The organism is Streptomyces sp. NPDC043870 (assembly GCF_056435785.1).
Genome location: NZ_JBWKDT010000038.1, coordinates 1 through 57,671, shown reverse-complemented (window position 1 = coordinate 57,671; position 57,671 = coordinate 1). Strand labels below are relative to the sequence as shown.

At 74.3% G+C, this 57,671-nt stretch carries 3 protein-coding genes and 2 pseudogenes (1 of these 5 running past the window's edge); all 5 read right to left on the bottom strand.

Translation table 11 applies throughout. From position 1 onward, the window contains the following. Window positions 1-15,414 (bottom strand): annotated as a pseudogene (locus AC0699_RS31950) (type I polyketide synthase); its annotated part reaches 1,539 nt to the left of the window's first position; the annotation flags it as partial. 70 nt (window positions 15,415-15,484) lie between these two features. Next, window positions 15,485-37,894: an SDR family NAD(P)-dependent oxidoreductase gene (locus AC0699_RS31945; protein ID WP_478667432.1), complete on the bottom strand. Its 22,410-nt coding sequence runs from the start codon at window positions 37,892-37,894 to the stop codon at window positions 15,485-15,487. Window positions 37,895-37,954: 60 nt separating this feature from the next. Then, window positions 37,955-38,017: pseudogene (locus AC0699_RS31940) on the bottom strand (polyketide synthase docking domain-containing protein); the annotation flags it as partial. Window positions 38,018-38,077: 60 nt separating this feature from the next. Next, window positions 38,078-47,713 carry a type I polyketide synthase gene (locus AC0699_RS31935; RefSeq protein WP_478667410.1) on the bottom strand — a complete coding sequence of 3,212 codons (9,636 nt, stop codon included), beginning with the start codon at window positions 47,711-47,713 and terminating at the stop codon, window positions 38,078-38,080. Window positions 47,714-47,834: 121 nt separating this feature from the next. Then, a partial coding sequence (locus AC0699_RS31930) for a type I polyketide synthase (protein WP_478667408.1) occupies window positions 47,835-57,671 on the bottom strand: 9,837 nt, incomplete at its 5' end.

The window sequence follows — 57,671 nt, the reverse complement described above, 5'->3', positions numbered from 1 at the left end:
CGCGTAGTTGGCCTGCCCGGGGCTGCCGAGCGTGCCGGCCGCCGAGGAGAACAGCACGAACGCGGCGAGGTCCAGGTCGCGGGTGAGCTCGTGCAGGTGCAGGGCCGCGTCGACCTTGGGCCGCAGGACCGTGTCGATGCGCTCCGGGGTCAGGGACGGAACGAGCCCGTCGTCCAGGTGGCCCGCGGTGTGGATCACGGCGGTGAGCGGGCGCTCGGCCGGGATGCCGGTCAGCAGGGCGGTCAGCGCCTCGCGGTCGGCGGCGTCGCAGGCCGCGACGGTCGCCTCGGCGCCCAACTCCGCAAGCTCGGCGATGAGTTCCGCCGCGCCGGCGGCGCGGGGGCCGCGCCGACTGGTGAGCAGCAGGTGCCGGACGCCCCGATCGGTGACCAGGTGCCGGGCCAGCAGGCTGCCGAGCACGCCGGTACCGCCGGTGATCAGGACGGTGCCGTCCGGGTCGAGCGCGGCGGGGACCCGGGTGCGGTCCGGCGCGTCGTCCTGAGCGGGCTCCTCCGTCTCGGGCCGGTCCACGGGGATCCGGGCCAGCCTGGCGGTGTGTACGGCTCCGTCGCGGAGGGCGAGCTGGGGCTCGCCGCTCGCCACGGCGGCCACGAGCAGGGCGTGGTCGCCTCCCTGGTCGCATCCGTGGCCGGCGTCGAGGTCGAGCAGCTGGAAGCGGCCGGGGTTCTCCGACTGCGCGGACCGCAGCAGGCCCCAGACCGACGCCTGCGCCAGGTCCGGTACGCCCTCGCCCGGTCGTGCCTCGACGGCGCCGCGGGTGACCACCGCGAGGCGCAACTCGGCGAACGCCTCGTCGGCCAGCCAGTCCTGAATCAGCGTCAGGGCCTCCCGGGTGGCCTGCCGGGCGGCGTCCGCCGTGTCGCCGGTACCGGGGCCGGCGCACGAGACCAGTACGATGTCCGGCCGCGGCTTGCCGGCGGCCACCAGTCCGGCGAGGGCGTCCAGGTCGCCGTAGACATCGGCGGTGATGCCCGCGGCGCTCAGCCTGGCTTCGAGACCGAGGACGTCGGGCCCGACCACGGCCCAACGGCCGGTCGTGGGGGCGGGGTCGGGGTTGCCGGTCAGGGCGGGCCACTCCAGGCGGAAGAGCGACTCGTGGAAGGTGGGTCGGGTCGACCGGAGCCGGGTCGGGTCGAGTGTCCTGAGCAGCAGCGACTCCACCGAGACGACCGGTGCGCCCTGCTCGTCGAAGGCCGCGAGGGACACGGCTCCCGAGCCCGCCGGGGCCAGTCGCACGCGCAGCGCGTCCGGGCCGACGGCGTGCAGGGTGACGCCGGTGAAGGAGAAGGGCAGGCGCATCCGCGTCTCCTCGCCCGGTTCCTGGTCGTCGCCGAGGAGGAAGGAGCCGAGGGCGAGGCCGTGCAGGCCCGCGTCGAGCAGCGCCGGGTGCACACCGAAGTGCGCGGCCTCGGCCTGGGGGCCCTCGGACAACGAGAGTTCGGCGAACAGTTCGTCGCCGCGCCGCCAGGCGGCACGCAGGTTGCGGAAGGCCGGGCCGTACGCGTACCCGCCGGCGGCGAACAGCTCGTAAAGGTCGGCCACGTCGAGTTCGTCGGCACCCGCCGGCGGCCAGACCTCCGGCCCGGCGGCCTGGGGCGCGGCCACTGTGTCCGGGGCGGCCACCGTATCCGCCGCGCCGAGGACACCGGCGGCGTGCCGGATCCACGGCTCGTCCTGGCCGCGACCGTCCTCGCCGTCCCGGGACTCGGCGCGCGAGTGCACCTGGAGTGCCCGCCGCCCGGTCTCGTCGGGCTCGGCGACCGAGAGCCGGAGTTGGAGCGCCCCGTACTCCGGGAGCACCAGCGGTGCCTCCAGGGTCAGCTCCTCCAGGGCGGCGGTGCCGGCCCGCTGTGCGGCGTGCAGCGCGAGTTCCACGAAGGCGGTCCCCGGGAGCAGCACGGCGTCCGCGGCCCGGTGATCGGCCAGCCAGGGGTGGGTCTGGAGGGACAGCCGCCCGGTGAACAGGAACCCTTCGGAGTCGGGCAGTTCGACGGCCGCGCCCAGCAACGGGTGCTCGGCCGAGCCGAGTCCGGCCGAGACCACGTCCCCGACCGGGGAGACCGGTACGTCGATCCAGTAGCGGTCACGCTCGAAGGCGTAGGTGGGCAGGTCGACGCGCCGGGCACCGGTGCCGGCGAAGGCGGCGTCCCAGTCCACGGTCACGCCGCGGACGTGGGCCTGGCCGAGGGAGAGCCAGAACCGGTCCAGGCCGCCTTCGTTGCGACGCAGTGAGCCCAGGACGGCTGCCTCGCGGCCGGCCTCGTCCACGGTCTCCTGGATGCCGACGGTGAGGACCGGGTGGGGGCTGGACTCGATGAAGGCGGCGAAGCCCTGGTCGAGGAGGGTGCGGGTGGCCTGCTGGAGTTCGACCGTCTGCCGCAGGTTCCGGAACCAGTAATCGCCGTCCAGCTCGGGGCCCTTGACCCACTCCCCCGTCACGGTGGAGAGGAACGGCACCCGCGCCTCGCGCGGGCTGATCGGCGCGAGCAGCTCGACGAGCTCCTCCCGCAGGAGTTCCACCTGCGCGGAGTGGGAGGCGTAGTCGACCGCGATCCGCTTGGCGCGCACCCCGTCGGCCTCGCAGCCGGCCAACAGCTCGTCCAGAGCCTCGACCTCGCCCGAAACCACCACGGACGAGGGGCCGTTGACAGCCGCGACGGAGATCCGCTGCTCGCCCCAGGCCGCGATCCGCATCCGCACCTCGGCGGCCGGCAGCGGTACGGACACCATGCCGCCCAGGCCGGCCAGGACGCGGCCGATGGCCTGGCTCCGCAGGGCCACGACCCGGGCCGCGTCCTCCAGGGACAGGATCCCGGCCACGCAGGCGGCGGCGATCTCACCCTGGGAGTGGCCGATGACCGCGCCCGGGCGGACGCCGGCGGCCCGCCACACCTCGGCCAGCGACACCATCACCGCGAAGAGGGCCGGCTGGACCACGTCCACCCGGTCCAGGGAGGGCGCGCCCTCGACACCGCGCAGGACGTCGAGCAGCGACCAGTCGGTGAAGGGCGCCAGGGCGTCGGAGCACTCCTGCAGTCGCGCGGCGAACGCCGGCGACGACTCCAGCAGGGCGGCTGCCATGCCCACCCACTGGGACCCCTGGCCGGGGAAGACGAAGGCGGTCTTCCCGGCGGTCACGGCGCCGCGCGCCACACCGCCGGCGGCGGTGTCGGTCTCCAGTGCGGCCAGGCCGCGCAGCAGCTCCTCGCGGTCCCCGGCCACGACCACCGCGCGGTGGTCGAAGGCGGCCCGGGTGGTGGCCAGCGAGTGGGCCACATCGGCGCCCCGGAGCTCGGCCGTGCCCTCCAGGTGGGCCCGCAGACGGGCCGCCTGGTCGCGGAGCGCGTCCGCCGACTTCGCGGACAGGACGTACGGCAGTACGGGCGCCGGGGCCGCCGCCTCCGGTGTCGGGGCCGGCGCCTGGCTCTCGCTCTCGTTCTCGATCTCGTTCTCGTTCTCGTCCGGGGCCTGTTCGATGATGGTGTGCGCGTTGGTGCCGCTGATGCCGAACGAGGACACGGCGGCGCGGCGCGGACGGCCGGTCTCCGGCCAGGGGGTGGCGGATTCGAGGAGCGAGACCGCTCCGGCCGACCAGTCGACGTGCGGGGTGGGCTCGTCGACGTGCAGGGACTTCGGCAGGACGCCGTGCCGGATCGCCTGGACCATCTTGATGACACCGGCGACACCGGCGGCGGCCTGCGTGTGGCCCATGTTGGACTTGACGGAGCCCAGCCACAGCGGCTGTTCGTCCGTGTGCTCCTGACCGTAGGTGGCGAGCAGGGCCTGGGCCTCGATCGGGTCGCCGAGGGTGGTGCCGGTGCCGTGGGCTTCCACGGCGTCGACCTCGGCGGCGGTCAGCCGGGCGTTGGCCAGGGCCTGGCGGATGACGCGCTGCTGGGAGGGGCCGTTGGGGGCGGTCAGACCGTTGCTCGCACCGTCCTGGTTGATCGCGGAGCCCCGGACCACGGCGAGGACCGGGTGGCCGTTGCGGCGGGCGTCGGAGAGCCGCTCGACGAGGAGCATGCCGACGCCCTCGCCCCAGGCGGTCCCGTCGGCGGCGGCGGCGAACGGCTTGCAGCGGCCATCCGTCGCCAGCCCGCGCTGCCGGCTGAACGCGATGAACGTACCGGGGGTGGCCATCACGGTCACACCGCCGGCGAGGGCGAGGTCGCACTCGCCGTTGCGCAGCGCCTGGGCCGCGAGGTGCAGGGTGACCAGGGAGGAGGAGCAGGCGGTGTCGACGGTGACCGCCGGGCCCTCCAGGCCGAAGGTGTACGAGACGCGGCCGGAGGCGACACTGCCCGAACTGGAGGTGCCCATGTAGCCCTCAAGGCCCTCGGGAGCACGGTGGAGCAGCGTGCCGTAGTCGTTGTACATGACGCCCGCGAACACACCGGTACGGCTGCCACGCACAGAGGTCGGGTCGATACCGGCCCGCTCGAAGGCCTCCCAGGAGGTCTCCAGGAGCAGTCGCTGCTGCGGGTCGGTGGCCAACGCCTCGCGCGGGGAGATCCCGAAGAAGGTCGGGTCGAAGTGGTGGGCGTCATACAGGAAGCCACCGGCGGTGCTGTAGCTGGTGCCCTCCTGGTCGGGGTCGGGGTCGAAGAGGCCCTCGATGTCCCAGCCACGGTCATGGGGCATGTCCGAGATGGCGTCCCGGCCGTCCAGGACGAGCCCCCACAGGTCCTCCGGGGATCGGACGTCACCGGGGAAGCGGCAGGCCATGGCCACGATGGCGATCGGCTCGTCATCGTGGGCGGAGCCTGAGGCGACCGGGGTGGCGGCCCCTGCCGTCTCCTGGCTGCCGAGGAGTTCGGCGTACAGGTACTCGGCGAGGGCTGCCGGGGTCGGGTAATCGAAGACGAGCGTGGCCGGCAGGCGTACGCCGGTGGCCGCGCCCAGACGGTTGCGCAGCTCCACGGCGGTCAGCGAGTCGAAGCCGACCTCGCTGAACGACCGTGCCGGGTCCACCGCCTCCGGCCCGGCGAAGCCGAGCACCGCGGCGACCTGGCTCCGGACCAGCTCCAGGACCGCACCCGGCCGCTCGTCCTGCGGCAGCGCCGCCAGCTGCCGGGCAAACGCGCCACCGGCACTCCGAGCGGCCCGACGCGCAGGCATGCGTACCAGGCCGGAGAGCAGCGGCGGGAGCATCCCGCTGCCCGCCTGAGTGCGGAGTGCGGGCAGGTCGAGCTTGACCGGCACGAGCAGGGACTGCTCGGCGGCCGCAGCGGCGTCGAACAACGCCAGGCCCTCGCCCGGGGTCAGGGCGTTGACGCCACCCCGGCCCAGACGCGAGACGTCGTCCGAGTCGAGCGTGCCGCCCATACCGCCGACCTCGGCCCACAGCCCCCACGCGAGGGAGGTACCCGCCAAGCCCTGCGCCGTACGGTAAGCGGCCAGTGCGTCCAAGAAGGTGTTGGCCGCCGCGTAGTTGGCCTGACCGGCACCGCCGAACACACCGGCGGCGGAGGAGAACAGCACGAACGCGGAGAGATCGAGGTCTCGGGTGAGCTCGTGCAGGTTCCACGCCGCGTCCACCTTCGGGCGCAGCACCGCCGACAGCCGCTCGGCCGTGAGGGAGCCGATGATGCCGTCGTCCAGGACGCCGGCCGTGTGGACGACACCGGTCAGCGGGTGCTCGGCCGGGATGCCCGCCAGTACGGCGGCCAGCGCATCCCGGTCGGCCACATCACACGCCGCCCAGGCGACGTCCGCACCCAGACCGACTAGCTCGGCCGAGAGCTCGGCCGCGCCCTCTGCGGCCTCGCCGCGACGGCTGACCAGCAGCAGGTGACGTACCCCGCGCTCGACCACCAGGTGCCGAGCGAACAGCCCGCCCAGCGAACCACTCGCGCCCGTCACCAACACCGTGCCGACCGCATCCCACGCCGCGGCCGCCGTGTCGGCAGCAACCCCCGCCCGCGCCAGCCTCGGCACCAGCACCGAACCGCCGCGCACCGCCACCTCGGGCTCACCCGAGGCGAGGGCGGCCAAGAGCGCGCCCTCCAGATCGCCGTCCCCATCGACGTCGATCAGCGCGAAACGGCCCGGGTTCTCCGACTGCGCCGAGCGCACCAGACCCCACACCGGGGCGTGCACCAGGTCCGACGGACCCTCACCCGGTACGGCGGCCACCGCGCCCCGGGTCAGGAACACCAGCCGTGAATCGGCGAACTTCTCGTCCGACAGCCATTCCTGAAGAAGCGCCAGGATCCGTCCACTCTCGGTGCGCACCGCACCGGCCACGTCCCCGGCGACCGGCTCGACACACGGCACCACCACCGTCGCCGGAGTCGTGTCGAGTTCCGCGAACCCCTGGGCGGTCTCGCCCAGCATCAGCCAGTCGGCGTCGGAGCCTGCTGCCGGCGAAGCCGGCTGCTCCACCCACTCCACGCGGAACAGGGAGTCGCCCTGGCCACCGGCCTGGCTGCCGAGCTGCTCGGGCGAGAAGGCACGCAGGGCAAGGCTTCGCACGGAGGCGACCGGGGCGCCCTCGGTGTCGGCGATCTCCAGCCGCACTGCCTCCCGGCCGGCCCGGGAGAGCCGTACCCGCAGGGTGTCCGAGCCGGTGGAGTGCACGGACACGCCGGACCAGGAGAACGGCAGTCGCGCCTGACCGGTGTCCTCGACGAGCGCTCCGAGGCTGATGGCGTGCAGTACGGCATCGAGCAGCGCCGGGTGGATCGTGAACTCCTCGGCACCCGGCCCGGCTTCGGCTCCGAGACCGACCTCGGCGTACACCTCCTCGCCACGCCGCCAGGCGGCAACCAGGCCCTGGAACACCGGCCCGTAGCCGAAGCCGGAGTCCGCGAGGCCCTCGTACAGCCCGTCGACGTCGACGGCCTCCGCCCCGGCCGGCGGCCAGGCCGCCAGGTCGAACCCCGTGGCGCCGGCCTCGGCGGCGGCATCGGCGGCGGCTTCGGCGGCGGCTTCGGCTTCGGCTTCGGCCAGGGTCGCGGTCGCGTTCCGGGTCCACGGCTCGTCGTCGTCCGCACGTCCGTCGCGGGAGTGGAAGACGACCGGCCGGCGGCCCGACTCGTCGGGTACCCCGACGGCGATCTGAAGCTCGACGGCACCGTCCTCGGGGAGCACCAGCGGGGCGGCGAGGGTCAGCTCGTCCACCAGGTCACAACCGACCTGCTCGCCCGCGCGCAGCGCAAGCTCGACGAAGGCCGTCCCGGGCAGCAGCACGGAGCCCATGACCCGGTGGTCGGCGAGCCACGGGTGGGTGGCCAGGGACAGCCGGCCGGTGAGCAGCAGCCCATCGGCGTCGGCCAGGGTCACCGAGGCGCCGAGCAGCGGGTGACCGGCGGACCGGAGGCCCGCGGCGGCCGCGTCGGCGAAGGAGCCGACGGGAAGGTCGATCCAGTACCTCTCGTACTGGAAGGCATAGGTCGGCAGGTCGACCATGCGGGCGCCGCTACCGGCGAAGTAGGTCTCCCAGTCGACGGACGCGCCCTGCGCATGGGCCTGGGCGATGGCCAGGGTCAGGGTCGCCACCTCGGAGCGGCCCTTGCGGACGGCCGGGGCGAAGGCGGCCGAGTCGGCCGATTCGGTGTCCTCCGTCAGGCAGGCCCGTGCCATCGCGGACAGGACGCCGTCGGGACCGAGTTCGACGTACGTGGTCACGCCGGCGGCTTCGAGGGCGCGGACGCCGTCGAGGAAGCGGACGGCCTCGCGGACGTGCCGGACCCAGAACTCGGCCGAGCCCACCTCGCCTTCGGTGACCAGGGCACCGGTCAGGTTGGAGACGATCGGGATGCGCGGGGCGGCGAAGGACAGGCCCTCCACCACCTGGCGGAACTCGTCCAGCATCCCGTCCATGTGCGGGGAGTGGAAGGCGTGACTGACGGTGAGGCGCTTGCTCTTGCGGCCCTGGGTCTCGAAGGACTCGGCGATCGCGACGGCGGCGTCCTCGTCACCGGCGATGACCACGGACTTCGGGCCGTTGACGGCCGCGATGCTCACGCGGTCCGTCAGCAGCGGGAGGAGCTCGTCCTCCGAGGCCTCCACCGCGATCATTGCCCCGCCGGTCGGCAGTGCCTGCATCAGTCGGCCACGGGCGGCCACCAGGGTGCAGGCGTCCGCGAGGGAGAGGACCCCGCTGACGTGCGCGGCGGCGATCTCGCCGATGGAGTGACCGGAGAGGAAGTCCGGCCGCAGGCCCCAGCTCTCCACGAGGCGGAACAGCGCCACCTCTACGGCGAACAACCCCGGCTGGGTGAAAGCCGTCCGGTTCAGCAGCTCCTCGTCCGTGCCGAACAGCACCTCCTTCAGCGGGAGTTCGAGTTCGCGGTCGAGATGCTCGCACACCTCGTCCAGGGCCTTCGCGAACACCGGGTAGCTCTCATACAGTTCGCGGCCCATGCCGAGCCGCTGGCTGCCCTGCCCCGTGAACAGGAACGCGAGCTTCCCGGCGCCCGCGGCGCCGACGGTTCCGGTGGTGACCTCGGCCGGGGGCAGGTCGCCGTTCTCCAGCGCGGTCAGGCCGCGAAGCAGCTCCTCGCGGTCCCCGGCCACGACCACCGCGCGGTGGTCGAAGGCGGCGCGCCGAGTGGCCAGCGAGTAGGCCACGTCCGCGGCGCCGGCCTCGGCCGTTCCCGCCAGGTGGGCCCGCAGACGGGCCGCCTGGGCGTGGAGCGCGTCCGCCGACTTCGCGGACAGGACGTACGGCAGTACGGACGCGGGGGTCGCCGCCTCCCCTGTCGGGGCCGGCTGGGCCTCGTCCGGGGCCTGTTCGATGATGGTGTGCGCGTTGGTGCCGCTGATGCCGAACGAGGACACGGCGGCGCGGCGCGGACGGCCGGTCTCCGGCCAGGCCACTGACTCCGTGAGCAGCGCGACGGCGCCCTCGGACCACTCGACGTGCGGGGACGGCTCGTCCACGTGCAGCGTCTTGGGCACCGTGCCGTGCCGCATCGCCTGGACCATCTTGATGACACCGGCGACACCGGCGGCGGCCTGCGTGTGGCCCATGTTGGACTTGATGGAGCCGAGCAGCAGCGGCCGGTCGGACGGCCGTTCCTGGCCGTAGGTGGCGAGCAGGGCCTGGGCCTCGATCGGGTCGCCGAGGGTGGTGCCGGTGCCGTGGGCTTCCACGGCGTCGACCTCGGCGGCGGTCAGCCGGGCGTTGGCCAGGGCCTGGCGGATGACGCGCTGCTGGGAGGGGCCGTTGGGGGCGGTCAGACCGTTGGAGGCGCCGTCCTGGTTGATCGCGGAGCCCCGGACCACGGCGAGGACCGGGTGGCCGTTGCGGCGGGCGTCGGAGAGCCGCTCGACGAGGAGCATGCCGACGCCCTCGCCCCAGGCGGTCCCGTCGGCGGCGGCGGCGAACGGCTTGCAGCGGCCATCCGTCGCCAGCCCGCGCTGCCGGCTGAACGCGATGAACGTACCGGGGGTGGCCATCACGGTCACACCGCCGGCGAGGGCGAGGTCGCACTCGCCGTTGCGCAGCGCCTGGGCCGCGAGGTGCAGGGTGACCAGGGAGGAGGAGCAGGCGGTGTCGACGGTGACCGCCGGGCCCTCCAGGCCGAAGGTGTACGACACGCGGCCGGAGGCGACACTGCCCGAACTGGAGGTGCCCATGTAGCCCTCAAGGCCCTCGGGAGCACGGTGGAGCAGCGTGCCGTAGTCGTTGTACATGACGCCCGCGAACACACCGGTACGGCTGCCACGCACAGAGGTCGGGTCGATACCGGCCCGCTCGAAGGCCTCCCAGGAGGTCTCCAGGAGCAGTCGCTGCTGCGGGTCGGTCGCCAACGCCTCGCGCGGGGAGATCCCGAAGAAGGTCGGGTCGAAGTGGTGGGCGTCATACAGGAAGCCACCGGCGGTGCTGTAGCTGGTGCCCTCCCGGTCGGGGTCGGGGTCGAAGAGGCCCTCGATGTCCCAGCCACGGTCATGGGGCATGTCCGAGATGGCGTCCCGGCCGTCCAGGACGAGCCCCCACAGGTCCTCCGGGGATCGGACGTCACCGGGGAAGCGGCAGGCCATCGCGACGATCGCGATCGGCTCGTCGTCGTGCACGGCGACGGCAGTCGGGGCCGCTGCCGAGCCTTGGCTGCCGAGGAGTTCGGCGTACAGGTACTCGGCGAGGGCTGCCGGGGTCGGGTAATCGAAGACGAGCGTGGCCGGCAGGCGTACGCCGGTGGCCGCGCCCAGACGGTTGCGCAGCTCCACGGCGGTCAGCGAGTCGAAGCCGACCTCGCTGAACGACCGTGCCGGGTCCACCGCCTCCGGCCCGGCGAAGCCGAGCACCGCGGCGACCTGGCTCCGGACCAGCTCCAGGACCGCACCCGGCCGCTCGTCCTGCGGCAGCGCCGCCAGCTGCCGGGCAAACGCGCCACCGGCACTCCGGGCGGCCCGACGCGCAGGCATGCGCACCAGGCCGGAGAGCAGCGGCGGGAGCATCCCACTGCCCGCCTGAGTGCGGAGTGCGGGCAGGTCGAGCTTGACCGGGACGAGGAGCGACCGCTCGGCGACCGAGGCGGCGTCGAACAACGCCAGGCCCTCGCCCGGGGTCAGGGCGTTGACGCCACCCCGGCCCAGACGCGAGACCTCGTCGGCGTCCAGCGTGCCGCCCATACCGCCGACCTCGGCCCACAGCCCCCAGGCCAGCGAAGTACCCGCCAGGCCCTGCGCCGTACGGTAAGCGGCCAGCGCGTCCAAGAAGGTATTCGCCGCCGCGTAGTTGGCCTGACCCGCACCACCGAACACACCGGCAGCGGAGGAGAACAGCACAAACGCGGACAGGTCCAGCCCCGCCGTCAGCTCATGCAGGTTCCAGGCCGCGTCCACCTTCGGACGCAGCACCGCCGACAGCCGCTCAGCCGTCAACGACCCGACGACGCCGTCGTCCAGCACACCGGCCGTATGCACCACACCCATCAGCGGGTGCTCCGCCGGAATGCCCGCCAGAACGGCGGCCAGCGCCACGCGGTCGGCCACATCACACGCCGCCCACGACACCTGGGCACCCAGGTCCGCCAGCTCCCCCGCCAGCTCAGCCGCACCCTCAGCGGCCTCACCACGACGGCTGACAAGCAGCAGGTGACGAACGCCGTGCTCGACCACCAGGTGCCGAGCGAACAGCCCGCCCAGCGAACCACTCGCGCCCGTCACCAACACCGTGCCGACCGCATCCCACGCCGCGGCGGCCGTATCGGCAGCAACCCCCGCCCGCACCAGCCTCGGCACCAGCACCGAACCGCCGCGCACCGCCACCTCCGACTCACCCGAGGCGAGGGCGGCGGACAGCACGCCCTCCAGATCGCCGTCCGCATCGACGTCGATCAGCGCGAAACGGCCCGGGTTCTCCGACTGCGCGGAACGCACAAGACCCCACACCGGGGCGTGCACCAGGTCCGACGGACCCTCACCCGGTACGGCTGCCACCGCGCCCCGGGTCAGGAACACCAGCCGCGAATCGGCGAACTTCTCGTCCGACAGCCATTCCTGAAGAAGCGCCAGGATCCGTCCACTCTCGGCGTGCACCGCACCAGCCACGTCCCCGGCGACCGGCTCGACACACGGCACCACCAAGGTCGAGGGAATGTCTCCGCCCTCGACCACGGCCACGCCCAGCCCGGCGAGGTCGGCGAACACCTGCTCGCCCTCCCCCAGCATCAGCCAGTCGTCGGCCGAACCGGCTGCCGGCGAAGCCGGCTGCTCCACCCACTCCACACGGAACAGGGAGTCGCCCTGGCCACCGGCCTGGCTGCCGAGCTGCTCGGGCGAGAACGCACGCAGGGCGAGGCCCTGCACGGAGGCGACGGGCGCGCCGTCGAGGTCGGCGATGTCCAGTCGTACCGCCGGCCCGCCGCCGGCCCCTTCGGCCTTTGAGAGTCGGACGCGCAGGGTGTCCGCGCCGGTGGAGTGGACCGCCACGCCGGACCAGGAGAAGGGCAGCTGTCCGCGCCCGGTGTCCGCCACAAGGGACCCGAGGTTGATGGCGTGCAGTGCGGAGTCGAGGAGGGCTGGGTGGATCGTGAACTGCTCGGCGCCCGGCCCGGTTTCGGCGCCGAGGCCGACCTCGGCGAACACCTCCTCGCCACGCCGCCAGGCGGCGCGCAGACCCTGGAACACCGGCCCGTAGCCGAAGCCGGCGTCCGCGAGGCCCTCGTACAGCCCGTCAATGTCGACGGCCTCCGCCCCGGCCGGCGGCCAGGCCGCCAGGTCGAACGCAGAGGCGTCCGGAGCGCCCGCGGCCAGGGTGGCGGTGGCGTTGCGGATCCAGGGCTCGTCGTCGGCGGCGAGGCCGTCACGGGAGTGGAAGACGACGGAGCGGCGGCCCGACTCGTCCGGCGCCGCGACGGTGATCTGCAGCTCCACGCTGCCGTCCTCGGGCAGCACCAGCGGGGCGGCGAGGGTCAGCTCGTCCACCAGGTCGCAGCCGACGCGTTCGCCGGCCTGGAGGGCGAACTCGACGAAGGCCGTGCCGGGCAGCAGAGCGGAGCCCATGACCCGGTGGTCGGCGAGCCAGGGGTGGCCGACCAGGGACAGCCGGCCGGTGAGCAGCTGGCCGTCGGCGTCGGCCAGGGAGACGGCGGCGCCGAGCAGCGGGTGATCGGCGGACCGGAGGCCCACAGTGGTGACGTCGCCGCCGAGGGTACCGGCGTCGAGCCAGTAGTGCTCGCGCTGGAAGGCGTAGGTGGGCAGGTCGACTTGCTCGGCTCCGGTGTCGGAGTGGTAGGCCTGCCAGTCGACGGCGATGCCGCGGACGTGGGCGAGGGCGAGGGCCGTGATGACGGTCTCGGCCTCGTCACGTGCGGAGCGCAGGACGGGCGCGAAGGCGGCGGTGCCGGTCTCGTCGGTCAGACAGGACTCGGCCATCGCGGACAGGACGCCGTCGGGGCCGAGTTCGACGTACGTGGTCACGCCGGCGGCTTCTAGGGCGCGGACGCCATCGAGGAAGCGGACGGCCTCGCGGACGTGCCGGACCCAGAACTCGGCCGAGCCCATCTCGCCGTCCGGGACGAGGGCGCCGGTCAGGCAGGACACGACCGGTATGCGCGGGATTTCGTACGTGAGCCCCTGCGTGACCTCGCGGAAGGCGTCGAGCATGCCGTCCATGTGCGGCGAGTGGAAGGCGTGACTGACCGTCAGCCGCTTGGTCTTGCGGCCCTGGGCCTCGAAGCCGGCCGCGATGGCTGCGGCGGCATCCTCGTCGCCGGCGATGACCACCGAGCGCGGGCCGTTGATCGCGGCGATGTCGACACCGGCGGTGAGCAGCGGCCGAACCTCGTCCTCAGAGGCCTGGACGGCGATCATCACACCACCAGCCGGCAGCGCCTGCATCAGCCGGCCGCGCGCGGCCACCAGCGTGCACGCGTCCGCCAGCGAGAGGACGCCCGCGACGTGCGCGGCGGCGATCTCACCGATGGAGTGACCGGCGACGAAGTCCGGTTTCACACCCCACGATTCGAGGAGGCGGAACAGCGCCACCTCGACCGCGAACAGGGCCGGCTGGGTGTACTCCGTCCGGTCGAGCACGGTGGCGTCCGCACCGAACAGCACGTCCTTCAGGGGCAGTTCGAGCTGCTCGCACACCTCGTCGAGCGCAGCCGCGAACGCCGGGTAGGCGGCGTACAGTTCGCCGCCCATGCCGAGGCGCTGGCTGCCCTGGCCGGTGAACAGGAACGCGAGCTTGCCGCGCGTGCCGGTCTCGCCCCGGATGACCCGCGCCGCGGCGGTGTCCTCGTCGGATGCGAGTGCGGCCAGGTCCGCGAGGGCCTGCTCCCGGTCGCCGGCGACGACGACGGCACGGTGCTCGAGGGCGGCGCGGCCGTTGGCCAGCGAGTGGCTGACGTCCACGAGCGACTGCTCGGGGTGGGCACGCAGGTGGGTGAGCAGGCGCTCGGCCTGGGCCCGCAGGGCCTCCTCCGTGCGGGCCGAGACCGGCCACGGCAGGACCGGGGGCACCACGGTACGGCGCGACGGAACGGGCTCGGTCCCGGTCTCGGTCTCGGCGGTGACGTCGACCCCGCCGGGCTCGGCGGCGGGCTCGGTGGCGCCCGGCGCGGGCGCCTGCTCGATGATGGTGTGGGCGTTGGTGCCGCTGATGCCGAACGAGGACACCGCGGCGCGGCGCGGGCGGCCGGTCTCCGGCCAGTCCACCGTCCGGCGGAGCAGCGATACGGCGCCGGCGGCCCAGTCGACCTTGGTCGACGGCTCGTCCACGTGCAGGGTCTTCGGGATCCGGCCGTGCCGGATGGCCATGACCATCTTGATGACACCGGCGACACCGGCGGCGGCCTGCGTGTGCCCGATGTTGGACTTCACCGAACCCAGCCACAGCGGCCGGTCCTCGGTGTGCTCCCGGCCGTAGGTGGCCAGCAGGGCCTGCGCCTCGATGGGGTCGCCGAGGGTGGTGCCGGTGCCGTGCGCCTCGACCACGTCCACGTCGGCGGCGGTCAGCCGGGCGTCGGCCAGGGCCTGCCGGATGACCCGCTGCTGGGAGGGGCCGTTGGGGGCGGTCAGGCCGTTGGAGGCACCGTCCTGGTTGACGGCGGAGCCACGGACGACGGCCAGCACGCGGTGCCCGTTGCGGCGCGCGTCCGACAGTCGCTCGACGAGCAGCATGCCCGCGCCCTCGCCCCAGCCGGTGCCGTCCGCGGCGTCGGCGAAGGACTTGCAGCGGCCGTCGAAGGACAGGCCACGCTGCTTGCTGAACTCGGTGAAGGTGCCGGGCGTCGGCATGACGGTGACGCCACCCGCGAGGGCGAGCGAGCACTCGCCCTTGCGGAGGGCCTGCATGGCCAGGTGCAGGGTGACGAGGGAGGAGGAGCAGGCGGTGTCGACGGTGAGCGCCGGGCCCTCCAGGCCGAACGTGTACGAGACGCGGCCGGAGGCGATGCTGCTGGAGGCGCCGGTGCCGAGGTATCCCTCGACCTCCGGCGGTACGGCACGCAGCCGCGACGCGTAGTCGTGGTACATGACGCCGGTGAACACACCGGTGCGGCTGCCGCGCACCGAGGTGGGGTCGATGCCGGCCCGCTCGAAGGCCTCCCAGGAGATCTCCAGCAGCAGCCGCTGCTGCGGGTCCATCGCCATGGCCTCACGGGGCGAGATCCCGAAGAACTCGGGCTCGAACCGGTTGGCCGAGTGCAGGAAGCCGCCTTCCTGTACGTAGCTGGTGCCCCGCCCGTCCGGGTCCTCGTCGAACAGCCGCCCCGTGTCCCAGCCCCGGTCGGCCGGGAAGGGGGAGATGGCGTCGGTCTCCTCGGACACCAGCCGCCACAGGTCCTCGGGGGACTCGACGTCTCCCGGGTAGCGGCAGCTCATCCCGATGATCGCGATCGGCTCCTGCTCCTCCGACTCCACCTCCTGCAGCCGGCGGCGCGTCTCGTGGAGATCGGCCGTCACCCGCTTCAGGAAATACCGGAGCTTTTCCTCGTTCATGCGTGCATCCCTCGTACAGAAGCCAGAAGGTCAGAGTGGTGGGAAGGGGTGGAGCGGAGCTGCCGCGTCATGAGATGCCGAACTCCTTGCCGATGAAGTCGAAGAGGTCGTCGTCGGTCGCGCTCTCCAGTGCCTCGGCCACATCGGCGCCGTCGGCGTCGGCGGGCGTGCCCGCCGCCGCGCCGGCCTCGCTCCAGGCGGCGAGGAGTGCCTGGAGGCGCTCGGTGATGCGGTCGCGGCCGGCGGTGTCGGGCGTGGAGGTGACGAGCGTCTTCTCCATCCGGTCCAGCTCGGCGAGCAGCGGGGGCACGGCCGCCGCGCCGTCCTGCCAGAGCTCGTCCCGCAGGTAGTCCACCAGCGCCGTCGGCGTCGGGTAGTCGAAGACGAGGGTGGCGGGCAGGCGTACGCCGGTGGCGGCACCGAGCCGGTTGCGGAGCTCGACGGCAGTGAGCGAGTCGAAGCCGACCTCGTTGAACGACCGTGCCGGGTCGACCGCTTCGGGCCCGGCGAAGCCGAGGACCCCCGCGACGTATCCGCAGACCAGCTCCAGCAGAGCCTCGTCCCGTGCGGCCGGCGACAGCCCGGAGAGGCGCTCGCGCAGCCCGGATCCACCGTCCGCACCGGGGGCGGTGCCGCCGGCGACCCGGCGTACGGGCGTACGTACCAGGCCGGAGAGCAGCGGCGGGAGCATCCCGCTGCCCGCCTGGGCCCGCAGGGCGGCCAGGTTGAGCTTGACCGGGACGAGGAGCGACTGCTCGGCGGCCGCAGCGGCGTCGAACAGGGCCACGCCCTCGGCGGCGGTCAGGGCATTCACGCCACCCCGGCCGAGGCGCGAGACCTCGTCGGCGTCCAGCGTGCCGCCCATACCGCCGACCTCGGCCCACAGACCCCAGGCCAGCGAGGTACCCGCCAGGCCCTGCGCCGTGCGGTGGGCGGCCAGCGCGTCCAGGAAGGTGTTGGCCGCCGCGTAGTTGGCCTGACCGGCACCGCCGAACACACCGGCAGCGGAGGAGAAGAGCACGAACGCGGACAGGTCCAGCCCCGCCGTCAGCTCATGCAGGTTCCAGGCCGCGTCCACCTTCGGACGCAGCACCGCCGACAGCCGCTCAGCCGTCAACGACCCGATGACGCCGTCGTCCAGCACACCGGCCGTATGCACCACAGCCGTCAGCGGGTGCTCGGCAGGGATGCCCGCCAGAACGGCGGCCAGCGCCTCGCGGTCGGCCACATCACACGCCGCCCAGGCGACCTCCGCACCCAGACCGGACAGCTCCCCCGCCAGCTCAGCCGCACCCTCAGCGGCCTCACCACGACGGCTGACAAGCAGCAGGTGACGTACCCCGCGCTCGACCACCAGGTGCCGGGCAAACAGCCCGCCCAGCGAACCACTCGCGCCCGTCACCAACACCGTGCCGGCCGCATCCCACGCCGCGGCGGCCGTATCGGCAGCAACCCCCGCCCGCACCAGCCTCGGCACCAGCACCGAACCGCCGCGCACCGCCACCTCCGACTCGCCTGAGGCCAGTACGGCGGGCAGCGCCCGGGAGGAGGCGTCCGTGCCGTCGGTGTCGACCAGGACGATCCGGCCCGGGTTCTCCGACTGCGCCGAGCGCACCAGGCCCCACACCGGGGCGTGCACCAGGTCCGACGGACCCTCACCCGGTACGGCGGCCACCGCGCCCCGGGTCAGGAACACCAGCCGCGAATCGGCGAACTTCTCGTCCGACAGCCATTCCTGAAGAAGCGCCAGGATCCGTCCACTCTCGGCGTGCACGGCGCCCGCCACGTCGGCCTGGTCGGCCGGCGGGGAGAGCGGGACGCACACCGTCACCGGGTCCGAGAGCGACGCGAGGGAGTCGTGGGCCTCGTGGCGCACGCCCACGGCGTCGAGCCCGGAGTGGCGGCCGTCCGCGATCAGGGCCCAGGGGCGCTGCTCGGCGGCGGACACCGAGGTGAGGGGAACGGGGGTCCACTCGACCTGGAACAGCGAGTCCTGGCGGCCGCCGCGCGCGGCGCCGATCTGGTCGGGCGAGACGGCCCGCAGCGCGAGCGACTCGACCCTGGCGACGGGGGCGCCGGTCGGGTCGGCGAGCTCCAGCGAGACGGCGTCGCGGCCGGCCGGGGCCAGGCGGACCCGTACCGCGGCGGCGCCGGCGGCGTGCAGCCGGACACCGGTCCAGGCGAAGGGCAGTCGGCCCTGGCCGGTGTTCTCGACGAGGGTGCCGAGTCCGGCGGCGTGCAGGGTGGCGTCGAGGAGGGCCGGGTGGAGGCCGAACCAGTCGGCGGTCTCCGCGGTCTCCTCGTCCAGGCCCACCTCGGCGTACACGGCGTCGCCGTGCAGCCAGGCCGCGCGCAGGCCCTGGAAGGCGGGGCCGTAGTCGAAGCCGGCGGCGGCGAGGCCGTCGTAGAGGCCGTCGAGGTCGACCGGTTCGGCGCCGGCCGGCGGCCAGGCCGTGAGGTCGGACGACGCGGTGGCCGTGGCGGCGGGGCCGGCCGCGAGGAGGCCGGTGGCGTGCCGGGTCCAGGGCTCGTCGGCGGGGCCGTCCTCGGCACGGGAGTACAGCGCCAGGGCGCGTCGGCCGGAGTCGTCGGCCTCGGCGACGGAGACGCGGAGCTGGACGGCGCCGCCCTCGGTGAGGACGAGCGGGGCCTGGAGGGTCAGTTCCTCCAGGACCTCGTAGCCGACCTGGTCGCCGGCGCGGACTGCGAGCTCCACGAAGGCCGTGCCGGGCAGCAGGACCGAGCCGAGGACGGCGTGGTCCGCGAGCCACGGGTGGGTGGCGGTGGACAGTCGGCCGGTGAACAGGAACCCGTCCGAGTCGGGCAGTTCGACGGCCGCGCCGAGGAGCGGGTGGTCGGTGGTCCCGAGGCCGAGGCCTGTGGGGTCGCCCGGGGTGTGCCGGCCGCCCATGGCGGAGTCGAGCCAGTACCAGTCGCGCTGGAAGGCGTAGGTGGGGAGTTCGACCTGGCGGGCGCCGGTCGGGGCGAAGTAGGCGTCCCAGTCCACACCGGCGCCACGGGTGTGGGCGTGCGCGAGGGCGCTGTTCAGGGTCTCGGGCTCGGGGCGGCCGGTGCGCAGGGCGGGCGCGAAGCGGGCCGCGTCCTGCTCGGTGAGGCAGTCCTGGGCCATGGCGGAGAGCACTCCGTCGGGACCGAGTTCGAGGTAGGTGGTAACGCCGGCCGTTTCGAGGGCGCGGATGCCGTCGAGGAAGCGGACGGCCTCGCGGACGTGCCGGACCCAGAACTCGGCGGAGCCCATCTCGTCGGTGACCGGGGCGCCGGTGAGGTTGGAGACGATCGGGATGCGCGGGGCGGCGTAGGAGAGGTCCTCGGCGACCTTGCGGAAGTCGGCCAGCATGCCGTCCATGTGCGGGGAGTGGAAGGCGTGGCTGACGGTGAGGCGCTTGGTCTTGCGGCCGCGCTCCTCGAACTCGGCCGCGATGGCGAGGGCCGCGTCCTGATCACCCGCGATGACCACCGAGCGCGGGCCGTTGACGGCGGCGATGTCCACGCCTTCGGTGAGCAGCGGCAGGACCTCGTCCTCCGCGGCCTGGATCGCGATCATCACGCCGCCGGTGGGCAGGGCCTGCATCAGCCGGCCGCGGGCGGCCACCAGGGTGCAGGCATCGCCCAGCGACAGCACACCGGCGACGTGCGCGGCGGCGATCTCGCCGATGGAGTGACCGGAGAGGAAGTCGGGGCGCAGGCCCCAGCTCTCCACGAGGCGGAACAGCGCCACCTCGACGGCGAAGAGTGCCGGCTGGGTGAAGGCCGTCCGGTTCAGCAGCTCCTCGTCCGTGCCGAACAGCACCTCCTTGAGCGGGAGTTCGAGCAGGCCGTCCAGCCGGCCGCACACCGCGTCCAGGGCCTGCGCGAACACCGGGTGGGTGTCGTACAGTTCGCGGCCCATGCCGAGGCGCTGGCTGCCCTGGCCGGTGAAGAGGAAGGCGAGCTTTCCGGCGCCCGTGGCGCCGATGGTGTCCCGTGAGATCCCGGTGGCCGGGTCGCCGTTCTCCAACGCGGTCAGGCCGCGCAGCAGTTCCTCACGGTCTCCGGCGACGAGCACCGCGCGGTGGTCGAAGGCGGCGCGCCGGGTGGCCAGCGAGCAGGCCAGGTCCGCGGCACCGACTTCGGCGGTGTCCGTCAGGTGGGCGCGCAGGCGGGCGGCCTGGGCGCGGAGCGCCTCCGCCGACTTCGCGGACAGGACGTACGGCAGGGACGTCAGGGACGGCCGGGAGGTCGGCGCCTGCTCCGGCGCCGTGCCGCCGCCCTCGTGTGCGGCGGTCGCGGCGACGTCGGCCGGGGCCTGCTCGATGATCGTGTGCGCGTTCGTGCCGCTGATGCCGAACGAGGACACACCGGCGCGGCGCGGACGACCGGTCGCCGGCCACGGAACGGACTCGGTCAGCAGCGTGACCGCGCCGTCCTCCCAGTCCACGTGCGGGGTGGGCGCGTCCACGTGCAGGGTCTTGGGCAGGACCCCGTGGCGCATCGCCATGATCATCTTGATCACGCCGGCGACACCGGCGGCGGCCTGGGTGTGGCCCATGTTGGACTTGATCGAGCCCAGCCAGAGCGGTTCGTCCGCCGCCCGCTCGCGACCGTAGGTGGCCAGCAGGGCCTGCGCCTCGATCGGGTCGCCGAGGGTGGTGCCGGTGCCGTGCGCCTCGACCACGTCGATCTGGTCGCTGGTCAGTCCGCCGGAGGCCAGGGCCTGCCGGATGACCCGCTGCTGGGAGGGGCCGTTGGGGGCGGTCAGGCCGTTGGAGGCGCCGTCCTGGTTGATGGCCGAGCCGCGGACCACGGCGAGCACCGGGTGCCCGTTGCGGCGGGCGTCCGAGAGGCGTTCCACGAGCAGCATGCCCGCGCCCTCGGCCCAGCTGGTGCCGTCGGCGGCGGCGGCGAAGGACTTGATGCGGCCGTCGGCGGCCAGTCCGCGCTGGCGGCTGAACTCGGTGAAGGTGCCGGGGGTCGACATGACCGTGACGCCGCCGGCCAGGGCCATGCTGCATTCGCCGTTGCGCAGGGCCTGGATCGCCCAGTGCAAGGCGACGAGGGAGGAGGAGCAGGCGGTGTCGACGGTGACGGCCGGGCCCTCCAGGCCGAAGGCGTAGGAGACGCGGCCGGAGGCGATGCTGCCGGAGTTGCCGGTGCCGAGGTAGCCCTCGACGCCGTCCGGGACGGAGGTGATCCGGGTGGCGTAGTCGTGGTACATGATGCCCGCGAACACGCCGGTCCGGCTGCCGCGCATCGTGGCGGGGTCGATGCCGGCCCGCTCGAAGGCCTCCCAGGAGGTCTCCAGCAGCAGCCGCTGCTGCGGGTCCATGGCCACGGCCTCGCGCGGCGAGATCCCGAAGAACGCCGGGTCGAACCGGCCCGCGTCGTGCAGGAAGCCGCCGGAGCGGGTGTAGCTGGTGCCCTTGCCGTCCGGGTCCGGGTCGTACAGCGACTCCAGGTCCCAGCCGCGGCCCTGCGGGAACTCCGAGATGGCGTCGACGCCGCCGACCACCAGGCGCCACAGGTCCTCGGGGGTCTCGACCCCGCCGGGGTAGCGGCAGCTCATGCCGACGATCGCGATCGGTTCGTCGTGCAGCGTGGCGCCGAGCGAGACCGGCAGGGCGCCGGCGGCACCGGCCGTCTCCCCGTCCCCTTCCCCTTCCCCGGTCAGGCCCAGGACCTCGGTCCGCAGGTAGGTGGCGAGGGCGATCGGCGTGGGGTAGTCGAAGACGAGCGTGGCGGGCAGCCGTTCGCCGGTGGCGGCGCCGAGGCGGTTGCGCAGCTCGACGGAGGTCAGGGAGTCGAAGCCGAGCTCCTTGAACGCCCGGTCGGCCGGCACCTCGTCGGTGGAGGCATGACCGAGTACGGCGGCCACCTCGGCCCGGACGGTGTCCAGCAGAGCCTGCTCCCGCTCGACGGCGGGCAGTCCGGCCAGCCGGGTCCGCAGCGCGGAGCCGTCGGCCGGGCCGGCCGGGCCCGCCGCGCGGCGCGCCGGCACGCGGACCAGGCCGCGCAGCAGGTCGGGGACCATGCCGGCGCGTGCCTGGGCGCGCAGGGCGGCCAGGTCGAGCGGGAGGGCCACCAGCAGTGGGTCGGCGGTGCGCGGGGCCGCGTCGAAGAGGGCGAGGCCGGTCTCCGGGGCGAGGGCGGTGATGCCGCCGCGGTTGATCCGCTCGCGGTCGCCGTCGGCCAGGTCCTCGCCCATGCCGCCGACGCCGGTCCACAGGCCCCAGGCCAGCGAGGTGCCCGCCAGGCCGTGGGCCCGGCGGTGGGCGGCGAGGGCGTCCAGGAAGGTGTTGGCCGCCGCGTAGTTGGCTTGTCCGGCACCACCGAACACGCCGGCCGCGGAGGAGAAGAGCACGAACGCGGAGAGGTCGAGGTCCCGGGTGAGCTCGTGCAGGTGCCAGGCCGCGTCCGTCTTCGGGCGCAGGACCGCCAACAGGCGCTCGGCAGTCAGCGAGCCGACCACGCCGTCGTCCAGCACGCCGGCCGTGTGCACGACCGCCGTCAGCGGGTGCTCGGCGGGGATGCCCGCCAGGACGGCGGCCAGCGCGCCCCGGTCGGCCACGTCGCAGGCCGCCCATGACACCTCGGCGCCCAGGCCGGTCAGTTCGGCGGCAAGTGCCTCGGCGCCCTCGGCCGCAGCACCCCGCCGGCTGACGAGCAGCAGACGGCGCACACCGCGCTCGGTGACCAGATGACGGGCGAACAGGCCGCCCAGCGAACCGCTCGCACCGGTGACCAGCACCGTGCCCTCGGCATCCCACTCCGGGGCGGCCGTGTCGGCAGCAATCGCCGCCCGCGCCAGCCTCGGCACCAGCACGGCGCCGTCGCGTACGGCCACCTCGGACTCGCCCGAGGCCAGGGCGGCCGACAGGGCGTCCGCGAGATCGGTCCCGGCGTCGATGTCGACGTCGACCAGGACAAACCGGCCCGGGTTCTCCGACCGTGCCGAGCGCACCAGGCCCCAGATCGGGGCGTGCACCAGGTCCGTCACGCCCTCGCCCGGTACGGCCTCGACCGCACCCCGGGTCAAGAACACCAGCCGCGCGTCCGCGGACGCCTCGTCGGCCGTCCACTCCTTCAGCAGGTCCAGCACCCGGCCGGTCTCCCGGTGCACCGCGGCAGCCAGGTCCCCGTCCCCGTCGGTCGGCTCCAGGCAGGACACCACCGAGACGGCGGCGGTCCCGTCGCCCTCACCCCACATCGCCCAGTCCTCGAAGCTGCCGGCCGGTGCGGCCGACTCGGCCCACGCCACCCGGAACAGCGCGTCGCGGGTCAGGTCGGGCCCGGTGCTCAGCTGGTCGCGGCCGACGGCGCGCAGGGCCAGGCCGGCGACCGAGGCGACCGGCGCTCCGCCGGCGTCGGCGATGGTCAGGGCCACCTCGCCGGTGCGGGCGGTGGCCAGGCGGACCCGGAGCTCGGTGGCTCCGACCGCGTGCAGCCGGACCCCGGTCCAGGAGAACGGCAGGCGGCCTTCCCCGCCACCGGCCTGCGCGGTGCCGAGGCCGAGCGCGTGCAGGGCCGCGTCGAGCAGGGCCGGGTGGAGGCCGAACCGTGCGGCCTCGTCGGCCGCGCCGGCGGGCAGCGCGACCTCGGCGTAGTACGCGTCCTCGCGCCGCCAGGCGGCGCGCAGGCCCTGGAACACCGGCCCGTATCCGAAGCCGGAGTCCGCGAGGCCCTCGTACAGGCCCTCCACCGGGACGGCTTCCGCCCCGGCCGGCGGCCACTCGGTGAGGCCCTGCGGGGCCGGGTCGGCCCCGGCCGTGAGCACGCCGACGGCGTGCCGCGTCCACGGGGCGTCCGGGTCCACGCCCTCGGGGCGGGAGTGCAGGGCAAGGCCGCGGCGCCGGCCTGCCGGGTCGGCGGCTCCGACGGAGAGCCGCAGCTGTACGCCGCCCTGCTCGGGCAGCACCAGCGGTGCCTCCAGGGTGAGTTCGTCGACCAGGTCGCAGCCGAGGTGCTCGCCGGCCCGGAGCGCGAGCTCCACGAAGGCCGTGCCTGGCAGCAGGGCCGCGCCCATGACGCGGTGGTCCCCGAGCCAGGGGTGGGTGGTCAGCGACAGTCGGCCGGTGAACAGGTGGCCGTCGGAGTCGGGCAGCTGGACCTCGGCGCCGAGCAGCGGATGGTCGGCGGTACCGAGTCCGGCAGCGGTGACATCGCCGTCCGCGCGGCCCGAGTCGAGCCAATACAGGGTGCGCTGGAAGGCGTACGTCGGCAGGTCGACGCGCCGGCCCCCGAGCGGCGCGTAGAACGCAGGCCAGTCGACGGCGGTGCCGCGCACGTAAGCGGTGGAGACCGCCGCGAGCAGGGTTTCGGCCTCGTCGCGTCCGTCGCGCAGGGCGGGTGCGAAGGCGGCGGAGCCGGTGTCGTCGGTCAGGCAGGTCTGGGCCATCGCGGACAGCACACCGTCCGGGCCTAGTTCGACGTACGTGGTGACGCCGGCGGCCTCAAGCGCCCGCACACCGTCGAGGAAGCGGACCGCCTCGCGGACGTGCCGGACCCAGAACTCGGCCGAACCCATCTCGTCGGTGACCGGGGCACCGGTCAGGTTCGACACGACCGGGATGCGCGGGGCGGCGTACGTCAGCCTCTCGGCGACGTTGCGGAAGTCCTCCAGCATGCCGTCCATGTGCGGCGAGTGGAAGGCGTGACTGACCGTCAGGTGCTTGGACTTGCGGCCAAGCTTCTCGAAGTCCGCCGCGATCGCGAGCGCCGCACCCTCGTCACCCGCGATGACAACCGACCGAGGGCCGTTGACCGCGGCGATGCTCACGCCCCCGGTGAGCAACGGCAGAACCTCGTCCTCCGACGCCTCCACCGCGATCATCACACCGCCGGAAGGCAGCGCCTGCATCAGGCGACCGCGGGCAGCAACCAGAGCGCAGGCATCCTCCAGCGAGAAGACACCCGCGACATGCGCGGCGGCGATCTCACCGATGGAGTGACCGGACAGGAAGTCCGGCTTCACCCCCCACGACTCGACCAGCCGGAACAGCGCCACCTCCACCGCGAACAGCGCCGGCTGCGTGTACGCCGTCTCGTTCAGCAGCGCCTCGTCCGAACCGAACAGCACGTCCCTCAGCGGCAGTTCGAGGTCGAGCAGCTCACACACCCGGTCCAGCGCCGCCGCGAACACCGGGTAGGTCTCGTACAGTTCACGGCCCATGCCCAGGCGCTGGCTGCCCTGTCCGGTGAACAGGAAGGCGAGCTTCCCGCCCGCCGTCGCCGAGCCCTGGACCAGTCCGGCCGCCGACCGGCCCTCGGCGAGGGCCGCCAGGCCGGTGCGGAAGCCCTCGCGGTCCGCCGCGACCACCGTGGCGCGGTGCTCGAAGACGGCCCGGGTGGTCGCCAGGGAGAGCCCGATGTCGGCGGGCTGAGACGCCGGGTCCGCGTCCAGGTGGGCCAGGAGCCGCTCGGCCTGGGCGCGCACGCCGTCGGGCGTACGGGCGGTCAGGTGCCACGGGAGCATGGCGGCCGGGGCCGACGGGGCCTCCGGGACGTCAGCGCTCTCCGGGAGTTCCACGATGGCGTGGGCGTTGGTACCGCTCATGCCGAAGGAGGAGACGCCGGCGCGGCGCGGACGGCCGGTCTCGGGCCACGGGCGCTGCTCGGTGAGCAGAGAGACCGCGCCCGCCGACCAGTCGACGTGCGGGGACGGCTCGTCCACGTGCAGGGTCCGGGGCAGGATGCCGTGGCGCATCGCCTGGACCATCTTGATGACGCCCGCGACGCCGGCCGCGGCCTGCGTGTGGCCGAAGTTGGACTTGATGGAGCCCAGCCACAGCGGGCTGTCCTCGGGCCGGTCCTGGCCGTAGGTGGCGAGCAGGGCCTGGGCCTCGATCGGGTCGCCGAGCCGGGTGCCCGTGCCGTGGGCCTCCACGGCGTCCACCTCGGCGGTGGACAGCCGGGCGTTGGCCAGGGCCTGGCGGATGACCCGCTGCTGGGAGGGGCCGTTGGGGGCGGTCAGGCCGTTGCTCGCACCGTCCTGGTTGACGGCGGTGCCGCGGACCACCGCGAGGACCTGGTGGCCGTTGCGGCGGGCGTCCGACAGGCGCTCGACGAGCAGCATGCCGACGCCTTCGCCCCAGGCGGTGCCGTCGGCGGCGGCGGCGAACGGCTTGCAGCGGCCGTCGGCGGCGAGGCCGCGCTGCCGGCTGAACTCGGTGAAGACGTCGGGGGTGGTGATGATGGTGACGCCGCCGGCGAGGGCGAGCGAGCACTCGCCGGCCCGCAGGGCCTGCGCCGCGAGGTGCAGGGCGACCAGGGAGGAGGAGCAGGCGGTGTCGACGGTGACGGCCGGGCCCTCGAAGCCGAAGGTGTAGGAGACGCGGCCGGAGGCGATGCTGCTGGAGCCGCCGGTGCCGAGGTAGCCCTCGACGCCCTCGGGGACGGTTTCCAGGCGGGAGACGTAGTCGTTGTGCATCTGGCCGACGAACACGCCGACCTGCTGTCCGCGCAGGCCTGTCGGGTCGATGCCGGCCCGCTCGAAGGCCTCCCAGGAGGTCTCCAGCAGCAGCCGCTGCTGCGGGTCCATGGCCAGGGCCTCGCGCGGGTTGATGCCGAAGAACGCGGGGTCGAAGTGGTGGGCGTCGTAGACGAAGCCGCCTTCGCGGGCGTACGAGGTGCCGGGGTTGTCCGGGTCGGGGTCGTAGAGCGCCTCGGTGTCCCAGCCTCGGTCGGCGGGCAGGTGGGCGATGCCGTCGCGGCCCTCGGCGAGCAGCTCCCACAGGTCCTCGGGGCTGCGGACGCCGCCGGGGAAGCGGCAGGTCATGGCGACGATGGCGATGGGGTCGTCGGCCTCCGTGCCGGTGCCGGCCGGGTGGCGCGGGAGGGCGGCAGCGGCGGCGGCCGCTTCGGAGCCGAGGAGTTCGTCCTTGAGGTAGCCGGCGAGGACGGTCGGGGTCGGGTAGTCGAAGACGAGGGTGGCGGGCAGCCGGACACCGGCCGTGGCGCCGAGCCGGTTGCGGAACTCGACGGCGGTCAGCGAGTCGAAGCCGAGGTCCTTGAAGGCGCGGCCGGGCTCGACGGCGTCCGGGGTGGCGTGGCCGAGGACGGCCGCCACCTGGTCGCGTACGAGATCCAGCAGCAGGGCGTCGCGCTCGCTTTCGGGGAGCCGTACGAGCTGCTCCACCAACGGGGTTCCGGTGCCGGCGGGGCCGGCCTCGACGGCCCGGCGGGCGGTGGCGGGGCGGACCAGGCCGCGCAGCAGGGCGGGGACCATGCTCGCGTCGGCATGGCGCAGCGGCGCGAGGTCGAGCTGCATGGGGACGAGGTGGGCGTCGCCGGTGCGGTGCGCGGTGTCGAGCAGGCCGAGGCCCTCATCGGAGGAGAGGCCGAGGACGCCGGAGCGGGTCATCCGGTCCTTGTCGGCGGTGTCCAGCTCGCCGGTCATGCCGCTGGCCTCGGCCCACAGGCCCCAGCCGAGGGAGGTGCCGGGCAGGCCGTGGGCTTGGCGGTGGCGGGCGAGGGCGTCGAGGAAGACGTTCGCGGCCGCGTAGTTGGCCTGGCCGGCGCCGCCGAAGGTGCCGGCGGCGGAGGAGAAGAGGACGAAGTCGGCCAGGTCGAGGCGGCGGGTCAGCTCGTGCAGGTGGAGGGCGGCGTCGGCCTTGGGGCGCAGGACGCGGTCGATCCGCTCGGGGGTGAGGGCCTCGGCGATGCCGTCGTCGAGGACACCGGCGGTGTGGACGACGGCGGTCAGCGGGTGCTCGGCGGGGATGCCGGCCAGCAGGGCGGCGAGTGCCTCGCGGTCGGCGGCATCGCAGGCGGCGATGGTGACCTCGGCGCCCAGGGCGCGCAGTTCCGCGGCGAGTTCGGGGGCGCCGGCGGCCCGCTCGCCGCGCCGGCTGGTCAGGATCAGCCGGCGGGCGCCGCGGACGGTGACGGCGTGCCGGGCGACGAGCGCGCCCAGGGTGCCGGTGCCGCCGGTGATCAGGACGGTGCCCTCGGGGTTCCACTCGGCGGGCACGGTGAGGACGATCTTGCCGGTGTGGCGGGCCTGACTGAGGTAGCGGAAGGCCTCCGGGGCCTGGCGCAGGTCCCAGGAGGAGACCGGGATCGGGCGCAGGGCGCCGGCCCGGAACAGGCCGAGGAGCTCGGTGAGCATCTCCTGGATGCGGTCGAGGCCGGCTTCGGTGAGGTCGAAGGCCTGGTAGCGGACGCCGGGGTGGGCGGCGGCGACCTCGCGCGGGTCGCGGACGTCGGTCTTGCCCATCTCGACGAAGCGTCCGCCGCGCGGCAGCAGCCGCAGCGAGGCGTCGACGAACTCGCGGGCGAGGGAGTCCAGGACCACGTCGACACCGCGGCCTTCGGTGGCCGTGCGGAAGGTGTCCTCGAAGTCGAGGGTGCGGGAGGAGGCGATCTTGTCGTCGGTCAGGCCGAGTCCGCGCAGGGTGTCCCACTTGGCGGGGCTCGCGGTGGCGTAGACCTCGGCGCCCCAGTGGCGGGCCAGCTGGACGGCGGCCATGCCGACACCACCGGCGGCGGCGTGCACCAGGAGGGTCTCGCCGCCCTGGAGGCCGGCGAGGTCGTGCAGGGCGTAGTACGCCGTCATGAAGACGATCGGTACGGCGGCGGCCTCGGCGAAGGTCCAGCCCTCGGGCATCGGGGCGATCATGCGGCGGTCGACGACGGCCAGCGGTCCGAACGCGCCGGGCAGCATGCCCATGACGCGGTCGCCGGGGGCGAGGTCGGTGACGCCGGGGCCGGTCTCCACGACGATGCCGGCGCCTTCGGAGCCCATCAGGCCCGGGTCGCCGGGGTACATGCCGAGGGCGTTGAGGACGTCGCGGAAGTTGAGGCCGGCGGCGCGTACGGCAACGCGGACCTGGCCGGGCTCCAGCGGGGCCTCGGACTCGGGGCTGGGCAGCAGGGTGAGGTGGTCGAGTGTGCCCTTGTCCTCGATGTCCATCCGCCAGGCGGAGCCGTCGGCGGGCGGGGTCAGCGGGCCGGCGGCCGGCACCCGGGCCAGGCGGGGGGCGTGGACGGTGCCGCGGCGGATCGCGAACTGCGGCTCGCCGGTGGCGAGGGCGGCGGCGAGGAGGGTGTGGTCGGTGTCGGTGCCGTCGAGGTCGGCGAGGACGAAGCGGTCGGGGTTCTCCGACTGCGCGGAGCGGACCAGGCCCCAGACGGGGGCGTGGACCGGGTCGGCGAGGTCCCAGTCGCCCTGGGTGGCGACGGCGCCCCGGGTGACGAACACCAGGGTGGACGCGGCGAACCGGTCGTCGGCGAGCCAGCCCTGCACCAGGGCGAGGGCCCGGTGGGTGGCGGCGCGAACGGCGTCGGGGGTCAGCGCGTGGGCGCCGTCGGCGTCAACGTCCGCGTCCGCGTCCGCGTCCGGGCAGGGCACCAGGACGTACGCGGGGGCCGGTACGCCCGCGTCGACGGCGGCGGCCAGCGCCGCCAGGTCGGCGTGGGCACGGCCGGGCAGACCGGTGCCGGTGCCGAGGGCCGCCCAGCCATAGCCGGGCTGCTTGTCCGGGGTGTCGGACGGCAGTTGCACGGTGGCCCACTCGACGCGGAACAGCGACTCGTGGTGCGCGGTGCGGGCGGCGCCGGCGAGCCGGTCGGCGGAGACCGGACGGACCATCAGCTGCTCGACGGCGGCGACGGGCGCGCCGGTGGTGTCGGCCAGCTGGAGGGCGAGGGTGTCCTCGCCGTTCGAGGTGAGGCGGACGCGCAGCGCGGCTGCGCCGACGGCGTGCAGGGACACGCCGCGCCAGGAGAACGGCAGCCCGGCCTGGCGGTCCCCGTCGGGGGACGGCTGGACGAAGGTGGCGTGCAGGGCGGCGTCGAGCAGGGCCGGGTGCAGGCCGAACCGGCCGGCCTCGGACTGCCGGTCCTCGGGGAGGGCGACCTCGGCGTAGACGTCCTCGCCGAGGGTCCAGGCGGCCCGCAGGCCCTGGAAGACGGGCCCGTAGGCGAAACCGCCCTGGCCGAGGTGCTCGTAGAGGTCCTCGACGGTGACGGCCTCGGCGCCGGGCGGGGGCCAGGCGGTGAGGTCGAAGGCGGGGCGCGGGGCGCCGACGGCGAGGACGCCGGTGGCGTGCCGGGTCCACGGCTCGTCCTCGGCGGCGTCGGGGTCGCCGGAGTAGAGGTCCAGGGCGCGGCGGCCGTCCCGGTCGGGGGCGCCGACCACGATCTGGAGGCGGACCGCCGCGTGCGGGGCCAGGACCAGCGGGGCTTCGAGGGTGAGCTCTTCCAGGAGGTCGCAGCCGGCCTGGTCGCCGGCGCGGATGGCGAGTTCGACGAAGGCGGTGCCGGGCAGCAGGACGGTGCCCATGACGGCGTGGTCGGCCAGCCAGGGGTGGGTGTCGAGGGAGAGGCGGCCGGTGAAGAGGAAGCCCTCGCCGTCGGCGAGCGGGACGGCGGCACCGAGCAGCGGATGGTGGGCGGCGCCCAGACCCGCCGACTCGACGTCCCCGATGAAACCGGCGGGAGCTTCGAGCCAGAACCGGCGGCGCTGGAAGGCGTAGGTGGGCAGGTCGACGCGGCGGACGCCGGTCGCGGCGAAGTACGCGGGCCAGTCGATCGGGACGGCCCGGGTGTGGACGGCGGCGATCGCGGCGGCCAGAGCCTCGGCCTCGCCGCGGTCGCGGCGCAGGGCCGGGACGAACACGGCGTCGTTCGGGCTGTCCAGGTCCGTGAGGCAGTCGCGGCCGAGGCCGGACAGCACGCCCTGCGGGCCCAGTTCGAGGTAGGTGGTGACGCGTTCGGCGTCCAGGGTGCGGATGCCGTCGAGGAAGCGGACGGCCTCGCGGACGTGTGCCACCCAGTGCTCGGGGGTGCGCAGTTCGTCGTTCGCGATCGCGCCGGTGAGGTTCGTGACCACGGGGATGGTGGGCGCGTGGTAGGTGAGGGAGGCGGCGACCTCGTGGAAGGCGTCGAGCATGCCGTCCATCAGCGGGGAGTGGAAGGCGTGGCTGACGGTGAGCCGCTTGGTCTGCCGGCCGCGCCGCTCGAACTCGGCGGCGATCTCCAGCGCGAGCGCCTCCTCGCCGGAAATGACGACACTGGAGGCGGAGTTGACGGCGGCGATGCCGATCCGGCCCTCGTGGCCGGCCAGCAGCGGCCGGACCGCGTCCTCGCGGGCGGTCAGCGCGATCATCGCGCCGCCCTCGGGGAGCCGCTCCATCAGCCGGCCGCGGGCGGCGACAAGGGTGGCCGCGTCGGTCAGCGTGAGGACGCCGGCGACGTGTGCGGCGGTGATCTCGCCGATGGAGTGGCCGGCGACGAAGTCGGGGCGCAGGCCCCAGGATTCGACCAGCCGGTAGAGCGCGGTCTCCAGGGCGAACAGGGCCGGCTGGGTGTAGCCGGTCCGGTTCAGGAGTGCGTCGTCCTCGGGGTCGTCCTCGGCGAACAGGACCTCCTTGAGGGGCTGTTCGAGATGCGGGTCCAGTGCGGCGCAGACCTCGTCCAGGGCGGCGGCGAACGCCGGGTGGGTGTCGTACAGTTCGCGGCCCATGCCAGGGCGCTGGCTGCCCTGCCCGGTGAAGAGCACGGCGATCCGGCCGTCGGCGGTGTCGTGCCGGACGAGCCGGGCGCCGTCGCGGCCCTCGGCGAGGGCGGCGAGTCCGGCGAGGAGTTCTTCGCGGTCGCCGGCGACGACGGCGGCCCGGCGGTCCAGGGCGGTGCGGGTGGTGGCCAGGGAGAACGCGAGGTCGGCCGGGGCCGCGTCGGGGTGGTCGGTGACGTGCACGGCGAGCCGGGCGGCCTGGGCGCGCAGGGCCTCGGGGGTGCGGCCGGACAGCACGAACGGCAGCGGCGTACCCGCAGAGGTGCCCTCGGCCGGCTCGGCCTCGGTCCCGGTCTCGCCGGCCTCGTCGGCCGGCGGCTGCTCGATGATGACGTGCGCGTTGGTGCCGCTGACGCCGAAGGAGGAGATGCCCGCGCGGCGCGGGCGGCCGGTCTCGGGCCACTCCGCCTGCTCGGTGAGGAGGGAGACGGCACCGGCGGTCCAGTCGATGTGCGGGGAGGGCTCACCGATGTGCAGCGAGGCCGGCAGGACGCCGTGGCGTATCGCCTGGACCATCTTGATGATGCCCGCGGCGCCCGCGGCGGCCTGGGTGTGGCCGATGTTGGACTTGATGGAGCCCAGGCGCAGCGGCCGGTCGGCGGGGCGGCCCTGGCCGTAGGTGGCGAGCAGGGCCTGTGCCTCGATGGGGTCGCCGAGGGTGGTGCCGGTGCCGTGCGCCTCGACGGCGTCGACGTCGGCGGCGGTCAGGCCGGCGTGGGTCAGGGCCTCGCGGATGACCCGCTGCTGGGAGGGGCCGTTGGGGGCGGTGAGGCCGTTGGAGGCGCCGTCCTGGTTGACGGCGGTGCCGCGGACCACGGCCAGGATCGGGTGGCCGTTGCGGCGGGCGTCGGAGAGCCGCTCGACGAGGATCATGCCGGCGCCCTCAGCCCAGCCGGTGCCGTCGGCGTCGGCGGCGAAGGACTTGCAGCGGCCGTCGGTGGACAGGCCGCGCTGGCGGCTGAAGTCGATGAAGGTGTCCGGGGTGGACATGACGGTGACGCCGCCGGCGAGCGCCATGTCGCACTCGCCGCTGCGCAGCGCCTGCGCGGCCAGGTGCAGGGCGACCAGGGAGGAGGAACAGGCCGTGTCGATGGTGACGGCGGGGCCTTCGAGGCCGAAGGTGTAGGAGATTCGGCCGGAGGCGACGCTGCCGGCGGTGCCGGTGCCGAGGTAGCCCTCCAGGCCCTCGGGAACGGCCGGGAGCCGGGTCAGGTAGTCGTGGTACATGACGCCGGCGAAGACGCCGGTACGGCTGCCGCGCAGCGAGGCGGGGTCGAGCCCGGCCCGTTCGAAGGCCTCCCATGAGGTCTCCAGCAGGAGCCGCTGGTGCGGGTCCATGGCGAGGGCCTCGCGCGGGTTGATGCCGAAGACGTCCGGGTCGAAGTCGGCGGCGTCGTGCAGGAAGCCGCCCTTCCGGGTGTACGAGGTGCCGGCGCGGCCGGGGTCGGAGTCGTACAGGCCGTCGAGGTTCCAGCCGCGGTCGGTGGGGAACGGGGAGATCGCGTCGACGGAGCCGGCGACCAGCCGCCACAGCTCCTCGGGGGTGGTGACCCCGCCGGGGTAGCGGCAGGCCATGGCGACGATCGCGATGGGCTCGTCGGCGACGACCGGGCCGGGCGTGGTGGCCGCGGGAGCGGAGGCCGCCTGGTCGCCGAGGAGTTCGGTGCGCAGGAACGCGGCGAGGGCGTTCGGGGTGGGGTAGTCGAAGACGAGGGTGGCGGGCAGCCGGACGCCGGCGGCCGAGCCGAGGCGGTTGCGCAGTTCGACGGCGGTGAGCGAGTCGAAGCCGAGTTCCTTGAAGGCGCGGCCGGGGTCGACGGCGTCGGGGCCGGGGAAGCCGAGGACGGCGGCGACCTGGACGCGGACGGTGGCCAGCAGCAGCCGGTCGCGTTCGGCGGCGGTCAGCGGCAGCAGCCGCTCGGCGAGGCCGTCGGCGGGGGCGGCGCCCTGCGTTGCGGCGGTCCGGCGCGCGGCGGGCCGGACCAGGCCGTGCAGCAGCGGCGGGACCATGCTCGCGTCGGCCTGGCGGAGTGCGGCCAGGTCCAGGTGCATGGGGACGGCGGTGGCCTCGCCGGTCTCGCGGGCGGTGTCCATGAGGGCGAGGCCCTCGGCGGAGGACAGCGCGGCGACGCCGGCGCGGGAGATCCGCTCCAGGTCGGTGTCGGCGAGGTCGCCGGTCATGCCGCTGCGTTCGGCCCACAGGCCCCAGGCGAGCGCGGTGGCGGGCAGGCCCTCGGCGCGGCGGCGCTGGGCAAGGGCGTCGAGGAAGGTGTTGGCGGCGGCGTAGTTGGCCTGGCCGGCGGCGCCGAGGGTGCCGGCGGCGGCGGAGAACAGCACGAAGGCCGCGAGGTCGAGGTCGCGGGTGAGCTCGTGCAGGTGCACGGCCGCGTCGACCTTGGCGGGCAGGACGTGGTCGATCCGCTCGGGGGTGAGGGCTTCGAGGATGCCGTCGTCGAGGACGCCGGCGGTGTGCACGACGGCGGTCAGCGGGTGGGCGGCCGGTACGCCGGCCAGTACCGCGGCGAGCGCCTCGCGGTCGGCGGCGTCGCAGGCGGCGAGGGTGACCTCGGCGCCCAGCGCGCGCAGCTCGGCCAGGAGTTCGGGGGCGCCGGCGGCGGCTTCGCCGCGCCGGCTGGTCAGCAGCAGGCGGCGGACGCCGTGCTCGGTGACCAGGTGTCGGGCGACCAGCCCGCCGAGGGTGCCGGTGGCGCCGGTGACCAGGGCGGTGCCCTCGGTGTCGAGCGGCCGGGTCTGGAGGCCCTCGGACGCGGGGACGGCGGCGACGCGGCCGAGCCGGGGGACGAGGGCGCGGCCCTCGCGGAGGGCGAGCTGCGGTTCGCCGGTGGCCAGCGCGGCGGGCAGGGCGCGCAGGGACTCGTCGCGGTCGTCGAGGTCGAGCAGGACGAACCGGTCGGGGTGCTCGGACTGGGCCGAGCGCAGCAGGCCCCACAGCGGGGCGTGCGCCAGGTCGGGTACGTCGGAGCCGGTGGCGCCGGCGACGGCGCCGTGGGTGACGAACACCAGTCGGGAGTCGGCGAAGCGGTCCTCGGCGAGCCAGGCCTGGGCCAGGTCGAGGGCGTGGTGCAGGGCCTCGGCGACGGCGCCGGGCAGGGCGGTGTCGACGGGGGTCGGGGAGGCGCCGGCGGCGGGCAGGGGCACGATGACGGCCTGCGGGAGGACCCCGCCGGAGTCGACGGCGGCGGCGAGTTCGGCGAGCCCCAGGTGCCCGGCGGCGGTCGGCAGCACGGTGGTGCAGCGGGCCCCGGCCTCGCCCAGCAGGGCCCACTGGCCGGGGGCGACGGTGGTGGCCGCGGGCAGGGTCAGCGGGGTCCACTCGACACGGAACAGCGAGTCGTGGAAGGCGGTACGGGCCGCCCGCACCTGGTCGGGGGTGACCGGGCGGAGCAGCAGGGCGTCGACGGAGGCGACGGGCGCGCCGGTCTCGTCGGCCAGGTCCACGGAGACGGTGTCCTGCCCGGCGGGGGCCAGGCGGACGCGCACGGCGCGGGCGCCGACGGCGTGCAGGGCGACGCCGGTCCACGAGAACGGCAGTCGACCGTGCTCGGTGTCCTCCAGCAGGGAGCCCATGCCGACGGAGTGCAGGGCGGCGTCCAGCAGGGCCGGGTGCAGGCCGAACAGGGCTGCCTCGGCGTGCGCCTGCTCGGGCAGCCGAACCTCGGCGAAGACCTCGTCGGCGCGCTGCCAGGCGGCGGTCAGGCCCTGGAAGACCGGCCCGTAGGCGAATCCGGAGGCGGTGAGGTAGTCGTAGAGGCCGTCCACGGGTACGGCGGTGGCGCCCTGTGGCGGCCAGACGGCCAGGTCGGCGCCGGTGCGCGTGGTGTCGCGGGCGCCGGCGGGGGCGAGGAAGCCGGTGGCGTGCCGGGTCCAGGCGCCTTCGCCCCAGGTGTCGTCGGCGGCGTCCTCGGGCCGGGAGTGCAGGGTCAGCGAGCGCCGGCCGTCGGCATCGGGCGCTCCGACGGCGAGCTGGATCTGTACGCCGCCGTGCGGGGGCAGGGCCAGGGGGGCCTGGAGGGTGAGTTCGTCGAGGAGTTCGCAGCCGGTGTGCTCGCCGGCCTGGAGGGCGAGTTCCACGAAGGCGGTGCCGGGCAGCAGCACGGTGTCCATGACCGTGTGGTCGGCGAGCCAGGGGTGGGTGGCCAGGGAGAGCCGGCCGGTGAACAGGTAGCCGTCGCCGTCGGCCAGGGCGATGGCCGCGCCGAGCAGCGGGTGGTCGGCGGAGCCGATGCCGGCGGCGGTGACGTCGCCGGTCCAGGCGGTGGGCTGCTCGGGCCAGTACAGCCGGCGCTGGAAGGCGTAGGTGGGCAGCTCGATCCGGGTGCCGTCGCGGCCGGCGAACACGGCGGACCAGTCCAGGGCGAGGCCGTGGGCGTGGGCCTGGGCGACGGCGGCGGCGAACGCGGCCGGCTCGGGGCGGTCGGCGCGCAGCGCGGGCACGAAGACGGCGTCCTCGCGGTCGGCGAGGCAGTCCTGGGCCAGGGCGGTGAGGACGCCGCCGGGGCCGATCTCGACGAAGGTGGTGACGCCGAGCGCGGCGAGGCCGCGGACCCCGTCGAGGAAGCGGACGGCCTCGCGGACGTGCCGGACCCAGTAGTCGGGGGTGCAGATCTCCTCGGCGGTGACGGAGGCGCCGGTGAGGTTGGAGACGATCGGGATGACGGGCGGCGCGTAGGAGACGGCCTCGGCGGCCTCCCGGAACGCGTCGAGCATGTCGTCCATGAGCGGGGAGTGGAAGGCGTGGCTGACGGTCAGCCGCTTGGTGCGGCGGCCGCGGGCGCGCAGGGTCTCGGCGAGGGCCGTGGCCGCGTCCTCGGCGCCGGAGACGACCACCGAGCGGGGGCCGTTGACGGCGGCGATGGACACCCGGTCGGTGAGGAGCGGGGTGACCTCGTCCTCGGTCGCCTCGACGGCGATCATCGCGCCGCCGGCGGGCAGGGCCTGCATCAGCCGACCGCGGGCGGCCACCAGGGCGGCCGCGTCGGGCAGGGTGAGGACGCCGGAGACATGGGCGGCGGCGAGTTCGCCGATGGAGTGTCCGATGAGGAAGTCGGCAGTCAGGCCCCACTGTTCGAGCTGCCGGTAGAGGGCGACCTCGACGGCGAACAGGGCGGCCTGGGTGTAGGCGGTGGCGTCGAGCAGCGCCGCCTCGGGGGTGCCTTCGGCGGCGAACAGGACCTCGTACAGGGGGCGTTCGAGGTGCCGGTCGAGTTCGGCCTGGACCGCGTCGAGGGCGCGGGCGAACTCCGGGTGGGTGGCGTACAGTTCGCGGGTCATACCGGGGCGCTGGCTGCCCTGGCCGGTGAACAGGAAGGCGGTGTTTCCCTCGCCGACGGCGCCGAGGACCGCGGTCGGGGGCTGCTCGCCGGCGGCGAGCGCGTCGAGGCCGGCGAGCAGCTGCTCCCGGCCGTCGGCGAACAGGACGGCCCGGCGGTCCAGCGCGGAGCGGCTGGTGGCCAGGGAGAAGCCGAGGTCGGTGAGGGAAGCGGGGTCGGCGGCGAGTTCGGGGTGGGCGCGCAGGTGGGCGGCCAGCCGGCCGGCCTGGGCGCGCAGGCCCTCGTCGCCGTGGCCGGACACCAGCAGCGGCACCGGCCCGCCGGCGCCTTCCGCCGAAGCCCGACCGGCTCCGGCGTCGGTGGTGTGGGTCTCCCCCGGCGTCGCGGGGGTGCCGGCGGGCGGGGCCTGCTCGATGACGGTGTGGGCGTTGGTGCCACTGACGCCGAAGGAGGAGATGCCGGCGCGGCGCGGCTGACCGGTCTCGGGCCACGGCACGGCCCGGGAGAGCAGTTCGACGTCGCCGGTGGACCAGTCGACGGCGCTCGACGGCCGGTCGATGTGGAGGGACTCGGGCAGGACGCCGTGCTCCATCGCGAGGACCATCTTGATGATGCCCGCGACACCGGCGGCTGCCTGGGTGTGCCCGATGTTGGACTTGATGGAGCCCAGCCACAACGGCCGGCCCTCGGGCCGGTTCTGGCCGTAGGTGGCCAGGATGGCCTGGGCCTCGATGGGGTCGCCGAGGGTGGTGCCGGTGCCGTGCGCCTCGACCACGTCGACCTGCGCCGGGGTGAGCCCGGCGTTGGTCAGCGCCTGGCGGATGACGCGCTGCTGGGAGGGGCCGTTGGGGGCGGTGAGGCCGTTGGAGGCACCGTCCTGGTTGATCGCCGAGCCCCGGACCACGGCGAGCACCGGGTGGCCGTTGCGGCGGGCGTCGGCGAGCTTCTCCACGAGGAGCATGCCGACGCCCTCGCCCCAGCCGGTGCCGTCGGCGCCGTCGGCGAACGGCTTGCACCGGCCGTCGGGAGCGAGTCCGCGCTGCCGGCTGAACTGCACGAAGGCGCGCGGGCTGGACATGAGGGTGACACCGCCGGCCAGGGCCATGGTGCACTCGCCGTTGCGCAGCGCCTGCACCGCGAGGTGCAGGGCGACGAGGGAGGCGGAGCAGGCGGTGTCGACGGTGACGGCGGGGCCTTCGAGGCCGAAGGTGTACGAGAGCCGGCCGGAGACGACGCTGGCGGCGTTGCCGGTCAGGAGGTACTGCTCGACCCCCTGGGGGACCCCGTCGCGCAGCAGGTCGGGGTAGTCCTGGCCGTTGGTGCCGATGAACACGCCGGCCTTGCTGCCGCGCAGGGTCGCCGGGTCGAGGCCGGCGCGCTCGAAGGTCTCCCAGGAGGTTTCGAGCAGCAGGCGCTGCTGCGGGTCCATGCCGAGGGTCTCGCGCGGGCTGATCCCGAAGAAGCCGGCGTCGAACTCGCCCACGCCGTCGAGGAATCCGCCTTCGCGGGTGTACGAGGTGCCCCGCTGGTCGGGGTCGGCGTCGTACAGGGACTCGATGTCCCAGCCGCGGTCGGTCGGGAAGTCCGTGATGGCGTCCCGACCGCCGGCCACCAGGTCCCAGAGGTCCTCCGGCGACTGGATGCCGCCGGGGAACCTGCAGGCCATGCCGACGATCGCGATCGGCTCCGGCTCCTGGGCCTCGACCTCGCGCAGGCGCTGCCGCGTCTGGTGCAGATCGGCCGTCACCCGCTTCAGGTAGCCGATGATCTTGTCCTGATCCGCCGCCTGCTCCGCCATTGGAACCTCACCCATGCTCGTCACAAACCCTTGTGCTGTTACTGCCTGCTGTCCGCTGTGCTAGATACCGAGCTCGTTCTCGATGAAGTCGAAGAGCTCGTCGGTCGTGGCTTCCTGGAGCTTCTCGGCCACGGCCTCGCCGCTCGAAGGGGCTTGCGGTTCACCCCACTTCGCCAGGAGTGCCTGCAGGCGCGAGGCGATGTCGGCGCGCGTCGCGCCGTCCGGGTCGAGGACGGAGAGCGCGGATTCGAGCTTTTCGAGTTCCGCGAGGCCGGGCGCCGCCGCGGTGCTTCCGTCCTCAACGATCTCGGCCCGCAGGAACTCGGCGAGGATCGCCGGGGTCGGGTGGTCGAAGACCAGCGTCGCCGGGAGCTTCAGTCCGGTGGCGGCGTTCAGCCGGTTGCGCAGTTCCAGCGCGATCAGGGAGTCGAAGCCGAGCTCCTTGAACGCGCGGCTCGCGCCCACCTCGTCGGTACCGGCGTGCCCGAGTGCGGTCGCCGCCTGCGTACGCACCAACTCCAGTACGGTCAGGGCCTGTTCGGCCTGCGGCATCGCCGCGAGTCGGCGGCGCAGCGCCTCCCCCGGGGCCCCGCCCCCGGCCGCCTCACCGGCGGCCGGGGCCGGCTGCGCGAGCCGGCGCACCTCGGGCAGATCGCCGAGGAAAGGGCTGGGCCGTACGGCGGTGTAGCCCGGCGTGAACCGGTCCCACTGGATGTCGGCGACGGCCACCGCGGGTTCGGCGTGGTCGAGGACCTGCTGGAGTGCGCGGATCGCGGCGCGCGGCGCCATGGCGGGCACCCCGCCGCGGTCGAGGCGTTCCCCGATGGCACCGCCGGCGGCGAGTCCGCTGTCGCCCCAGCGGCCCCAGGCCACCGAGGTCGCGGGCAGGCCGTCGGCGTGCCGCTGCTCGGCGAGGGCGTCGAGGTAGGAGTTGGCGGCCGCGTAGTTGCCCTGGCCGGCGTCACCGAGGGTGCCGGCGACTCCGGAGAACAGGACGAACGCCGACAGGTCGAGGTCGCGGGTCAGCTCGTGGAGGGTCAGCGCCGCGTCCGCCTTGGGGGCGAGTACGGTCGCGAACCGCTCGGGGGTGAGCCCGTCGATGACCCGGTCGTCGAGAACACCGGCGGTGTGCACGACGGCGGTCAGCGGCCGGTCGGCCGGGACGGTCGCGAGGAGCGCGGAGACGGCGTCGCGGTCGGCCATGTCGCAGGCCGCGAGGGTGACTTCGGCGCCGAGCGCGGTGAGTTCCTCGCGGAGTTCGGCCGCGCCGGGCGCGTCGGGGCCGCGCCGGCTGGTCAGGATCAGGTGCTCGGCGCCGTTCTCGGCGAGCCAGCGGGCCACGTGGGCGCCGAGGGCGCCCGTGCCGCCGGTGACCAGGGTGGTGCCGCGCGGTTTCCAGGCGGGCACGATCGGCGCGTCCGCGAGGGAGGCGTGGGAGAGCCGGCGCCCGTAGAGCCCGGAGGCGCGGAGCGCCACCTGGTCCTCGGCTACGTTCCCGGCCAGCACCCCGACGAGCCGGTCCAGGGTCCGCTCGTCGGCCTGCGTGGGCAGGTCGAGGAGACCGCCCCAGCGGTCGGGGAACTCCAGCGCGGCGGTACGGCCGAAGCCCCACAGGAGTGCCTGCGCGGGATCCTGGAGCCGCTCGGACGGGGCCACGGAGACGGCACCGCGGGTGACGCACCACAGGGGCGCGGCCACGTCGGCGTCGCCGAGGGCCTGGACCAGCGCGGCGGTCGACAGCAGTCCGGGGTACTCGCGCAGCCGCCCGGGGCCTTCGGTGCAGCTGTCGCCGAGGGCGAGGAGGGAGAGCACACCGGCGAAGTCGGTGCCGTCGCCGGTGGTGGCCTTCAGGGTGGTGGTGAGCGCGTCCCGGTCGGCGGCGTCGGCCGGCACGGTCACCGTGCGGACCTCCGCTCCGCGGTCGGCCAGCGTACGGAGCACGGCGGCGGCCGTGTCACCGGCCGGACCGGCCGGGCCCTCGGGGACAACTACCAGCCAGGTCCCCGACAGTCGGGCGGTGCCGGCTTCGGTCAGCGGCTTCCAGGTGACGCGGTAGCGCCAGCCATCCACGGTGGACTGCTCGCGGCTCTCGCGCCGCCAGGAGGACAGCGCGGGGAGCAGGGCGGTCAGCGGCTGGTCGTCGTCGATCCGCAACTCGGCGCTGATCGCGGCGAGGTCCTCGCGTTCGACGGCGTCCCAGAAGCGGGCGTCGAGCGCGCTTTCGGCGGGGAGAGCCTCCGGCTCGACCGGGGCCGCCTCCGGCCACAACCGCTGGGACTGGAAGGCGTAGGTGGGCAGGTCCACACGGCGGGCACCGGTGCCCGCGAACACCGCGTCCCAGTCCACGGTCACGCCATGGACGTATGCCTCACCGAGGGAGAGCCAGAAACGCTCCAGCCCGCCTTCGTTGCGGCGCAAGGACCCCAGGACGGCGGCCTCACGGCCGACGTCCTCGACGGTCTCCTGCATACCGACGGTCAGCACCGGGTGCGGACTGGACTCCACGAACACACCGAAGCCCCGCTCCAACAGCGTCCAGGTCGCCTCCTCCAGCTCCACCGTCTGCCGCAGATTACGGAACCAGTAACCCGCATCCAGCTCAGGCCCCTTGACCCACTCACCGGTCACGGTGGACAAGAACGGCACCTCGGCCGCCCGCGGGGCGATCGGCGCCAGCAACTCAGCCAGCTCCTCGCGCAGGAGGTCGACCTGCGCGGAGTGCGAGGCGTAGTCCACCGCGATCCGCTTGGCCCGCACGCCATCGGTCTCACAGGCGGCCAGGAACTCATCCAGCGCCTGGACCTCACCGGAAACGACCACGGAGGAAGGCCCGTTGGCCGCCGCGACGGAGATCCGCTCCTCACCCCACGGCGCGATCCGCACCCGAACCTCAGCAGCCGGCAACGGCACCGACACCATGCCACCCAGCCCGGCCAGCACCCGGCCGATGGCCTGACTCCGCAACGCCACCACCCGGGCCGCGTCCTCCAGCGACAGAATCCCCGCCACACACGCGGCCGCGATCTCACCCTGCGAGTGACCGATCACCGCACCCGGACGCACACCCGCCGCCCGCCACACCTCCGCCAGCGAGACCATCACCGAGAACAAAGCCGGCTGGACCACATCCACCCGCTCCAACGACGGCGCACCCTCAACACCACGCAGCACATCCACCAACGACCAGTCGGTGAAAGGCTCCAGCGCCTTCGCACACTCATCCACTCGGGCTGCAAACACGGGTGAAGCGTCCAACAGCGCGTCCGCCATGCCCACCCATTGCGACCCCTGTCCCGGGAACACGAAGGCGGTCTTACCCCTGATGACCGACCCCTGGACCAGCAGGGGTGCGGTGCCGCCGGCGGCCAGGGTGGCCAGGCCCGCGAGGTGTTCCTCCCGGTTCCGGCCGATCAGTACCGCGCGGCGGTCGTGGGCCGTGCGGGTGGTGGCCAGGGAGTGGCCGATATCGCCGCTTCGCAGGTCAGAGCGGGTGGCGAGGTGGTTCAGCAGGCGATCCGCCTGCGCGTACAGCGCCTTCTCGGTCTTGGCCGTGAGCGGCCAGGGCAGCGGGGTCGGGTGGTCGGAGCCGGTGTCGTCCGGGGTGGTCGCGGTCAGTAGGGGGTGGGGGGCCGGCAACACAGGGGTCCCCTGCTCGTCGGCTCCGGCGGACCCCGCGGCCGGGGCCTGCTCGATGATGGCATGGGCGTTCGTTCCGCTGAATCCGAACGACGAAACACCCGCACGCCGGGGGCGGTCGCCGGTCTCGGGCCAGGCGCGCTGCTCGGTGAGCAGGGCCACCTCGCCCGCGCTCCAGTCCACGTGCGGGGTGGGCTCGGCGATGTGGAGGCTCTGCGGCAGTACGCCGTGCTGCATGGACAGCACGATCTTCATCACGCCGGCGACGCCGGCCGCGGCTTGGGCGTGGCCGATGTTGGACTTGATGGAGCCGAGCAGCAGTGGCCTTCCCTCGGGCCGGTCCTGGCCATAGGTGGCGAGCAGGGCCTGGGCCTCGATGGGGTCGCCGAGGGTGGTGCCGGTGCCGTGGGCTTCCACGACGTCCACCTCGGCCGGGCTCAGGCGGGCGTTGGCCAGGGCCTGGCGGATGACCCGCTGCTGGGACGGACCGTTGGGCGCGGTGAGGCCGTTGGAGGCACCGTCCTGGTTGATCGCCGTACCGCGGATGACGGCCAGCACCGGGTGGCCGTTGCGCCTCGCGTCCGACAGGCGCTCGACGAGCAGCATGCCGACGCCCTCGGCCGGGCTGAAGCCGTCGGCGTCGGAGGAGAAGGCCTTGCAACGGCCGTCGGAGGACAGTCCGCGCTGCCGGCTGAACTCGATGAACGTGCCAGGCGTGGACATGACCGTCACACCGCCGGCGAGGGCCATGGAGCACTCCCCCGTCCGCAGCGCCTGCACCGCGAGGTGCAGGGCGACGAGGGAGGCGGAGCAGGCGGTGTCGACGGTGACGGCGGGGCCTTCGAGGCCGAAGGTGTAGGAGAGCCGGCCGGAGACGACGCTGCCCGCGCTGCCGGTGGCCAGGTGTCCTTCCAGGCCCTCGGCGGCGGCGTCGTGCACGAGGTGGGAGTAGTCGGAGCCGTTGGTGCCGACGAACACGCCGGACTGGCTGCCGCGCAGGGTCTCCGGGTCGATGCCGGCCCGCTCGAACGCCTCCCAGGAGGTCTCCAGCAGCAGGCGCTGCTGCGGGTCCATGGCGAGCGCCTCGCGCGGGGAGATCCCGAAGAACGCCGGGTCGAAGGAGGCCGCGTCGGTGAGGAAGCCGCCCTCACGGGTGTACGAGGTGCCCTGCGCGTTGGGGTCGGGGTCGTACAGCGCCTCGACGTCCCAGCCGCGGTCGGCGGGGAACTGCGAGAGGGCGTCCCCGCCAGAGGCGAGCAGCTGCCACAGTTCCTCGGGGCTGCGGACGCCGCCGGGGAAGCGGCAGCTCATCGCGACGACGGCGATGGGCTCGGCATCGGAGCCGGCAGCGGCGGCCGTCGGCACGGTCGTGGCGGCCGTCGCGCCCTGGCCGGCGAGCTCGGCCCGCAGGTGTCGGGAGAGGACGGTGGGCGTGGGGTAGTCGAAGACGAGGGTGGGCGGCAGCTTGAGCCCGACGGCGGCGTTCAGGCGGTTGCGCAGCTCGACGGAGGTGAGGGAGTCGAAGCCCAGCTCCTTGAACGCCCGCCCGGCCTCGACGGCGTCCGGTCCGGTGTAGCCGAGGACGCTGGCGACGGCGGTACGGACCAGCTCCAGCAGCAGGCGTTCCTGCTCGGCCTCGGGCTGCCCGGCGAGCTGTCGGGCGAGCACGGCGGCGTTGCCGCTGTCCTCGGCCGCGTCGGTCCGGGCGGCCTCCACGACCTGGCGCGCCTCGGGCAGGTCGTGCAGCAGCGGTCGGGCGCGGCCGGAGGTGAAGGCAAGGACGAAGCGCTTCCACTCCATGTCCGCGACGGTCAGGGTGGTCTCGTCCCGGTCCAGAGCGTGCTGGAGGGCGCTGACGGCCCGTTCGGGGGCCATCTCGATGACGCCGTGGCGGCGCATCCGGTCACCGACGGCGCCTTCGGCCATGCCGCCGTCGCCCCAGGGGCCCCAGGCGAGCGAGGTGGCGGGCAGCCCGGCGGCCCGCCGGTACTCGGCGAAGGCGTCGAGGAAGGCGTTGCCGGGAGCGTAGTTGCCCTGGCCGGGGGCGCCGAATGTGGCGGCGAACGAGGAGAAGAGGACGAACGCGGACAGGTCGAGCTCGCGAGTCAGCTCGTGCAGGTGCCGCGTCGCGTCGACCTTGACCCGGAAGACCCGCTCGACCTGCTCAGGCGTGAGCGCCTCGATGACCCCGTCGTCGAGGACGGCCGCCGTGTGCACGACGGCGGTCAGCGGCTGCTCGGCGGGGACAGCGGCGAGGAGTGCGGCGAGGGCGTCGCGGTCGCCGACATCGCAGGCGGCGATCGTCACCTGGGCGCCGAGCGCGGCGAGTTCCGCGCGGAGCTCGGCGGCGCCGGGAGCGTCGGGGCCGCGTCGGCTGGTCAGGATCAGGTGCTCGGCACCGTTCGAGGCGAGCCAGCGGGCCACGTGGGCGCCGAGCGCGCCCGTACCGCCGGTGACCAGCGTCGTACCGCTCGGCCGCCAGTCACGCACGACCGGGGTCTCGGCCAGACGGGCCCGGACGAGCCGACGTACGAACAGCCCGGAAGGCCGGACGGCGACCTGGTCCTCGGCGGCGTCCCCGGCCAGGACACCCACCAGCCGGTCCAGGCTCCGGTCGTCGGCCTGCGCGGGCAGGTCGATCAGGCCGCCCCAGCGCTCGCCGTGCTCCAGCGCGGTCACCCGGCCGAGACCCCAGATCGGGGCCTGCGCCGGATCGGTCTGCCGCTCGGAACGGGTCACGGAGACCGCGTCCCGGGTGACGCACCACAGGGGCGCGGACACGTCGGCGTCGCCGAGCGACTGGACGAGGGAGAGGGTGGCGATCACACCCGGGGCCGCGTCGGTCCCGGCGGAGGTCAGGAGCGACAGCACACCCGCGACGGCGGGGCCGTCGGCGAGCGCTGCACGGATCCGCTCGGCCAGCTCGGCGCGGGCGTCCTGGGTGCGGGGGACGGCGATCGGCCGTACGTCGGCGCCATGTTCGGCGAGGGCGCGCAGGACCGGGTCCACCGCCTCGGTCTCGGCCTCGGGGACCGCGACCAGCCAGGTGCCGGAGAGACGGGAGCCGGTGGCGGGCTCGGCGGCCGGCTTCCAGGTGATCCGGTAGCGCCAGCCGTCGACGGTGGACCGTTCCTGGCTCTGCCGCCGCCAGGAGGACAGAGCGGGCAGCAGCGCCGTCAGCGCGTCGTCCGCGTCGATGTCCAACTCGGTGGTGAGAGCGGCCACATCGTTGGCCTCAACGGCTTCCCAGAACCGGGCGTCGGCCGTGTCGGCCGGGTAGCCGGCGGCTTCCGACTCCGGGGCGGTGCCGCTCTCCAGCCAGAAGTGCTCCTGCTGGAAGGCGTAGGTGGGCAGGTCCACACGGCGGGCACCGGTGCCCGCGAACACCGCGTCCCAGTCCACGGTCACGCCATGGACGTATGCCTCACCGAGGGAGAGCCAGAAACGCTCCAGCCCGCCTTCGTTGCGGCGCAGGGACCCCAGGACGGCGGCCTCACGGCCGGCGTCCTCGATGGTCTCCTGCATACCGACGGTCAGCACCGGGTGCGGGCTGGACTCCACGAACACACCGAAGCCCTGCTCCAACAGCGTCCGGGTCGCCTCCTCCAGCTCCACCGTCTGCCGCAGATTACGGAACCAGTAACCCGCATCCAGCTCAGGCCCCTTGACCCACTCACCGGTCACGGTGGACAAGAACGGCACCCCGGCCGCCCGCGGAGTGATCGGCGCCAGCAACTCAGCCAACTCCTCACGCAGGAGGTCGACCTGCGCGGAGTGCGAGGCGTAGTCCACCGCGATCCGCTTGGCCCGCACCCCGTCCGCCTCACAGGCGGCCAGGAACTCATCCAGCGCCTGAACCTCACCGGAAACGACCACGGAGGACGGGCCGTTGGCCGCCGCGACGGAGATCCGCTCCTCACCCCACGGCGCGATCCGCACCCGAACCTCAGCAGCCGGCAACGGCACCGACACCATGCCACCCAGCCCGGCCAGCACCCGGCCGATGGCCTGGCTCCGCAACGCCACCACCCGGGCCGCGTCCTCCAGCGACAGAATCCCCGCCACACACGCGGCCGCGATCTCACCCTGCGAGTGACCGATCACCGCACCCGGACGCACACCCGCCGCCCGCCACACCTCCGCCAGCGACACCATCACCGAGAACAAAGCCGGCTGGACCACATCCACCCGCTCCAACGACGGCGCACCCTCAACACCACGCAGCACATCCACCAACGACCAGTCGGTAAAGGGCTCCAGCGCCTTCGCACACTCATCCACCCGCGCGGCGAACGCAGGCGACGACTCCAGCAGGCCGGCGGCCATACCCACCCACTGCGAACCCTGCCCCGGGAACACGAACGCCGTCTTACCGCCGACCACCGACCCCGTCACCACACCCGCGGCCAGACCACCCGAAGCCACCGCGCCCACACCCGCGGCGTGATCACCCAGCACCACCGCCCGATGCTCCAGCCCCGCACGCGTCGACGCCAGCGACCACCCCACATCCACCGGATCCACATCCGGCACGCCAGCCAGCCAACCGCCAAGCCGCTCGGCCTGCGCCCGCAGCGCCGCGGCGCTCTTGCCGGACAGCACCCACGGCACCACCGGCATGCCCGAACGCCCATCAGCCTCCGCGTCCTCGGCGGCCTCAACCTCAGCCTCAGCCTCCGGCGCCTGCTCCACGATCACATGGGCGTTCGTCCCACTGAACCCGAAAGACGACACACCCGCGCGACGCGGATGCGTCGTCCCCGGCCAGGCGACGGTCTCGCCGATGAGGGAGACGGCGCCCGCCTCCCAGTCGACGTGCGGGGTGGGCTCGTCGAGGTGGAGGGTCTTCGGTACGAGGCCGTGCCGCATCGCCTGCACCATCTTGATGATGCTCGCGACGCCGGCGGCGGCCTGGGTGTGGCCGATGTTGGACTTGATCGAGCCGAGCAGCAGCGGCCGGTCGGCCGGACGGTCCTGGCCGTAGGTGGCGAGCAGGGCCTGGGCCTCGATCGGGTCGCCGAGGGTGGTGCCGGTGCCGTGCGCCTCGACCACGTCCACGTCGGCGGCGGCCAGGCGGGCGTTGGTGAGGGCCTGGTGGATGACCCGCTGCTGCGAGGGGCCGTTGGGGGCGGTGAGGCCGTTGGAGGCACCGTCCTGGTTGATCGCGCTGCCGCGGATCACGGCGAGCACCGGATGGCCGTTGCGCTGTGCGTCGGACAGCCGCTCCACGAGGAGCATGCCGACGCCCTCGCCCCAGCCGGTGCCGTCGGCGGCGGCGGCGAAGGGCTTGCAGCGGCCGTCGGGGGCCAGGCCGCGCTGCCGGCTGAACTCGGTGAAGGTGGCCGGGGTCGCCATCACGGTCACACCGCCGGCGAGGGCCATGGAGCACTCCCCCGCCCGCAGGGCCTGCACCGCCAGGTGCAGAGTGACCAGGGAGGAGGAGCAGGCGGTGTCGACGGTGACGGCCGGGCCCTCCAGGCCGAACGTGTAGGCCACGCGGCCGGAGGCGATGCTTCCGGAGCTGCCGGTGCCGAGGAAGCCCTCGACGCCCTCGGGGACGGAGTCGAGACGGGCGGTGTAGTCGTGGTACATCACGCCGGCGAAGACGGCGGTTCGGCTGCCACGCAGGGAAGTCGGGTCGATGCCGGCCCGCTCGAACGACTCCCAGGAGGTCTCCAGCAGCAGCCGCTGCTGCGGGTCCATCGCCATGGCCTCGCGCGGGGAGATCCCGAAGGGGGCGGGGTCGAAGCGGGCGGCGTCGTAGAGGAAGCCGCCCTCGCTGACGTAGCTGGAGCCGGCGCTGTCGGGGTCGGCGTCGTAGAGGGTCTCGACGTCCCAGCCGCGGTCGACCGGGAATCCGGAGATCGCGTCGTGGCCGTCGGCGACGAGCCGCCACAGGTCCTCGGGGGTGCGGACACCGCCGGGGTAGCGGCAGCTCATCGCGACGATCGCGATCGGCTCCTGGTTCTGCTCCTCGACCTCGCGCAGCCGCCTTCGGGCCTGGCGCAGATCGGCGGTCGCCCGCTTGAGGTAGTCGCGAAGCTTGTCCTCGTTCACCATGTGCGTCGGCTCCATGCCAGAGAGGCGGTCGTACGGGTCTGTTCGTGCGGCAGAAAAGGGGGTCGCCGGGCGGGGCAGGGGGAAGGCCCCGCCCGGCGGGCTCAAAGGCGCTCGGCGACGCTCAGGAAGCGCCGAGTTCGTCGTCGAGCAGGTCGAAGAGCTCTTCGTCGGTAGCCACGTCAAGGTCGTCGTCGTAGTGCTCGTCGGTCGCGGTGGCGGTCGCGGTCCGGCCGGTGTCCTGGCCGGCGCTCCACTTGGCCATGAGGGCCTGGAGGCGCATGGTGATCCGCGAGCGGGTGACGCTGTCCGCGTCCGTGGCCGCCGTGGCGCCCAACGCGGTTTCCAGTCGGTCGAGTTCACCGAACACGGTGGGTCCGGTGTCGTCGAGGGCGAGCGCGGAGCGCAGGTAGTGGCTCAATTGCTCGGGGGTCGGGTGGTCGAAGATGAGCGTGGCCGGGAGTCGGAGCCCGGTGGCCGCGCCGAGGCGGTTGCGCAGCTCGACCGCCGTCAGCGAGTCGAAGCCGAGTTCCTTGAACGCGCTGCCGGGTTCGATGGCGGCCGCGCCGCTGTGGCCCAGTACCTGGGCGACATGGGTGCAGACCAGGTCGAGCAGTACCCGGTCCCGTTCGGCGGGCGGGAGTTGGGCCAGCCGTTCCGCCGTCGAGACCGGGGTGTCGGCGGTCGCGCCGCTCGCCTTGCGGCGTACGGGCGTACGGAGCAGGCCGCGCAGCAGGGGTGCCACGTGGTCGTCCACCTGGGCCTGGAGGGCGGCCAGGTCGAGCCGGGTGGGCACGAGCAGGCTCTCGGTCGGTGCCCGCAGGGCGGCGTCGAAGAGGGTCAGGCCGTCGGCGGCCGACAGCGCGTTCATGCTGGCGCGGCCGAGGCGCCGGCGGTCCTGCTCGTCGAGGGTCGCGGCCATGCCGGCCTCGTCGTCCCACAGGCCCCAGGCGAGGGAGAGGCCCGCCAGGCCCTGCGCCCGGCGGTGTTGGGCGAGCGCGTCGAGGAAGGTGTTGCCCGCCGCGTAGTTGGCCTGTCCGGCGTTGCCGAACACGCCCGCCGCTGAGGAGAACAGGACGAACGCCGCCAGGTCGAGATCCCGGGTGAGTTCGTGCAGGTTCCATGCCGCGTCGGCCTTGGGCCGCAGCACGTTGGCGACCCGGTCGGGGGTGAGCGCGGTGACGGTGCCGTCGTCGAGCAGACCGGCGGTGTGCACGACGGCGGTCAGCGGATGCTCGGCGGGTACGGAGTCCAGCAGGGCGGCCAGCGCCTCCCGGTCGGCCGCGTCGCAGGCCGCCCAGGTGACCTGGGCGCCCGCCGAGGTGAGCGCGTCGGTGAGTTCGCCGGCGCCGGCCGCCGCGGCGCCGCGCCTGCTGGTGAGCAGCAGGTGCCGTACGCCGTGCTCGGCGACGAGGTGCCGGGCGAGCAGGCCGCCCAGGGTGCCGGTGGCTCCGGTGATCAGGACCGTGCCCTCGGGGTCCGGGCCCTGACCGGCGGGGGTGTCGTCGGAGGGCGCGGTGAGGGTGGCGCGGGCCAGGCGGGGGGCTCGTACGATGCCTTCGCGCAGGGCGAGTTGGGTCTCGTCGGTGCCGAGGGCGGCGGGCAGGGGGTTGTGGGAGGCGTCCTCGGCGTCGAGGTCGACCAGCACGAACCGGTCCGGGTGCTCGGCCTGGGCGGAGCGCACCAGACCCCATACCGCCGCGTGCGCGAGGTCCGTCACGTCCTCGCCGGGGTGCGTGGCGACGGCGCAGCGGGTGACGAACGCCAGCCGGGACGCGGCGAACCGCTCGTCCGCCAGCCACCCCTGGACCAGGGTCAGGGCGTGGCCGGTCACGGCGTGCGCGGCCTCGGCCGGGTGCGCCGCGGCACGGCCGGCGCCCGGCGTGGCGAGGTCGGGGGCCAGGGAGACGAGGACCGTCCGTGGGGCCGGCTCGCCCAGGGCCTCGGCCATGTCGAAGGCCTCGGCCAGGGCGCTCAGGTCCGGATGGGTCGCCTCGGCCGGGTCGTCGAGTGCCCCGGTACGTTCCAGGCCGGCGCCCACCTTGAGCGGGTCCGCGCCCAGCAACGCCCAGCCTGCGGCGAACCCTGGCGGGGTGTCGGGCAGTGCCAGGTCGGTCCAGTCGATCCGGAAGAGCGACTCGCGGACGGGTCCGGCACCGGTGCCCGCGGCGGCCGCGAGGGCGCCGGGGGCGAAGGGCCGCAGGACGAGCGAGTCCACGGTCAGAACGGGCTGCCCGGTCGCGTCCCACAGGCTCAGCGCCACCGCGTCACGGCCGGCCGGTGCCATCCGTACGCGCAGCGCGGCGGCGCCGGCGGCGTGCAGCCGTACGCCGTCCCAGGAGAACGGCAGCCGCGCGCCTTCCGGGCCCTCAGGGAAGAACTCCCCGAGCCCGACGGCGTGCAGCGCGGCGTCGAGCAGCGCGGGGTGGAGTCCGTAGCGGGCGGCTTCCGCGAGGCGGTCCTCGTCGAGGGCGACCTCGGCGAACACCTCGTCGCCGAGCCGGTGGGCCTGGCGCAGGTTGCGGAAGGCGGGACCGTAGCCGAGGCCGATGGCGTCGAAGCCGGGGTAGAGGTCGTCCACCGGGCACTCGACGGCGCCGGCCGGCGGCCACTCCCTCAGGGCCTGGGGGTCGGTGTCCTGGCTGTCGGGGGCGAGGACGCCGTCGGCGTGCCGGGTCCACGGCTCGTCGGGGGCGGCCTGCTCGGGACGCGAGTAGACCTGCACGGCCCGGCGGCCGTGCGCGTCCGGTTCTGCCACGGCGAGCCGCAGCTGTGTCCCGCCGGTCTCGGGCAGCACCAGCGGCACTTCCAGGGTCAGTTCGTCCAGCCGGCCGCAGCCGGTGTGGTCGCCCGCGCGGACGGCCAGTTCCACCAGCGCGGCGCCCGGCACCAGCACCGTACCGGCGACGCGGTGGTCGGCCAGCCAGGGGTGGGTGCGCAGCGAGAGCCGCCCGGCGAACAGGAACCCGTCCGAGTCGGGCAGGTCGACGGCCGCCCCGAGCAGCGGGTGCGCGGTGGCGCCGAGTCCGGCGGAGGCCACGTCGCCCGCGAGGGCGTGCGCGGGCGCCTCCAGCCAGTACCGCTGCCGCTGGAAGGCGTAGGTGGGCAGGTCGACCCGGCGCGCGCCGGTGCGCGCGTAGTACGCCTCCCAGTCGAGGGCGATGCCGCGCAGGTGCGCCTGGGCGAGGGCTGCGGCGAGGGTCAACTCCTCGGGGCGGTCGGCGCGCAGGACGGGGGCGAAGGCCACAGCGTCGTGCTCATCGCGCTCGTCTCGGGTGAGGCAGTCCTGGGCGAGCGCGGAGAGCACGCCGTCGGGCCCGAGTTCGAGGTACGTGGTGGCGCCGGCGTCCTCCAGGGCACGTATGCCGTCGAGGAAGCGGACGGCCTCACGGACGTGCCGGACCCAGAACTCGGCCGAGCCCATCTCGTCCGTGACCAGGGCGCCGGTCAGGTTCGACACGACCGGAACACGCGGAGCCTGGTAAGTCAGCCCCTGCGCGACCTCGCGAAAGGCGTCCAGCATGCCGTCCATGTGCGGGGAGTGGAAGGCATGACTGACCGTAAGGCGCTTGGTCTTGCGGCCCTGCGCCTCGAACTCGGCCGCGATCGCGACCGCCGCGTCCTCGTCACCGGCCACGACCACGGCCTGCGGGCCGTTGACCGCCGCGATACTCACGCGGTCGGTCAGCAGCGGCCGAACCTCGTCCTCCGAAGCCTGGACGGCAATCATCACACCACCGGCCGGCAGCGCCTGCATCAGCCGACCACGCGCCGAGACCAAGGCGCACGCGTCCTCCAGCGAGAACACACCCGCCACATGCGCGGCGGCAATCTCACCGATGGAGTGACCGGCGACGAAGTCCGGCCTCACACCCCACGATTCGAGGAGCCGGAACAGCGCCACCTCGACCGCGAACAGCGCCGGCTGGGCGTACTCCGTCCGGTCGAGCACGGTGGCGTTCGAACCGAACAGCACATCCTTCAGGGGAAGTTCGAGGTCAAGCCGCTCCACGACGGCGTCCAGCGCGGCGGCGAACACCGGCTGGGTCTCGTACAGTTCACGGCCCATGCCGAGGCGCTGGCTGCCCTGCCCGGTGAACAGGAAGGCGAGCTTTCCGGCCGTCGGCGAGCCGTGCAGCAGGCCGGCCGGCCGGCTTCCTTCGGCGAGCGCGGCGAGGCCGGCCAGGAACCCTTCGCGGTCCTCGGCGATCACGGCGGCCCGCCGGTCGAGTGCGGTCCTGCTCGTGGCCAGGCCGTACCCGACGTCAGTCAGGGACACCTCGGGGTGCTCGAACAGGTGCACCGCCAGGCGTGCTGCCTGGTCCCGCAGCGCCTGCGGGTCCTTCGCCGAGAGGAGCCACGGCCCGCGGCCGGGTACGTGGGCGGGCTCGGGGCGCGCCTCCGCCTCGGCCGCGTCGGGGGCCTGCTCGACGATGGCGTGCGCGTTGGTGCCGCTGAAGCCGAACGAGGAGATCGCGGCCCGGCGCGGGCGGCCGGTCTCCGGCCAGTCCGTGGCCGCATCCAGGAGCGTCACCGCTCCGGCCGCCCAGTCGACGTGCGGGCTGGGCTCGTCCACGTGCAGGGTCCGGGGCAGCACCCCGTGGCGCATCGCCATGACCATCTTGATCACGCCGGCCACACCGGCGGCGGCCTGCGTGTGGCCCATGTTGGACTTGATCGAGCCGAGCAGCAGCGGCCGGTCGGCCGGTCGGTCCTGTCCATACGTCGCCAGCAGCGCCTGGGCCTCGATGGGGTCACCGAGGGTGGTGCCCGTGCCGTGCGCCTCGACGGCGTCCACCTCGGCGGCGGTCAGGCCGGCGTTGGCAAGGGCCTGGCGGATCACGCGTTGCTGGGAGGGGCCGTTGGGGGCGGTCAGGCCGTTGGAGGCGCCGTCCTGGTTGATCGCCGTACCGCGGACCACGGCCAGCACCGGGTGCCCGTTGCGGCGGGCGTCCGAGAGCCGCTCCACCAGCAGGACACCGGCGCCCTCGGCCCAGCCGGTGCCGTCCGCGTCGGCGGAGAAGGCCTTGCAGCGACCGTCGGCGGCGAGGCCCCGCTGCCGGCTGAACTCCACGAAGGCCGCGGGGGTCGCCATCACGGTCACACCCCCGGCGAGGGCGAGTGCGCACTCGCCGTTGCGCAGCGCCTGTACCGCGAGGTGCAGGGCCACCAGAGAGGACGAGCAGGCGGTGTCGACGGTGACGGCCGGACCCTCCAGGCCGTACGTGTAGGAGAGTCGGCCGGAGATGACGCTGGCCGCGTTGCCGGTGCCGAGGAAGCCCTCGACGCCTTCGGGCAGTGCGGCGAGCCGCGAGGCGTAGTCGTGGTACATGACGCCGGCGAAGACGCCGGTCCGGCTGCCGCGCAGGGATCGCGGGTCGATGCCGGCCCGCTCGAACACCTCCCAGGAGGTCTCCAGCAGCAGCCGCTGCTGCGGGTCCATGGCCACTGCCTCGCGCGGCGAGATCCCGAAGAACGCCGGGTCGAAGGCGGAGGCGTCGGACAGGAAGCCGCCCTCGCGGGCGTAGCTCGTGCCCTCCCGGCCGGGGTCGGCGTCGAAGAGGCCGTCGACGTCCCAGCCGCGGTCGTCCGGGAACCCGGAGATGACGTCGCGGCCTTCGCGGACGAGCTGCCACAGGTCCTCGGGCGACTGCACGTCACCGGGGTACCGGCAGCCCAGGCCGATGATCGCGATGGGTTCGTCGTCGCGGAAGGCGACGGTGACCGGCGCCGACGGCGCCGCGGGCGCGGCACCGAGCAGCTCGGTCCGCAGGTGTTCGGCGAGGATTGTCGCGGTCGGGTAGTCGAAGACGAGGGTGGCGGGCAGGCGCAGGCCGGTGGCGGCGCCGAGCAGGTTGCGCAGCTCGACGGCGGTGAGCGAGTCGAAGCCCAGTTCACGGAAGGAACGGTCCGCTTCGACCGCTTCGGGCCCGGCGTAGCCGAGCACGGCCGCGACCTGGGTGCGCACCAACTCGCCTACGAACGCCACCTGTTCGGCGTCCGCCAGGCCGGCGAGGCGTCCCGCCGGCGTGTCACTGGGGGCGGTGCAGCCCCGGGCGGCCCGGCGTACGGGCGTACGTACCAGGCCGGAGAGCAGCGGCGGGAGCATCCCGCTGCCCGCCTGGGCCCGCAGGGCGGCCAGGTCGAGCCTGACCGGGACGAGGAGCGACTGCTCGGCGGCCGCAGCGGCGTCGAACAGGGCCACGCCCTCGGCGGCGGTCAGGGCATTCACGCCACCCCGGCCGAGGCGCGAGACCTCGTCGGCGTCCAGCGTGCCGCCCATACCGCCGACCTCGGCCCACAGACCCCAGGCCAGCGAGGTACCCGCCAGGCCCCGCGCCGTGCGGTGGGCGGCCAGCGCGTCCAAGAAGGTATTCGCCGCCGCGTAGTTGGCCTGACCCGCACCACCGAACACACCGGCAGCGGAGGAGAAGAGCACGAACGCGGACAGGTCCAGCCCCGCCGTCAGCTCATGCAGGTTCCAGGCAGCATCCACCTTCGGACGCAGCACCGCCGACAGCCGCTCAGCCGTCAACGACCCGACGACGCCGTCGTCCAGCACACCGGCCGTATGCACCACACCCGTCAGCGGGTGCTCCGCCGGAATGCCCGCCAGAACGGCGGCCAGCGCCACGCGGTCGGCCACATCACACGCCGCCCACGACACCTGGGCACCCAGGTCCGCCAGCTCCCCCGCCAGCTCAGCCGCACCCTCAGCGGCCTCGCCGCGACGGCTCACGAGCAGCAGGTGACGAACGCCGTGCTCGACCACCAGGTGCCGAGCGAACAGCCCGCCCAGCGAACCACTCGCGCCCGTCACCAACACCGTGCCGACCGCATCCCACGCCGCGGCGGCCGTATCGGCAGCAACCGCCGCCCGCGCCAGCCTCGGCACCAGCACCGAACCGTCCCGCACCGCCACCTCGGGCTCACCCGAGGCCAGCGCGACGACCGCCCGCTCGGGCAGTACAGCTCCCTCCGCGTGCAGGTTGACCAGGGCGAACCGCCCAGGGTGCTCGGTGGCGGCGGAGCGGACCAGGCCGCACAGGGCGGCGTCCACGAGGTCACGGCCACCCGTGACGAACACCAATCGCGAGGACGCGAACCGCTCCTCGGCGAGCCAAGCCCGGATCAGGGTCAGGCCCTCGGCCGTCCGCGCGTGCACCGCCTCCGGCAGCGCGGCGCCGGCGGCAGCCGGGTCCGTGGTGACGAAGACCAGGTCCGGTACGTCGCCGGGCGCGGCCGAGGCCGCCAGTTCGGCGAGGTCGGCGTACCGGGGGCCGTCCAGGCCGGGTATCGGCTCGCCCAGCACGGCCGGGGAGACGTCGGCCGGGGCCGTCGCCGTCCGGTCTTCGGGGAGCGGGAGTTCCGTCCAGTCGACTTGGAACAGGGACTCCGGCCGGCCGCCGCGCGTGGCCGCGTCGATCCGCTCGGGCGCGACGGCCCGCAGGGCCAGCGCGTCCACCGAGGCGAGGGGGCGGCCGGTGGGGTCGGCCAGTTCCAGGGACACCGCGCCGTGGCCGGCCGGGGCGAGGCGGACCCGCGCCGCCGAGGCACCGACCGCGTGCAGGCGTACTCCGCTCCATGCGAACGGCAGCCGGGCGGCACCGGCGTCGGCGTCAGCGGCAGCCGGGGCGGCCAGGAGGTCGCCGCCCAGGGCCATGGTGTGCAGTGCGGAATCGAGCAGGGCGGGGTGCAGGCCGAAGGCCTCGGCCTCCGCCTGCGCGCGTCCGGCCAGGGCGAGTTCGGCGAAGAGTTCGCCGTCGCGCCGCCAGGCCGCCCGCAGCCCGCGGAACAGGGGCCCGTAGCCGAGTCCGGAGGCGTCGAGCAGCTCGTACGCGTCGTCCACCGGGACGGTGATCGCGTCGACCGGCGGCCAGGTGCCGAGATCGGCGCCGGCGGCGCGTACCTCGTCCGTCAGCAGACCGGCGGCGTGCTGCGCCCAGGGCTCGTCGTCGGCCCCGGCCGGTCGGGAGTAGACGGCGACCGTGCGGAGGCCGGAGTCGTCCGGCGCCCCGACGGTGACCTGGACCTGAACGGCGTCCCCGGAGTCGGAGAGGACCAGCGGGGCCTGAAGGGTCAGTTCGTCGAGGGCCGGGGCGCCGACTCGTTCTCCGGCGTGCAGGGCCAGATCGACGAAGGCCGTACCCGGGACCAGGACGGAGCCGAGGACTGCGTGGTCGGCGAGCCAGGGGTGGGTGCGCAGCGAGAGCCGGCCGGTCAGGACACAGCCGTCGGCGTCCGCGAGGGAGACCGCCGCACCCAGGAGCGGGTGTCCGGCGGTCGCGAGGCCGAGCCCGGTGGCGTCACCGGGCAGCGGGGTGCCGGTCTCCGGCCAGTAGCGCTCCCGCTGGAAGGGGTAGGTGGGCAGATCGACGCGCCGTGCGCCGGTCCCGCAGAAATGGGCGTTCCAGTCGACCGCGACACCGCGGACGTGTGCCTGGGCGAGCGCGGTGGCGAGGGTTTCCGCCTCGGGGCGGCCGGCGCGCAGGGTGGGGGTGAAGGCGGCGGTGGTCGGGTCGGTGACGCAGTCCTGGCCGAGCGCGGACAGGGTGCCGTCGGGACCGATTTCGACGTACGTCGTCACGCCGGCGGCTTCGAGGGCACGGACGCCGTCCAGGAACCGCACGGCTTCGCGGACGTGCCGGACCCAGAAGTCGGCGGAGCCCATCTCGTCCGTGACGAGGGCGCCGGTCAGGCAGGACACGACCGGGATGCCCGGAGCCGCGTAGGTGAGCCCGTCCGCCACGCGACGGAAGTCCTCCAACATGCCGTCCATGTGCGGCGAGTGGAAGGCGTGGCTGACCGTCAGCCGTTTGGTCTTGCGGTCGGTGAAGGACTCGGCGATCGCTACCGCCGCGTCCTCGTCACCGGCGATGACGACCGACTGGGGGCCGTTGACGGCGGCGATGCTGACCCCGTCGGTGAGCAGCGGCCGGACCTCGTCCTCCGAGGCCTGCACGGCGATCATCACGCCGCCGGTCGGCAGGGCCTGCATCAGCCGGCCACGGGCCGCCACCAGCGTGCACGCGTCGTCCAGGGAGAGGGCGCCCGCCACGTGCGCGGCGGCGATCTCGCCGATGGAGTGACCGGCCAGGAAGTCCGGCCGTACACCCCAGGATTCGAGGAGGCGGAACAGCGCCACCTCGACGGCGAACAGCGCCGGCTGGGTGAACCGCGTCTCGTTCAGCAGCTCCGCGTCCGCCCCGAACAGCACGTCCTTCAGGGGGAGTTCGAGTTCCTGGTCGAGGTGCTCGCACACCTCGTCCAGGGCCTTCGCGAACACCGGGTGGGTGTCGTACAGTTCGCGGCCCATGCCGAGCCGCTGGCTGCCCTGGCCGGTGAACAGGAACGCGGTGCGCCCGCCCTTGGTGAGGGTGCCCCGGGTCAGCCCGGGGGCCGTCCGTCCGGCGGCGAGCGCGTCGAGGGCGGTGTCGGCGGTGGCCCGGTCCTTCGCCACGACCACCGCGCGGTGGTCGAAGGCGGCGCGGGTGGTGGCCAGGGAGTAGCCGAGGTCCGCGAGCGTGAGGTCGGGGTGGGCGGCCAGGTGCGCGCTGAGGGCGCGGGCCTGGGCGGTGAGGGCCTGCTCGGTACGGCCCGAGAGCCGCAGCGGGAGCGCGCCCGGTACCTGCCCGGCCGCGCCATCGCCGCGGGCATCGGCGTCGGCGTCGGCCCCGGCGGCGTCCGTGGGCTCCGGGGCCTGCTCGATGATCGTGTGCGCGTTGGTGCCGCTGATGCCGAACGAGGACACACCGGCGCGGCGCGGGCGGCCCGTCTCCGGCCACGGGACCGACTCCGTCAGGAGGCTGACGGCGCCTTCCGACCAGTCCACGTGGGGCGACGGCTGCTCCGCGTGCAGGGTGCGGGGCAGCACGCCGTGCTGCATGGCCAGCACCATCTTGATCACGCCGGCGACACCGGCGGCGGCCTGGGTGTGGCCGATGTTCGACTTGATCGAGCC

What these genes read in the sequence shown, in the direction of transcription:
- AC0699_RS31935 (WP_478667410.1), bottom strand. Translation starts at nt 47,713, where the DNA reads ATGGTGAACGAGGACAAGCTTCGCGACTACCTCAAGCGGGCGACCGCC.